Genomic DNA, 53980 nt, shown 5'->3' on the forward strand with positions numbered 1-53980 from the left:
GTGCCGGTGTGACAACGTTGAAAGGGGCGATGGCGGTTATGGATATTGCCGAGTCAGCGCAAAAATTGCTTAGCCGTATCCGTTCCGATTTAGGTTCGGTTCAGAGCCAGCTGGTTTCTACTGTCAACAATATTTCAGTAACGCAGGTTAACGTTAAAGCAGCGGAATCACAAATTCGTGATGTCGACTTTGCGGAAGAATCAGCAAACTTTAATAAATACAACATTCTTGCCCAATCGGGTTCATATGCGATGAGTCAGGCGAATGCTGTTCAGCAGAATGTTCTGAAGTTATTGCAATAATTTTTGATACTTCTTTAAAAATATCTCTTACATTGCCCTAGGTGGGCAATGTAAATTATATGCCTTCCACTTTCCACTTTAGGAAAACTTATTACTCTTTTGAATCAGACCCGCTCCCTCTAGCTACACACTCTTTTTTTATAGGCAAAACGATTCGTTGCTTAATCTCTGCAGGCCAGGTATCTACTGCACGTATAATAATTTCCCGTGCTGCATCGATTTGACCGGCAAAAGAAAAAAGCCAGTATCGATGGGCCATAACCCATTCAAGAAGTTTTGCTTTTTTACTCTCTTCATCAGTGATGGTTTTTGCTTGAATCATTGAGAAATCTATTTCAAAATGGAGAAGTGAAGATTGAAGAGCAGAAAAATACATTTGTTCAAATTGTGGGTCGTCCGTAAATCCCTTCACTTCGTCAATACTGTCTATCAATTCAAGCAGTTCATCCAATTTTATTTTTTCAAGCTCGTTTGCATCGTTATGTTTTACGAAACGTTCACATGCGTGTTGAACCTTCAAAAAAACTTTTTCAATAAGTTCTTGCTTTTCTACAGAATCAGAAAGCCAAAAATTTATTTTATCAACGATGATATCAAGATAGGTTTCGGTTTCTTCGGGCAATGTAGGATCAAGGTGAAAATGGTCTTTAGGGCGGGTTGTGTCGATAAGCGTTTCAATGACTTCGCTAAATGGCATCTCAATCGCACCCGGGATACGAGCACCCCCCTCGGTTGAATTAATGGTACGGGTATCCGGATCTTGCTGCGCTATGCTTTTTTCAAAGCTGTTCTTGAACATATTCCAATACTGTGTTGTCCGAATTTCGCCGTTTCCGCCATATTTTTCAGTATAGAAATCATGTTTACTGGCATCTTCTTCGTTAATACCAAAGGTATGATCATCGGCATGAGAGGTATCATCTTCACCAAAAGCCAAATCCTGGCCTATGAGGACAATATTTTTAAAGTTCAGAGCCAGTCCAAGTTCATGCGCCAGATTGGCAGCACTCATTCCTCCTCCTAGATAACCGTATTTATGCAGTCCGAAATATTGGGTATATCCGTGGGGGCGCATTTGCAACACTAATCTACCTCCTCTGATGGCATTAATAACGTCTTCGTGGGCGATGGAAACACATACGAACATAACATCATCTTGAAATTCTTTGGAATTATTTTTGAAAAAATTGGCTGTTTCCGGGATTCGTTCGAGTATGGTAACAAAGTCGGGTTTTATCCCATGCTTTTCAAGAATGGGAAAGCTGGCATCGACACTGATTATGGTGACATAATCTTGAATCTTTTTTAGTAATGGCAATTGCTTCGTCAAACTGGGCCCAGTCGAGACAACAATTGCGGTATCCGGATGTTTTTGACCGAGAAGATCAGTAATTTTCGGCCCTTTGACCATCGCCGGGAGATTTTTAATATGGTGCTCAATTCCCATAAGTGTATCAATCGAACAATTACCATACCCGATAATGGTTGATTCAAAGGCTTTGCTCATAATGGACACGACCTCTTTCATCTCATCAGCATAAAATTGTTCGTAATAGGGAGAAGTCGTTTCAAGTGCAAAAAGTTTGGCATAAAACTGCGACTGTGAATTATATAGATAATGGTGTGCCTGCGGATATGTAAAAAACTCGACACTCTCCAATACGAGTTTACCTGCGATGATAGATTCTGAAAAATCCATCATATGCATAAGAATATAATAGAGTTCAATATTAGGTTCGATAACAATGATTCTGGAAATTTGAGGATCTTTGAGAAGCATCTGGATTACGAGACCGTTTCCGATTCCAAAAAAATAGCGATACGGAAGCTGATAGTCTTTACGAAAATTTTCTACCATCGCTACAGCATCTTGAGTCGGATTTTCATAAAAAATGATCCCTTTTTCCATATCAACAAGATTGATATCAGCAGGATCTTTACCTTGGTATACTTCGAAGCGACTATTTTCCTCGATAACAAAAAGTCGGGCCGCGAGGCGGGAATTTGTATGAAAGAGAGCCTGTAAATTTTTTTCAAAAATAGGGTCAAGGCGTTTTGTATTATCGTTCATTTGGTATAAGTCCTTCTAATTTTGGTGTAATGGATATGGTTTTACGAATAATATTGATTTTTTCGAGTAATGATGCAAACTCTAGAAGTGTTTTGTCGTGATATTTCCGGGCGATCAGATTGATCCCAATCGGTAGTCCATTGGAACCTTGCAATGCGGGTACCGTGATGATTGGGAGCCCCAAATAGGTCCAAATGAGATTGGAATCGGGAATATCGGGGGTTGTAAGTCCTATCGGAGCTTCATCGGCGGTGGCAAGGGTGATTAAAAGATCATAAGAATCCATCCATGTGTCAAATTCGCGTGTTTCACGGGACTGTTTTTCGAGAGCTTCTTGGTATTGCTCTTTTGAAATAGTAAGCCCTTCCTGGATAATATTGTAAAAAATGGGGCTCATAAGTTCATGGTTGGCGTATTCGTCTTTGAAATAGTAGGCGAGTGATTTGTCATAGATGCATTGATGGGTTGCATGAATGGTATCACAAAACGGGGGGAGTGTGACCTCTTCGAACTTTAGTCTCGGATCTTTTATCCTTTCGCACCATTGTGCAAATTGCTCTTTAGCGTATGGAGATGCCTCCTCCCAACGCGGGTGTTTGACAATCCCGATACGATAGATTTTATCCGGGTTGGGGGAATAATGATCAATATATCGGTGGACAAATTCATAGTTTTCACCATGTACACGGGAAGCTTCGAACATCAAACTCAAATCCTCAACGCTGCGGCTGAAAAATCCGAGGGTATCGAGGGAATCGGTTGTTTTGAGAACTCCGATACGGGGCAGCACTCCGAAAGTCGGTTTGAATCCGTAGATACCGCAATAGCTGGCAGGTCGGCCGATCGATCCGGCGGTTTGCGACCCTAGAGCTAGCGGAACCATTCCGGTCGCGACGGCAACGGCTGAACCGCTCGAAGAGGTTCCGGGAGAGCGGGCAAGATCATGGGGGTTACGGGTTTTGTCCTGATAGTGGACGGCAAACTCTGCGGTAACGGTTTTGCCCAGCATAATGGCACCTGAGCGACGGAGATAGTGGATAAGACGTGCGTCATTGCCGGGGGTGAAATCGCGCCACAGGGGTGAGCCCATTTGTGTCGGCATGTCGAATGTATTATAGATGTCTTTGACCCCGATAGGGATACCGTAAAGGGGATAATCTTCTTGGGCGTAGCCACCGATTTTTGTGAGTTGTGCTTCTATTGCCTCTTCGTCGAAATATTCCCAGGCATTGACTTGGGGATCGATTTCTCGGATTCTTTGGATGCAGCTTTGCGCGATCTCTTTGGGGGTGATCGCTTTTGATCTGAGTTGTTCTAATAATTCGGTCGCGGTGTAATCGGTTAGGTTCATCGGCTCTCTCTAAATTTTCCCTGACGCATCGCTTTGAGGACATTGGTGTACTCCTCTTCGGTGATGTTGGCCATATCTAAAAATTCGTCCAGATAGGCGGGACGTTGCTGGTCGTATTTTTTGGCGATCTCAAACCCCTCTTCACGGGTAAGCAATCCGGCACGTACATCGGCGCTCGCCTGATCGGTTCCCCGCCCGAATCCCCGTTTGACATATTTCATATGATCGTGGAGGGTTTCAAATTTGCATTCGTTTCCTTTGAACCCTTTGTAGTGTCCCGGACGGTGCTCTTCACGCCAATCATACTCTTTTTTGATGAACTCCATCTGACGCTCATCATCCCAAAAGAGGTAATCGCCCAGATGCAGGCCGACGACACCGACACGTTCGATATCCTCAAAACTCGGGAGCTCAAACGGTTTGAGGTCTTTGCGGGTGATCTCCTCATCGATCATCTGTTCAGGGTAGAGTTTTGCCGAGACTTTAGTGAAATAGTCACGGTCGAATTTTTGGACGTTATCCCGAAAATCGGCACGACCGCTGCTTTCACATACCGATTCCCCCCAGATGAGGAGGGGAATGTTGAATTTGACGGCGATTTGAAGCGGGAATGCCCCCACCCCCGCATGACAATGCCAGCAGGAGTCACCGATCTTGTAAAACGATTTGACAAACAGTTTTTTGACCAAAGCTTTGTTGGGGGTGAACATGATGTGATCGATTTCGAGTTTTTCTAATGCGTTATCGAGATTGTATTTACCCGTTTCGGAGTACCAGTTATGGTTGAAAGTGACGGCGAGGGGTTTCATTCCGTACACTTTTTTGAGGACATGGAGCTGAAAAACGCTGTCTTTACCTCCGCTGATCGGGATAATACAGTCGTAGTTATCCCCCGCTTTTTCTTTATAGCTCTCGAGTGTCTCCCGTAAAACGGCTTCGCTTTTTTTCCAGTTAATTCGCATTTTTTGCTCTTGAGCACGGCAGGCTAAGCATATTCCGAGCTCATCGAACTGCATTCCCTCATTTGAGCTGGGCATACAGCAGCGGGTGCAATATTGAAGATAATCTTTGTAAAGAGGTTCGCCATAGCTGGTTGAGGGGGTATCGGTAAAAGTTGTTTGTTTGGTCATTCTGGCTCCTTTTTAGAGATTGTAGTGAGTAAACCGTATTCCACTACATCGGCAAATTTTCCATTTTTAAAAACGGCTTCACGCCGCCGTCCTTCTTCGCTCATCCCAAGCTTCAATGCCAAGTGTTGCATGGCAATATTTTCGATGTGGGTTCCGCAATAAATCCGATGAAGCTTCAATGTATGAAAAGCATGATCAAGGAGAAGTTTCCCTGCCTCATATCCGATCCCTTTTCCGTAAGCGGAAGGCTCGCCGATCAAAATGGCGAACTCGGCACTTTGGTTTTTCGATGAGATTTGCTGAAGGGCTATATTGCCGACATGGCGGTTGTCTTTTCGCAAACAGATGGCAAAAACAGCGTAGGCTGGATTGTCGGTCACGCTGGAAATATAGGCTTGAGCCATTTCCCGTGTATACGTGATATCACCGTGCGAATTGTATCGGCATACGTCAGGATCGTTGAGCCAATGAGGATAATTTCCTCTCGCATCCCTCTCTTCAATCGGCCGTAAATATAGGTGTTCTCCCTCTAATCTCATAAAAGCTCCGCTTTGTTGTCCCACACTTTTTGAAAGGCGCTCACGACATCGTCCATATCGCTTTTGGTCATCCCCGGGCGCATAAACTCATGGGTGACGAGGCGATGATAGTGCATCTCTTCGGTTATCGGACAGAGCCCTTGGGGGTAGGTGACGTTACTGAGGCTAAACGGATAGCCGTCGCGTCCGAAAGCGATCCGTTCTTGATAGAGCGGCTGTAAATAGAGCGGTTTGACATAGCCGTAACTGAGCAGTACCGTCGATTCTTCCCGCAGAAGGGTGGGCGGGAGTTCAGCTTTGATGGCATCGATGAAACGGTTGCGGTGCATTCCGGCGATCTCGGCGTCGAATTGGAGCGGATGGACGTAAAAGGCGTGTTTCGCTCCCTCTCTGATTTTAGTGGGCAGAATACAGGGGATTTGCGCCAGTTGTTCATTGAGGTAGGCGGTATTTTCTAAACGCTGCTCCAGTAACGTAGGGAGTTTTTTGAGCTGGCATCGGGCAATGGCCGCTTCGATTTCGGTCATTCGGTAGTTGAAACCGACCATGTTGATGAGTTCGCTTCTATCCTGAATTCCTTTAGCGGAGAGGACCGCTTCGGCGTGGTTGCGGATGAGACGGAGTTTTTCAGCGAGGGTATCGTCATCGGTAACGATGATCCCCCCCTCTCCGGTATGGATATGTTTGTGGTAATTGAGTGAATAGATCCCGATATCTCCGAGGGTTCCCGCGTATTTATCGCCTAACATCGCACCGGGAGCCTGAGCGGTGTCTTCGATCACGTACAGATTATGTTTCTTGGCAATGGCATTGATCGCATCGCGATCATACGGCTGACCGAAAATATCGACGATGATGATCGCTTTGGTGCGGGGGGTGATTTTGGCTTCAATGCTTTTAGGATCGAGGCAGTAGTACTCCTCTTCGATATCGGCAAAAATCGGAATCGCACCGTAGACGAGGGCGGCGGTTGCGGAAGCGCTCATCGTGTAGGCGGAGACGATGATCTCATCCCCCGGACTGATCCCGCAGGCTCCGACGGCGGCATAGAGTCCTGATGTTGCGGAGTTGACACTGATCGCATGTTTGACGCCGAAATAGGCCGCCCATTCCGATTCAAGGGCACGTACTTCCGGCCCGCCGTAAAAATCAGCGTGCCATGTTCCCAGATAGGTGGAGAGTTTACCGCTGCGCAGTACCCGAAGGGCGGCTTCTTCTTCTTCGGTTCCGATTGTATTGTAGGCGGGGAAAGGGGTCGTGCGGAGTTTGGCTCCGCCGTTAATGGCTAGTTTCATGCAAGGTTCTCTTTGTTGAAAGTTTTAAAAATCATTTTGTGCAGGTGCAGGTGCTCTTTGAGAATAGCCCTGCACACGTTATCGCTTTCTCGCAGTAAAAATTCGAGAGAATGGAGAGCATAACGGGATAAATCGGTTTGGATAGTTTCGGTGAGCTCAAGGGTAAAATACCCCTCATAGTGGGGTGAGGGAATTTTCGACAAAATTTCGATTCGTTGTCCCCCGTCGATGATTTTAATCACACTGTTTTCATACCATAGGGTCAGTTCAAAAAATGAGTATCCCGGATCGTTGAGTACGTTCACCACTCCGTGTACCCGATCGAAACCAACCGCAAAGTCTCCACACAGATCCCCATCCACGCGTTGGGCGTAAATCGGAGTAAGCGCCGTGATCTTTCCGAAAAAATGGGTTAAAACTCCGAGGAGATGGGAGCCGTTATGGAGAAGCCCCTTGGTACAGGTTCCGCTAAAGCCTAGGATGTGTCCGAATTCTCCTGCACGCAGCCGATCGGAGAGGGCAATAAAAGAAGGGTTATAGCGGCGCATCAGATGAATCAGTATTTTTTTAGGGGTCTGTTTAAGCACTTTTTTGAGCAGCCGAAATTCTTTGGCGGTAGCGACCAGCGGTTTTTCACAAAGGATAGAGAAGCAATCAGGACGTTCCAGCAGCGTTAACAGATGTTCAGCGTGTTGTGCGGTCGATGAAGCGATGGAAGCGATCTCAAAGGTAGAATCCTCGGGTACATGTTCAAGAGAAGTGTAACATGTGATCTTTCCCCATTTTTTTTGAAACAGAAGGACATTCGTCTCGTACGGTTCGCAAATGGCGATGAGTTTTGTGTCCGGAGACACAGCATACGCGTGCGCGTGGCTGCTGATCGCTTCGGAATCGGGAGAATCGATCAACCCCCCGATACTGCCGGCGCCGATAATAAGTGCGTTAAGGGGTGTCGTTCCCATTTAATCAGCCTTCGTAACAATCTGTAGGAAGGAAGCAAAATCCATACCGAATTCATCCATAGGAAGAGGGCAAGGCATCAGCAGTTCCGGGCGGAAATCGTTTAAATCCTTTAATTGTCTCTCGGAAGGCAAAGGGAGGAGAAAATCACGTGTTGCGGAAGGGAGGTAGGAGATAACCGGTTTTTCCAAAAGCGCCGCGATATAAAGCGCCATCGTGTCAAATCCGATAATCATTCTAGCCCTCATGAGCTCGTCTATCAGATCTTCGGAGTGGGCGTCGTGGATCTGAACAAGGATATGAGGATAGCGTTGGCAAAGGGATTCATAGTTCGAAGAGGTCTCGCTGGGGTGGAGACGGATAATGAGGGTTTGACATGCAAACTGCTCAAAGCGTTCCAAAATTTCCTGGAGTGCAGTGTATTGGGTAAATCCCCAGTACAGCGGATCGCCGTAGGTCCGCTCGGCAACGGCATCGGTCGGTTCGCTTAAAAACAAAAGATGATTCGATGCACTCACGGGATGTTTTAGGGCATCTTGGATGAGGTTTTGAAGATAGTAATTGGGCAGTTTTAGGAGATTTGGGAGAGCAAGCGATGCCGCAATCGTATACGCTTTTTCATCATGTACCGCGGTAAAGTCCCCCAGATTTCTTTCCCATCCCTGCTGCGGATATCCAAACCGTTCCCGATAGTTTGTCCAGTGATCCAGAAAGGCGACGGTAGGGATGCTGTGAACTCGGCAGTAGTCTACATAGGGGCGTTCACATGTATCCTGCCATCCGGTGCCGAAGAGGAGAAGATCAAGATGGAGCGCTTCGAGCTGTTCGTGCACATTTCCGATGGGGGAAAAGGTTAAAGCATGGCGTTCGCAAATCGTTGCCATAGGACTGGGAACCTTTGCAAAAATATGCCATGAGACGTGCTCTTGATACTCTTTTACCAGTGCACACAGCAGTTCAGAACTTCCGGCATCGTGAGAAACGACGGCAATCCTCATCGAATATGATCCCAAGCAAGAGGTGTCCCTTTCGGGGTATCGGAAACGAAGTGTTTTCCCAAAACAGCAGGGAGGTTTTTGGGTGCCATTCCAAATCCTGGGCGGACGGAGCGGACATTGCGCTCGGTGACGATCTCTCCGGCTTTGACATCTTCGGCCACAAAGAGGCTGCGGGAAAATTCGCGCGATTTGAGGCTTTTAGCGGAGAGTTCATACGTCACTTTCCCCATCAATTTTTCGGTATCGCGCACGGCATCTACCATCGCCCGAAATTCGGCAGGCTCCAAACTAAACGCACTGTCGGCTCCCCCCATGCCGCGATCCAAAATAAAATGTTTCTCGATGACCCGCGCTCCGAGGGCAACGGCGGCTACGGGTGCGCTCAGGCTCATCGTATGATCCGAAAGTCCCACAGTAACGTCGAAACGCTCCCGCATATCGGCGATCGTGAGGAGATTCATCTCCTCGAGGGCCGCCGGATAGGCTGAGGTGCATTTGAGGAGGGTAATTTGATCGTTCCGGGAGCGGCGGCATGCTTCCAGTGCCTCTTCGATGTCGCTAAGGGTCGCAATGCCCGTTGAAATAATAATCGGTTTACCTTTTGCGGCAGTGTATTCGATCAGAGGAATATCGGTGATCTCAAAACTGGCGATTTTATACGCCGGAACCTCGAGCTTGGAGAGAAAATCGACGGCACTGGGGTCAAAAGGGGATGAAAATGCCTCCATCCCCAAATTTTTGGCGTGGTTGAAGAGTTGCTCATGCCACTCCCACGGGGTCATTGCCTCTGCGTACAAGTCGTGAAATTTTCGTTTATCCCACAAGGTCCCCTGAGAAATGGTAAACATCTCGGTATCACAATCGAGGGTGATGGTACCGGGGGTATACGTTTGGAGTTTGATTGCGTCGGCACCCGCTTCTTTCATGGCGGTAATCGTTTTGAGTGCCGTTTCGAGCGAGCCGTTATGGTTGGCGGAGAGTTCGGCGATGATAAAAACTTTTTCGTTTAGGTTGTGGTTACCGATAGTCATAGGGTACGCTCCAGGGTGATCATTTCTCTACCGTTATAGGCGGTTCGACGGATTTCTACAAAATCGAATTTTTGGTACAAATCTTTAGCTTTCTCATTATCTGCAAAAACATTGGCGATAAGATGGGTCAGTTTGAGTGTCTCGTGTGCGTAATCGATCAAAGCAGACATCAATAGTTTGCCGACACCGTGAAGATCGGGATTGGCGTAGATCCCTAGCTCCGCTCCCGTCGCTGTAATATCCGTTAAATCGACCACACCGAGGTAATCCTGAGATCTTTGGAGTAAAAAATAGCGTTTATCGGATCGCTTTTTGAGAGATTGGACCAAACAGAGGTGTTCTTCCATGGAAATTTCATTGTCTCGGAGCATCCATTTACGAATATTTGGGTGATTGCGCCATGATAACACCAATGTTAGCTGCCCAGTATCAAGCGTTGTAAAATCGAGTAACTGCATCGGCATCCCATTCCTCCAAAACGACATAATTCTCTTTTTGTAAATAGTCAAACATATCTTTTTGATTAGACGCTGTTTGGACGGTGATACAGGGGACTCCCATAAAAAGGACTTCATGAACCATGACACTCGGGGGGATAATGGCTAAGCGGCTTTGATGGAGCAGTTGTGCCATACGTTTTGAATTTACCTCTAACGTTATGTTTATTTTTTCTTGAACAAAGGTTTTCAGTTCGCTCAGATGGGGGTTTCCCGAAGTAGTAACGACGCATATTCGGTAAGCATCGCTCAAGGTTTTTAGAATACGAAGTGTCGCATTGGTCGGGTCTGTCCCTCCCATGGAGAGGAAAATATCATAAATCTTTTCTCTTTTTCTCTGCTTTTCGGATCGAAACTCATCCCGTATCAGAGTATATTCGCCGCCGCATCGAAGAATGCAATGGGGAGGAACCAATCCTACATAACGGCTTTTATCGGCTGAGATATTATGGTTGAGGAGAATATCGCAATGATGTTTTTCGTACGTATCGTCCAAACACAGGATATTAACCCCTGTTTTCTCCTTGATTTTTCGCTCAAAAGCTTCATTGATACCGTAATGATCGATGATAAGGAGATCGATTTTATAAGCACGGATGAGAGGAATAAGTTCTTCGGGATCGTTTGATTTTAGGATGTGAACAGGATAGGGGATTTGATCGATGATATTTCCACTTAAATTTTGACAGGCAAAGAGGATTGCGGCATCGGGATACTGCTGTGCGAGAACGAGATCGCGCATAATATGCCCCAGCCCGATCGTACTCGAAGAATCGGCGCGAATAAGGAGATTCATACGGGAAAAAGGACTTGGTACATGAGCTCGGCGCGGATCCAATCTTCAGGTGTATCGATATCTTGAACCAAATGGCGAGGCAATACAATCGTTGTTGCCGCATCCGAGAAGATCGGTATTCCGCCGAGCCATGCTTCGGGCTTGCCCCAGTAAAACTGCCCGACATCATGGTAAGCTTCCGGCAGATCCTGGCTTCGGGTTGCAAAATGTTCCGGCCAGAACATTTCGATATTTCCCTCAACATCGCGCTTCACCCCTCGAAAAATAGGAAAAGGAAAGGTGGTGACGGGAAAGGCATAGCTTTTTTGATGATGGATTAGCGCTTCGTAGGCATGTTTAATGTCTTCAGCGCGGACAAACGGTGCGGTCGCATAGATACAACAGGCGGCATCGATTTGAGATCCCTCTTTTTGGAGTGTTTGAATCGCATGGGCGATAACAGGGATGGTAGCCGTATGATCATCACTGAGCTCTTTTGGACGGATAAACGGCACTTCCGCCCCGTAAGTACGGGCAACCTCTGCGATCTCTTCATCATCAGTGGTGACGATGATCCGATCGAACAGACCCGATTCTTGCGCCGCCTTGATACTGTGTGCCATAATCGGCAACCCGGCAAAGGGTTTGATGTTTTTGCGCGGTATCCGTTTACTACCGCCTCGGGCTGGAATGATAGCCACACGCATTGATTCTCCTTTAAAAACTACATCCGCGATGGGAATATTTTTCAATCACTTCCAGCACGGTATCGGCGACATAGAGCGCATCTTCCATGCTCATTTTTTGATGGCAGGGGATAGAGAGTTCACTTTTATAAAAGAGCTCACTACTAGGTAATCTAATCTCTCCAAAACGCTCTTTATAAAAACTGTTTTGGTATATGGGTTTATAGTGAACTTGTACCCCAACTCCTCTGTTTTGCAATTCCGTAAAAATTTCCTCTTTGAGACAATGCAGTTCAGGGTTTAGTAAAAGAGGGTAGAGATGGCGTGCACTTTGTTCGGTAGAATCGATGAGAATCGTAAAAAAGAGTTTGTGTCCTTGAAAGCGCTCATCGTAATACCGGGCAATATGGTTGCGGGTATTGATAAAGCGGTCCAATTTATGCAGCTGCGAGAGCCCCAGCGCGGCGGCAAATTCAGTCAGGCGAAAGTTATATCCCAAACTCACCATATCCGAATTCCAGAGTTGTTTCTTTATCACTCCGTGAGAACGAAACAGACGGAGTGCCCGGGCGAATTCTTCGTTATCGGTAACAACGGCGCCTCCCTCTCCGGTAGTGATCGGTTTTATGGCGTGGAAGCTGAAAATCGTCATATCGGCGAATGAGCCGATTTTTTGTCCGTTGAGATCACTTCCGAATGCATGGGATGAATCTTCAATCAGAACAAGAGAATGTTTTTTCGCAAGGGCTCCGATCGTCTGGATGGCAACGGGTTTTCCGGCAAAATCGACGGGGACGATCGCTTTTGTGCGTGGAGTGATGAGGGGCTCGATCAGGGTTTCGTCGATGTTTCCGTCCATTTTTATATCGCAAAATATCGGTTTTGCACCCAGTGCGACGGCCATATTGGAGGTTGCTACAAAACTGATCGGTGTGGTAATGATCTCATCTCCCTCCCCGATACCGCAGGCATCGTAGGCTGCATGCAAAGCCGAAGTAGCTGAATTAAAAGTGACGCAGTAACGTGCCCCGACATAACGGGCGATTGCCTCTTCGAACTCTTCGACTTTAGCACCCTGTGTGAGGTGAGAACCTTTTAGAATTTCCACAACGGCAGCAATGTCATCCTCTTCAATGAGCTGAGTCGAATACGGAAGCACGATTATTTCCTTTTATACGCCATCGGAATGCAATTCCGATGGACTACGTTAACACTATGTTCACTTCGGCAGTAAACCCAAGCAGAGAAATCTGTTTTCATTTCTCTTCACTTTGAGTGAGAGCAATTTTTTCTAATAACTCTTCAGGAGTGAGCCACTGGGTGTTTGTTTCAGAGCTGTATTTAAATCCATATTCGACAAGATGGCCTGTCTCTCCGCAGTTGTTTTTCGAAAAATCGGCATTTTCAGTAAATTGTATGGAAGGTTTAATGACATAGTGATCGTGAAATTCGAGAGTGAGATGAGAATCATCGCGTGGGCACATCACCTCATGCATTTTTTCTCCCGGTCGAATACCTACAATTTTATGGGGAAGATGCGGTGCTATTGCGCTGGCTACATCGATGACTTTCATCGAAGGGATTTTAGGAATAAATATCTCACCGCCGTGCATACGCTCAAAATTCTTGAGGACGAAGTCAACCCCCTCTTGCAGCGTAATCCAAAAACGGGTCATCCGTTCATCCGTTATCGGAAGTTCCATAGCCCCTTCGTTAATCAGTTTTTGAAAAAAGGGGACAACAGAACCGCGTGAACCTAAAACATTGCCGTAACGAACGACGGAAAAACGGATATCTTTTCCTCCCCGGATATTATTGGCGGCTACAAAGAGCTTATCACTAGCGAGTTTTGTGGCACCATAGAGGTTGATAGGGCTGGCGGCTTTATCGGTGGATAGGGCGATAACACGGCTAACACCGCAATGCAATGCGGCATCGATGACATTTTGAGCCCCGTTGATGTTGGTTTTGATACATTCCATGGGATTGTATTCAGCGATAGGAACGTGTTTAAGGGCCGCAGCGTGGACGACATAGTCAACGCCGTTCATCGCATTTTCCAAACGCTTTAAATCCCGCACATCTCCGATAAAATAGCGCATACACGGATCATTGAAACGTTGAGCCATTTCATATTGTTTGAGCTCGTCACGGGAATAAATAATGATTTTATTGGGTTGGTAGTGTTTTAAAATAGTTTTGACAAATTGTTTGCCAAAACTGCCGGTACCACCGGTAATAAGGATATTTTTTTCATTGAGCATTAGATGTCCTATCAGCCTAGATACTAGAGATAAGCAAGATTAATACCAATATTAGTTATTTGTTCCGTTGACCGCCATACTGATTTGCTGTTGGAGGGAACTGAACTGATTGTTTAAACGACTGATTAAGGAGTCATATCGGGCAAACCGGGCAGACATCACCTCGTATCGTGAATTCAACATAGCTTGGGCACTCTTTTTATTTTCATTAAGTGTTTTAAGTTCATTGGATGAGCTGGTAGTTAATGTCTCGATCATCCCTTTTACGCCGGTATAACGATCCAATAGAGAAGTCATAGAAGTGAATAAGCCATCGACACGCGTTGTACTTCCATTTGCATTGACAGTTGTCATACCGCTGAAAAAATTTTCTGCAAGCGTTGCATTTTCATTAAATTTGGAAGTAAATGTCGAACTGTTGAAACTCATTGTCCCTTCTTGACTGAGGTCGATGCCGAATTGTGCCAGAGATAGCCCCTTGCTATCAACCGATGTAACCAGCTGGTTGATTTCGCGGGTAATCAAATTGATAGAGCTGTCCCCGTTGAAAATACCCACTTTTCCAGCTTCTACATCGGTAGTGGTCATGCTGGTAAGTTGAGAGGTTAATGAGTTGTAATTTTGGACAAATGAACTCATCGCATCCGCAATGGCTTGTGTGTCTTGCACAATAGCAATATTGGTACTCCCGTTATCTCCAAGCAGATTGATCGTGACCCCGGGGGTAATATCGGAAATAACATTGCTGCTTCGTGTGAGCGTAATTCCGTTGTATTTAAAAGAGGCGTCCCGCGCCGCCTGAATCTCTTCCATTCCTGTTGGATTGGTCGCCGCATCATAGGCCAGCAACTTGGTATCGAGGGAACCCCCCACTGAATCGGTGAGGCTGATAGTTTGATTTACACCTGTTTGCACTGATGTCAAAACGAGACGATAATCATTGGTGCCTACCTGCAGTGTTGATGCTTTCACGCTGCTACCGGCAACACTGTTAATTGCATCTTTCAACTCACTTAATGTCGTTGCTGCTGTATAGTTGATATCGTACGTTGTACCGTTTATTGTCAACCCCATTGTTCCGGATCCAGTGGCAACGGTGCTGGTAAGTGCACTAAAAGTTCCTGATTCTTTGACATTGGCTAACGCCATTTGTGTATTCGAAATTGAAAACGATTGTGTTGCGACCCCTGAGTTTACCGTGACGCTGACGCTGGAATTATTCCCTGTGACACTTCTTTGTTGATAAAGACTACTGTCTCCCATTGCATCGACACTGCTCTTGAATGTTGTCATAAGACTGCCCAAAAGACTTAATGCGGCATCTTTTTGCTTTTGTAATGTTATTTTGCCGTCAATCGGCGTAATAAGTGACGCTGTATCAGCAGCTTTTAACTTATCAATAACGTCCGATGTCAAAACTCCAGATCCAAGTCCGAGTGAATTAATAGTACCAGCCATCACAAGCCCTTTTACATTATCATAATGGAATCTATATCGACCAAATGAGATAAATTTTTAATGACTAAAGCAAAAAAGGTTCCGTTACCGTTTCTTTGTAATCCCGAACCGCTGTGGGCGAATGGTAAGCTCGGTGATACTGAGCCCTTGACGCATCGAGAGGAGATTATGGACCGCTTCGGCGATATCCGAAGCAAACAGTTTCACCTCGTCACTTTCTCCCACTCCGAAGCGGAGATCCTCAAAAAACGGTGTTTCAGTCATATCGGGATTGATCGTCACAACGCTGACGCCGCTGTTACGCACTTCTTCGAACAGGGTGTGCCCGAAAGCATGCAAACCTGATTTGGTAGCGGTATAGAGAGCCGAAAATTTGGCATGGCGGGTTGCTTCGATACTGGTAATGTTGATAATGATCCCTTTCAACGCTTTGAGGGGGCGTAGCAACAGATTGGTGAGGAGTAGGGGTGCGGTGAGATTGACCGCGATCATCTCCGTGATGGTTTGTGGACTCAACTCTTCATGCGGTTCAAATCGACCGAATCCGGCACAGTTTATCAGTAGTTTTAAATCCTTGATGGCTAACAACTCTGTTTTGATCGTTTCGATCGCATCCGCTTTGCTCAAATCGCATTGGATATGTCGAAAAGCAGGATGTTCAATCTCACCCGATCGGCGGCTGAGTCCGATGACGTTATACCCTTCTTCGAGCAGCATCCGGCTAATGGCTTCCCCTATCCCGCTGCTGCTTCCTGTTACGATTGCCGTTGCCATGTTCGTATCCTTTCCATCGGTAGATAGTTTGTCGCTTTGGCCAAAAGGGTTTCTAAAATTTGCGTTTCAATCTTTTCAGGATAGGTCGCCATCTCATTATGTACCGTATAGGGATAAAATGCGACATCGCTGCGGCGAAGTTTTTTTAAAGAGCGGAGGTGGCTTTGCGACATCCGAAAACTTCCGAGGGTAAGCTGTTCAATCGTATCGGGATCAAGGGTAGCAAAAATCGTCTCTATCAGATTGGGGTAGAGGGTGTCAAATTGGTCGGTATAGATAACGGGATCGATGCACAGGCGCACCTTCCATCCTAATGCTATCGCTTCTCTCGCGGCACCTAAGCGTTTTTCGAGGGAGGGGGTAGCATGTTCGTACCGCTCGATGATCTCTTGGGGGGAGAGGGTCCACGCAAGGGTGACCCGCTCATTGGGAGAGATGTTTTTGAGTGCTCTGATATTGGCGCTTTTGGTACGGATTTCGAGATGGAGATGGTTCTGTTGTGCAGCAAATTCGAGCCACATCAACGTTTGGTGTGTTAGCGATTCAATGGCAAGGGTATCGGTGTCGTATGAGGTCGCTACGAGGGTATCGGATCCGAGGTAGGGGAGCAGCTGTGCAAAGGCATCTTCGAGGTTAACGAATAACACAGTGTTAGCCGATGGATAAAGTCCCTGCAAATAGCAGTAATCGCAGTCATACAGGCATCCCATGACACTTGAAGCGTAGAAAAACTGCTTATGGCCGAATCCGTCACTGTACTGGCTCCCCTCGTGGAGGAATTTCCCCTCTTTGCGGGCGAGGATCAGTTTTTTGGCACTGCTTTGAGCACCGAAGCTTTGGTTTGAACGGTTAAAAACTTCTTTGTAATGGTCGATTACAATGATGTGCGAAGCATCGAATTTCTCGATGAGCGTACGGGTATGAGGATGGTCCAGTACCCCTTTTTCAATGTAAAGATGGGAAAAGAGCTTAGGCGGTGAGGGTGGTGATGAGATCTTCAAGGAGTGCAGACCTTTCGCGTTTGGAATCGGGTATCGGCGTATTGGTCAGAGGGAGTGCATGGCTCGGATTTTTGAGCCGGGCGTAGCAGAGCGCATCTTCGAGAAGATTTCCCTGGCTTTTGGTAAAATGGGTTTTAAAGGCTTCGATTTCACCCTTTTCATCGTGTGTAAAGAGAGAATTTACAGTGTGGGCGGCACTGAGATTCCGGCACAAAGTATCGAGCGTGGAGAGATGGGAACGGATGAGATGAATCACCCCCTCTTTGGTAACCGTATCCGGAGTAAAATGATCGGAGACGATTTTCAGGTATCCCATTTGATGGAGTTTAAAAAATCGTGATGCTGCTTGAAAGACTCCGGAACTTTCCATATCGACAGGATAATGCGCTTCATCGGATTGAGGGGTATCGATACACAGCAGAGGGCTCTCGCGGAGAGGATGGGTATAGAGAATATCGGGATAATAGCGTCGGTTTCCCTCAATAATTTGGTGGATTACCAGCGCTTCACCTACGCGATAGGTGGAGGGTGCGCCGCAAATTCCGATATTGATCAAAATATCTTCCGGTTGAGGGATCCGCCATCCCAAAAGCGCGCTTACCGCCATAGCGGCGTTACTTTTACCCATTCCGGTGACGAGAAGCAAAACGCCATCTCCCGTATATAGGGTGTATGGGAGCACGCCATTGCGTTTGAGACGGTAGTGATCGCACAAAGCTCTGGCTTCGGCATCGAGGGCGGTGATGAGGTAAATCATGGAGTTATTATACCACCATCTTGCATTTACAGCTTCAAATGGCTATAATTCGACCAACTCTTCTAGACCTGTGCAAGGGTATGGACGGACAACGTGTCAGGGTAGGAATACAGCAGCACACCCGTTCATGTTTTGTGCCGCAGGTATCTGGAAGAGCCACTTCCCTTTTTTACAATTAATCATCCGAATTATTTTTCTTCTTCTCTGTATTGTCCGGCTTTACAACCTCCCGGCGCACTTGGCGGATTATCCCGTAAATAACATAAATCTTCATACGTTTGTTTCAGTACTTTGCTTTCCCGTAACAACGGCAGCATTTTCTCGTCTTTTTCAGTGAGTGAAAGGGATTGATTGTACAGCAATGCTTTAACTTCGGCATCGATCGCGGCCAGTGCCGCTTCAATATGGGTCAGTGATACCATAAACTCTCTTTTTTACGATTATTATAGCGATGAGGTTCTAAAACAAAGTTGGCTGCAGCGATTTAAGTTTAAACGTTTTGCGATGGATTTCACATTGCCCGTAGAGACGCAATGCTTCGATATGGGACGCGGTACCGTATCCTTTATGTCCATCAAATCCGTATTGAGGATACTGAAGTGCGAGCTCTTGCATTTCCCGGTCACGCGTTACTTTCGCTAAGATTGAAGCGGCACTTACTTCAGGAACCGTTGCATCGGCTTTTACCATCGTTCGTATACCGCTGACGCCGAATTTAGAATTACCGTCATACAGATAATCCGCTTCACCCAATACGCTCATGATCTCACGCAATCCTGCGGCCAAACATACGGAGAGTCCGAGTTCATCGATTTGCGCCACACTGAATCGTGCGATATGATAAACAGAGTTTCGAGTGATAATATCAAAGAGTTCTTCCCGTTTCTTCTCAGTCAGCTTTTTGGAGTCGTTGAGCCCTTCAATCGTCTGATGCAAGATGACTCCTGCGATGGTAAGTGGTCCGGCTAAAGGACCCCGTCCCGCCTCATCGATACCGCATAAGGGCATTTCTCTCCCTTTTTTAGATAGAATACTACCATATTATATTTAGAGGAGAAATGATGAACAAAGTATTTTTAGCTCTTTGTGTCGGAAGTGCTTTGGCTTCTGCGTCAACGCTGGCCGGGTTTGGGATTGAAGCTGATTATTATATGCCTGAAGCGAAAGGGGATTTTAGATACACCGAGAATGGGGTCACGTCGAATACCCATGTGAACAACGACAGCGATTCACAGTACCAAGTAGGGTTGTATTTGGAACACCCCGTTCCGGTTCTCCCCAATCTTAGAGCTGACTTTACACCGGACACAACCTTCAGCGGATCGGATGGTTTGGGCGGGACCAATACCCTCAAACTTTCTCAAATGGATGCGACATTGTATTACGAGATTCTCGATAACGTCGTTGATCTTGACATCGGATTGACGGGAAAAATCATCAATGGTGAAGTGACCGGTACCATTAATCAAAATTTTGACGTGGTTATCCCGATGGGTTATATTGCAGCCGCAGTTAGCATTCCTACCTTACCGGTTCGGTTGGATGCCGATATTAAATACGTCGCGTACAGCGGAAATTCGATCAGCGATATGCGTATCAAAGCTGCATGGGAAGTCTTTGCCGGTCTGGAAGCGGTTGCGGGCTACCGTTATGAATCGCTTGAATTGGATGAAAATGACATCTATTCAACCCTCAAAATTCAAGGGCCGTTTATCGGCGTCGGCTACCGTTTCTAAGTATCGTCTCCCAATGCCCATCTCTCAAACGGAATCATCTCGATCCGAGAGATCGGATGGGAGAGGGTACTCTCCAAATTCATCGTTACGGCAATAACCTCTCGTACCCGATTCGATACAATAAATCCCTCTAACGCTTCCACCTTTTTAAAGAGCGCATGTTCGTTGGCAAACGGTGAAGCCAAAATGATCACCCCTCGCTGTGGAAGATAAAAATCGATCCCTTCGTCATAATAGCACTCCACGTGGTGCTTATCGAGTTCTGAGAAAACAAGATTTTCAAAAACCCGTCCGAAATGTTTTTGAAGCGCCAAAGCGTGTTTGATCGCGATGTCACAGAGATAAAGTTTTTTGACGGCACTGGGATGGTTAAATTTACTCAACTGCTTAAGATAGCCCCGTTCAAACATCGATTGCAGATGGAGGTAGAGTTTGTCTTTGGAAATTTTACGTTCCCCTTTAAGACGTTCGTAGAGATTGAAAGCCGATACTTTTTGGGTTACCATTTTGGAAGCTTGAGAAAGGATTGAAAATTCGATAGGTTCCAATGCACGGCTTAAAACACGTTGGAGATAGAGAACACGATCTTCGCTGGCGATGCGATGCATGGCCGGAAATCCCCCGAGTTGAAAAAAGTTGCTCAGGGATGTACCGTCAAATTTCGTTTCAAACGCTAAAAACTCTTCATAATCAAGTAACTCAAGATGTATTGTACGATAGGGCAATTCAAGCGGGGTTTCGGATGAGAGGATAATCTGGTTCATTTCGAACAGATGAATCGTATCATTGTAGTTATCCAGAGCGAGGATGGAGATTTTGTTGTCACGGCAAAATTGACTCAGGGAGCGATTGAGCTCATCAACGTCAAGACGGATGTCACGGCAGTCGAGATAGAGATAGGTCGACTTTTTGTGGCCTAAGAGGTAGCTTTTGATGAGAGCGGTTTTCCCTGACTGGGCTATTCCGTAAACGAGGGTGCTTTCATCGTTAAGGGCATGTTTGCGTTCGATAAAGCCGACGTTATGCAAATCGTATCGATAGTACTCATCCAATAATGTATTCATACTGCAAATCATACCCTAAAAAACATAGCTTCCTTGTAAAAAGGAAGTAAATTTTATGTTTTAAGCATTTTTTACCCCTAAAATCCTTGACCCTGAGGGGGTATGTCGATATAATTTCGCTGCCTTATATAGTCAGAGAAGATCTGACGAGTTCTTTTATCTAAGGAAAACATTATGGAAAAAATTCGTTTAAAACTTAGAGCGTACGATCATCGTGTACTTGATCGTTCAGTTGCCTCTATTGTTGAAGCTGTAAAGCGAACGGGTGCGGAAATTCGCGGCCCAATCCCTTTGCCAACCAAGATTCGTAAATATACGGTTCTTAAATCTCCGCATGTCAATAAAGACGCTCGTGAGCAATTTGAGATTCGTATGCACGCACGTTTGATCGACATCGTGTCGGCTACGCCAGATACAGTTGATTCGTTGATGAAGCTTGACTTGGCTCCGGAAGTGGACGTAGAAGTTCGCTCTATGGACAAGTAAGGAGTAGGGTGTGGAATACATTGTAGAAAAAATCGGCATGAGCCGAACTATCGGTGCTGCTAGCAAAGTAGTAACTCTTTTAAAAGTAAAAGAGATGAAAGTTTGTGAAGTGAACGACGGCGTTGCGCTTGTAGCGTATAGCCAAGGCAAATCGACAAACAAACCGGTTGAAGGTCAACAAAAGAAATATAATCTTTCTGCTGAATTCAACAAATTCGCTACATTGGAAGTTGCAAACACCGAAGCCGGTGATTTGGATATGGCTCCTTTAGCGGATGCAAAAACGGTTAAATCGTCTTTCAACACAAAAGGTCGCGGTTTTACCGGTGTTATGAAACGTTGGAACTTTGCCGGCGGACCTGGCGCACACGGTCACCGTTTTCACCGTACGGGTGGATCTATCGGTAACCGCGAATGGCCTGGTAAAGTCCAAAAAGGGCGTAAAATGTCAGGTCAATACGGTAACGAGCAAGTTACTGTTAAAAATGAAGTAATGTCATACGACGCAGAAAACGGTGTATTGGTTGTTGTGGGTTCAATCCCAGGCGCAAACGGTGCACTAGGTCGAGTAAAGGTAGTGAAATAATGAGCGCGATTGTACTGAACGAAAAATTCGAAAAAGCCTCTGAATTGGCATTGCCTGAGAGCTTTAGCGGTATCAACACCCATAACCTCTACTTGTACGTTAAATCGTATCAAGCGAGTCTCCGTGCAGACACTGCATCGGCAAAAACTCGCTCGACAATTAGCGGTGGTGGTAAAAAACCATGGGCTCAAAAAGGTAAAGGTGGCGCACGTGCCGGTTCACGCCGTTCACCAATCTTTGTTGGTGGTGCGATTGCACACGGGCCAAACACAGGTCGTAACTACGATCAAAAGATCAATAAAAAGCAAAAGAAACTAGCGCTTAAATGTGCGTTGGATGCTTTGGCAACCGCTGGGAAATTATTCATCGTTGATTCGATTGATGTTCCAACGGGTAAAACAAAAGACGCATTGGCGTTGTTCAATGCATTGAATGTTCGTGATGCGTTGTTGGTGAAAAAGATTCTCGATGAGAATACCTATCTTGCATTCCGTAACATTGCTTCTACTTATGTGGTAGAAGAGAATGAACTCAACGCCTTTTTGGCTGCGACATACCGTTCGGTGGTTATCGAAAAAGCGGTATGGGAAAATCTGACTAAAGAGAGCTAAGATGGCAGATATTACTGATATCAAATCGATCCTGTATACAGAGAAGACTCTTGGTCTTCAAGAAGAGGGTGTAATCGTTGTTCAAACGTCTCCACGTATGACAAAGAACGCTCTTAAAGAGGTGTTTAGAGAGTATTTCGGAATCGTTCCGGCTCGCGTTAACTCACTAAACCAAGACGGAAAAGTAAAACGTTTCCGTGGTCTTGCTGGTAAACAAAACGACTTTAAAAAGTTCTATGTGAAATTGCCAGAAGGCGCACAAATCGATAGTTTGGCGGTGTAATATGGCGATCAAAACGTATAAACCTACAACCCCGAGCCGACGTTTCTATACCAACGTTGATAACTCGGATATCACGGCAAAAGCGTCTGTTCGCTCATTGTTGATTAAACTTCCAGCAGCTGCAGGACGTAACAACAACGGTCGTATCACATCACGTCATAAAGAAGCGGGAGCTAAAAAGCTTTATCGTATTATTGATTTCAAACGTAACAAATTCGGTGTTGCCGGAACTGTTGCAGCAATCGAATACGATCCGTACCGTAACTGTCGTATCGCTCTTGTTAACTACGTAGATGGTGACAAACGTTACATCCTCCAGCCTAAAGGTTTGGTAGTCGGTGATGTTATCGCTGCTGCTGAGAGCGGTTTGGACATTAAAGCGGGTAACGCGATGAAATTGATGAATATCCCTGTGGGGACAACCGTTCACAACATCGAACTTAAACCGGGTAAAGGTGGACAAATCGTCCGTTCAGCCGGAACATCTGCACAAATCATGGGTCGTGAGGGGAAATACGTTTCTCTTCGTCTTCCGTCAAGTGAAATGCGTTATGTTTTGGGTGAATGTATGGCGACTGTCGGTACTGTCGGTAACGAAGAGTACATCAACATCGTTCTTGGTAAAGCGGGTCGTACACGTCATATGGGTATCCGTCCTCAAACGCGTGGTTCTGCGATGAACCCTATCGATCACCCGCATGGTGGTGGTGAAGGTAAAACGAATTCAGGACGTCACCCGGTTACTCCATGGGGTAAACCGACTAAAGGTGCTAAAACACGTAAGAAGAAAGCAAGTGATAAATTGATTATTACTCGCCGTAAATCAAATCCGAAGAGGTAGATAATGGCTAGATCAGTAAAAAAAGGACCATTTGTTGATGGACACCTTATGAAAAAAGTGATTGCTGCCAAAGAGACGAAAAGCAACAAACCTATCAAAACTTGGTCACGCCGTAGCGTGATCTTGCCAGATATGATCGGTTTGACTTTTACCGTTCACAATGGCCGTCAGTTTGTACCGGTTTTCGTAACGGAAAACCACATCGGTTACAAACTTGGTGAATTCGCACCAACACGTACGTTTAAGGGCCACAAAGGTTCTGTACAAAAGAAAATCGGGAAATAAGGAAGAGATATGGCAAGAGCACTATTAAAATTCGTTCGCGTATCTCCGACTAAATCTCGTTTGATCGCTCGCGAAGTTCAAGGAATGAATGCAGAGCAAGCAATGGCTGCCTTGGAGTTTACTCCAAACAAAGCGGCAAAAATCATCGCTAAAGTGGTTGCGTCAGCAGTAGCTAACAGCGGTATCGATGCGCAAGATTGTATTGTTAAATCATGCCGTGTTGATAACGGTCCGGTACTTAAACGTTTCACTCAACGTGCACGTGGTACCGCTTCTGGAATCCGTAAGCCGACAGCACACATTTTGGTAGAAGTAGAGGGTAAATAATTATGGGTCATAAAGTTAATCCTATCGGACTTCGTCTTGGTATTAACCGCAACTGGGAATCTCGTTGGTTCCCTAACTTTAAAACAGCTGCGGTTTCTTTGGGCGAAGATCACAAAATCCGTACCTATTTGAAAAAAGAACTCTACTACGCAGGTGTGAGCAACATCGTGATCGAGCGTACTGCGAAACGTCTTCGCGTTACGATCATCGCGGCTCGCCCTGGTATCATCATCGGTAAGAAAGGTTCTGACATTGAAAAAATCAAAGAATCTCTTCAAACCCTTATCGGTAAACCGGTAGCCGTTAACATCAAAGAAGAGAAAAAAGCACAAGCTTCTGCACAACTCGTTGCAGAAAACGTTGCGACTCAACTTGAAAAACGTGTTGCTTTCCGCCGTGCGATGAAAAAAGTTATGCAAAATGCACAACGTGCAGGCGCTAAAGGTATTAAAGTTTCAGTTGCCGGTCGTCTTGGCGGTGCTGAGATCGCTCGTACTGAGTGGTACCTTGAAGGTCGCGTACCGTTGCATACACTTCGTGCAAAAATCGATTACGGTTTTGCTGAAGCGCACACCACGTATGGTGTAATCGGTATTAAAGTTTGGATTTTCAAAGGTGAGGTTCTCACTAAAGGTATCCAACCAGAAGCTAAAGAAACTAAAGAAGAGCGTGGCGAAGATCAACAACGTCGTCCACGACGAAAGGCTAACTAATCATGTTGATGCCTAAGCGTACTAAATATCGTAAAATGATGAAAGGGCGTAACCGTGGTTACGCTACTAACGCCAATAAACTTGATTTCGGTTCTATCGGATTCAAGGCAACGGAATCGGGACGTATTAACTCACGTCAAATTGAAGCGGCTCGTATCGCGGCAAACCGTCACATCAAACGTCAAGGTAAAATCTGGATCCGTGTGTTCCCAGCAAAACCTTTGACTGCCAAACCACTTGAAGTGCGTATGGGTAAAGGTAAAGGTGCCGTGGACCAATGGGTTATGAACATCAAACCAGGCCGTATCATTTTTGAAATGGGTGGTGTTGAAGAGGGTCTTGCGCGTGAAGCGTTAGCACTTGCAATGCAAAAACTTCCGTTCAAAACTAAAATTGTAACTGCGGAGATGAGCAATGAAATATACTGATTTGAACGGCAAAACAGCTGCTGAACTTCAAGGGATGCTCAAAGAGAAAAAAATTGAGCTTTTCACTTTGAAAATTAAGCAAAAAATGATGCAATTGACTAACACGAGCGAACTTCGCACGGCGAAAAAAGACATTGCACGCATTAACACTGCTATGAACGCAGTGAAGTAAGGGCAGAGCTATGACACATAAACGTGAAATTCAAGGTATCGTAGTGACTAAAGCAGGCGAAAAAACAGCAACTATCGTTGTTGAGCGCCGTGTTATGCACCCACGTTACCACAAAACGGTAAAACGTTTCAAAAAATACATGATTCATGATGAGAACAACCAACTAAACATTGGTGATGAAGTGATCGCGATCGAGTGTCGTCCACTTTCAAAAAGCAAATCGTTCCGTCTTAAAACTCTGGTTAAAGGAGTGAACGTATGATTCAAAGTTTTACTCGTCTAGCAGTAGCGGATAACACAGGGGCTAAAGAGATCATGTGTATCAAGGTTCTTGGCGGTTCAAAACGTCGTTATGCAACTGTAGGTGATGTTATTATCGCTTCAGTTAAAAAAGCGGCTCCGACCGGTAAGATCAAAAAAGGTCAAGTAGTAACAGCTGTCGTTGTTCGTACGAAAAAAGAAGTACACCGTGAAAACGGTTCTTTGATCCGTTTCGACGAAAATGCAGCAGTTATCCTTGATAAAAAACGTGAGCCGATCGGTACACGTATTTTCGGACCTGTAAGCCGTGAAGTTCGTTACGCAGGTTTCATGAAAATCGTATCCCTTGCTCCGGAGGTTGTATGATGGCAAAATTTAATTTCAAAAAAGGCGACATTGTTGAAGTGATCGCTGGTGATGACAAAGGTACTAAAGCAGAATTGCTTCAAGTTATGCCTAAGAAAAACAAAGTAATCGTGAAGGGTGTTCGTGTTGCGAAAAAAGCGATCAAACCTAGCGAACAAAATCCACAAGGCGGATTCTTGAACAAAGAGATGCCTGTTGATGCATCTAATGTCCGTAAAGTTGAGGCGTAATCATGGCACGACTAAAAGATAAATATTTGGCACTTAAGCCAGAGCTTCAATCAGCACTCGGAATTGCAAACGTAATGCAAGTTCCGGCGTTGGAAAAAGTAATCATCTCTGTCGGTTGTGGTTTTGCCATGAAAGACAACAAATTGATCCAAAGTATCCAAGATACGATCAGCAATATCGCTGGACAACGTGCATCTGTTGTTGTTGCACGTAAATCGGTTGCAGGATTTAAAGTACGTGAAGGGATGCCGGTTGGTGTTAAAGTTACACTACGCGGTGCTCAAATGTACGATTTCATGGATAAATTGATCAACATTTCACTTCCACGTGTTAAAGACTTCCGTGGTATTCCACGTAACGGTTTTGACGGTCGCGGTAACTACAACTTCGGTTTGACTGAGCAGTTGATTTTCCCGGAAGTTGATTATGATTCAATTATGCAAATCCACGGGATGAACATCACCGTGGTAACAAGTGCTACTGCAGACAAAGATGCTTTCAAGCTTCTTGAAATGATCGGTATGCCGTTTGCTAAAGGGAGAGAATAATGGCTAAGAAGTCAATGATCGCTAAAGCGGCGCGCACACCTAAGTTCGCGGTTCGTGCCTATACTCGTTGTCAGATCTGTGGTCGTCCACACTCTGTCATCAGTGATTTTGGAATTTGTCGCGTTTGCTTCCGTAAAATGGCAAACGAAGGGTTAATCCCAGGCGTTAGAAAGTCTAGTTGGTAATTAAAACGGCGGATGAGCTAAGCCCATCCACCGTTTTATCAACGGAAACTACTTACGACTAAGATAAGGAAATATAAATGATTAATGATTTGATCGCGGATTCGTTGACTCGTATCCGTAACGCGGCTATGCGTAGATTAGATGTAACAACATTGGTTCACTCTAAAGTAGTAGAAGCAGTTGTTGCGATTTTGGCTGATAAAGGCTACATCGAAAGCTTTAACGTTGTTGAAGACGGCGTTAAAAAAACGATCAATGTAGTATTAAAATACGACGAAAACGGTCGTACGGTTATTAATGAAGTAAAACGTGTCTCTAAACCGGGACGTCGTATTTACAAAGGTAAAGATGAACTTAAACGTTTCAAAAACGGTTACGGTACCATCATCGTCAGTAGTTCTAAAGGGGTTCTTCCTAACGACAAAGCATTCGAGCTTGGCGTTGGCGGTGAAGTCCTTTGTACGATTTGGTAAGGAGATAAGATGTCACGTATTGGAAAACTTCCTATTTCTATCCCTAGCGATGTAAATGTAACTCTTGATGGATCAGTAATCACATTTGTGAAAGGTTCTACAACACAAGTACTTGATACTCGTGGAAACTGTGGTGTGACATTCGAAGATAACACTTTGACGTTCAGCACAAACTCTGATCAACGTACTGATCGCGCATTCTGGGGCACTTACCGTGCATTGGCTGCAAATATCATTACCGGTTTGACTACAGGTTTTGAGAAAAAACTTGAGATCAACGGGGTTGGTTATCGTGCTGCGGTTCAAGGCGATGTTTTGAATCTTCAACTCGGCTACAGCCATGATATCAATTTTGATATTCCAGCAGGCGTTACCATCGCAGTAGAGAAAAACGTTATCAGCATCAAAGGTGTCGATAAGCAACAAATTGGACAAATTGCAGCTGTAATCCGTTCATTCCGTCCACCTGAGCCGTACAAAGGTAAAGGTGTTAAATACTCTGATGAGACTATCCTGCGTAAAGCCGGTAAGACATCTAAGAAATAAGGAGCGATGATATGACAGGTAAAACACTTAAAATTAAAGCGGCTAAACGTATTCAACGTAAACGCCGTATTCGCTCTAAAATTTCAGGGTGCGCGACATTGCCACGTGTCTCTATTTTTCGTTCAAACCGCTACATCAGCGCGCAAGCGATCAATGATGAAGCAGCGGTAACGTTAGCGGCAGTACACTCAAAAACTTTGGGTCTTAAAGCGAACAAAGCGGATGCTGAAAAAGCAGCGGCTGTATTCGCAAAAACCCTCAAAGACGCCGGGATTAATGAAGTTACGTTCGATCGTAACGGATTTTTGTATCACGGTGTCGTAAAAGCGTTTGCCGAAGCACTTCGTGCAAATGAAATCAAGTTTTAAGGGCTGATCGATGAATCCGATTAATAGAGAAGAATTTGCAGAAGCGATTGTAAACATCGGTCGTGTAACCAAAGTTGTAAAGGGTGGTCGACGTTTCCGTTTTACCGCTCTTGTAGTTGTAGGAAATAAAAAAGGAACCGTAGGTTACGGTGTCGGTAAAGCCAAAGAGGTTCCCGATGCAATCCGTAAAGCGGTCGACGAAGCGTTCAAAAATTTGACAAATGTGAAGATCAAAGGTACTACCATTGCTCACGATATCGAAGTTAAATATAACGCAAGCCGTATCTTGCTAAAACCTGCATCTGAAGGTACAGGGGTTATCGCCGGTGGCGCTACCCGTCCAGTACTTGAGCTTGCGGGAATCCAAGACATCTTGACGAAGTCTTTGGGTTCTAACAATCCAAACACCGTGGTACGTGCAACAATCGATGCACTATCACGTATCAAAGGATAAGTTATGGCATTAGAAAACCTTACTCCTGCTGAGGGTTCAACCCACAGCAAAAAACGTCTTGGCCGTGGCCAAGGAAGTGGCCAAGGTAAAACAGCCGGTAAAGGTCACAAAGGACAAAAAGCGCGTAAAGGTTACAATGAAAAACGTAACTTTGAGGGTGGACAACAACCACTTGCTCGCCGTTTGCCAAAAATCGGATTTACATCACGTGTTGTAAAACCGACAATAATCAATGTTGAAAAAGTAAAAGAGATTGCAACTCTCGCTGAAATCACAATGGAAACTATCCGTGGTGTACATCGATTGGCTAAATCGGTTACAAGTGTTAAACTTGTCGGCGCAAGCGCTAAAGATTTAGCATCTAAAATCAAAGACGAAAACGTTACAACAACTGGTAACTAATGAACCAACAACTTGTAAACAAGATCTTAATTACGATCGGTTTTCTTTTTATTTTCCGACTACTGGCATACGTGCCGGTACCGGGAGTTGACACAGCTGTCATCGCTTCGTTCTTTGATGAACATTCAGCGGATGCATTGGGTCTCTTCAATATGTTTAGCGGTAACGCCGTAGAACGCCTCTCCATTATCTCTCTTGGTATTATGCCTTACATCACCGCATCCATTATTATGGAACTTTTAGCAGCCACTTTTCCAAACTTAGCGCAAATGAAAAAAGAGCGTGACGGTATGGTCAAATACATGCAAATTATCCGTTATGCAACCATCGTAATTACCATAGTGCAAGCGATCGGCGTGAGTATCGGTTTGCAAGGTATGACGGGAAAAGACGGAAGCAGTGCCATTTTAGTTGATCACAGTACCTTTGTAACCTTGGCTGTCGTATCCATGCTGGCAGGGACTATGCTGTTGATGTGGATCGGTGAGCAGATTACCCAAAGCGGTATTGGCAATGGTGTATCGTTGATCATTTTTGCCGGTATTGTTTCGGCGATTCCGAGTGCGATTTCTCAAGCGGTAACTATGGTAAATACCGGAGCTATGGGCTTTTTGTCTTTGCTTGGCATTGTTGCCCTTATTATTGCAACGATTTTGGTCATTATCTATGTTGAGCTGGGTGAACGCCGTATACCGGTAACCTACGCAAAAAAGACGATGCTTCAAAATCAAAATAAACGGGTTATGAACTACATTCCGGTCAAAGTAAATCTTTCAGGGGTTATCCCGGTTATTTTTGCTTCGGCTATTTTGATGTTCCCGATGACGGTTATGTCTTCGAGTACCAATCCCTATGTCCAATCGATAGCGGATGTGTTAAATCCGAATCACTATTTCTTTAACTTTTTGACGTTTGTATTCGTTGTATTCTTTGCATTTTTCTATGCGTCTATCGTATTTAATGCTAAAGATATTTCCGATAACCTCAAACGTCAAGGTGGATTTATTCCGGGTGTTCGTCCGGGCGAATCGACCAAGGAGTTTTTGAATGACACGGCAGGGCGTTTGACTATTACCGGTGCGATTTATCTCGGTCTTGTGGCGACACTTCCGTGGGTAATTGTTAAAGCAATGGGAGTGCCGTTCTTCTTCGGAGGGACGGCAGTTCTGATCGTGGTTCAAGTAGCATTGGATACAATGCGTCGAATCGAAGCACAGGTTTATATGTCCAAATATCAAACCCTTAGTGCGGTTGGCCTGTAACAATGGCGATTGCGCTACGCAAAAATGATGAAATAGCTAAACTTCGTACTGCGAATCAAATCGTTGGTGCGACGTTGGAGCTGTTAGCTTCCCACACTAAGCCTGGGATGACATTAAAAGAACTTGATGCAATGGGTGAGGAATATATCCGAAGCCAGGGTGCCAAGCCCTCTTTTAAAGGTCTCTACGGTTTCCCAAGTGCAGTTTGTACCTCGGTAAACGATGTAATCATTCATGGCATTCCAAGCGATTATGCACTCCAAGCGGGTGATATCGTCGGATTTGATGTCGGTACACAAAAAAACGGGTATTTTGGAGATGCGGCGATTACGGTCGGTGTCGGAACAATTAGCTCCGAAGACGAAGCATTGATCGCCTGTGCGAAAGATACCCTCTATTTTGCAATCGATATCATTAAAGACGGTATGCGCTTCAAAGAGCTCTCATACGAGATGGAACGCTTTATCCTTGCACGAGGATTTGTCCCCTTGCGAGGATTTTGCGGTCACGGGATCGGTAAAAAACCGCATGAAGAACCTGAAATCCCCAATTATTTGGATGGACCGAATGCTAAGGCGGGTCCGAAGATTAAAAACGGAATGGTTTTTTGTCTGGAACCGATGATTTGTCAAAAAGAGGGAACTTCCAAAATTTTGGCAAATGGTTGGGATGTGGTGAGCACGGATGGGCTGAAAGGCTCTCATTACGAGCATACGGTTGCAATTATCAACGGTAGAGCTGAAATATTATCAATCGCGTAAAGGAATAATATGGCAAAAGATGATGTCATTGAAGTAGACGGAAAGATTATTGAGGCACTACCGAATGCAACGTTTCGTGTTGAGTTGCCGAATGGTCATGTTATTTTGTGTCATATCGCAGGTAAAATGCGTATGCACTACATCAAAATTCTCCCGGGTGATACGGTGAAAATCGAACTTACTCCCTACAGTCTGGATAAAGGGCGAATTACCTATCGCTATAAATAAATCTTCCCCCTAGCGGGAAGCCTATAACTATTTTTTGATAAGGGGATTTCATTTATGAAAAAACAGTTATATATTTTCTTCTTTTTTTGCTCCTCTCTTTTTGCTTTTGATGCATCACAATCATTTTGGGAAACGTATACAGCTGCCCTGCGTGGTAATAAAGTGGCGCAGTTTCAAACCGGCGTGATTTATGAGCGGGGGATAGGGGTAGAGCAAAATCAAACCAAAGCGGCGCTGTGGTATGAAAAATCTGCAGAGCAGGGATACCTCGATGCTCAGTATAATCTCGCATTGATGAACGTTTCGGGGCGTGGAGTGGATAAAAACCTGGATCGCGCTGTGATGTGGCTTACAAAAGCGGCCGAGCAGGGGGATCAAGATGCCCGCACTCTTTTATCGGAGATCATGGGTGGAAAATTGGACAACGATAAAAGGGGTGGAGGAGATAAACCACTCTATGTCAACGGGGTAGAGGAAATAGAGCCGGTTCGGCTGAAAATCAAAGAGGGGGGGACTGTATGTACCCTGGCCGGCGAGTGTCTGGCGTATAAAGAAAATACGGTTATAACCTCACATACCAAACGTGGATCATGGTATAAAATAAGCGGTATAGTAACGCTCAAAGGATGGCAAGCGTATCCAAAAGAGGGGTGGATTCGTGAGAAGGATGTTGATACCCAAAGATGATGAAGTATATCCGTCATTCCCACGAAGGCGGGCATTGTGCCCTCTGCAGGTAAATCCAGCTTTTAATTTTGGGAATGGATGCCCGGATCATACCCTATAGGGCACGTGAGTCCGAGGATGACAAGAAAGGGATTATTTTACAAAGCTGCAGCAGTAATCACTGATGGTTTTGACTTTAAGGTGAAATGCACTGTTGGCAGGGACGTCGAAGCTTTCTGGTCCTGTAATAGTGACCCATGCATCAGAACCTGGAAGCTGAACCTCCATCTCTCCGCTCATAATCTCCATAATCTCTTTATCGCCGGTGTTAAACGTGTATTCACCCGGTAACATGATTCCCAGAGTTTTGATACTGCCATCTCCGAAATGGAGTGTTCGGCTGGTAACTTTGCCATCAAAATAGATATTTGCTTTTTTATCAGCGGTGACGTTGGTGAATTGAGACATTCGGATCCTTTTAAAAATAGTGGTGAAATTATAGCGGATTGAGCTCTTGCTTGATCTTTTTCGGTAAGTGGGCAAAGGGAAAATCGGTCACAATTTTTGTCTCCCTGCCATCATTGATATGAACTTCTAGGAGCATCGATTCACGATTAAAACTGATTAAGGTAAAGGTCTGATCATTTTCCGTGTAACTTAGATTGCGCGCTTTTAAATGGCTAAAAGGGCTCTTGCGTGGTCTATATCCCATAAATTCCGCTCTCTTTAATAGTAATTTTACCGCTCTCGCTGAGTTGTGTGAGCGCGCTTTTGAAATTTTTCTTGCTTAGGCCGAAGGTGCGCTGGATTAAATCCGGATCACTTTTGTAATTATACGGAAGCATTCCGCCGTTGGCTTGTATCATCGAGAGTATTTTATTCGCACCGCTGGAAGCTTTTGCTTTTCCGACCATTTGAAGTGAAAGGTCGAGTTTGCCATCGGGACGTAGAACTTTTACAAACCCGTTTTTGATTTGCCCGACACGGACATCTTCAAAAATTTCGTTGGCGTAAATCATCCCCTCGTATTTGTGATCGACGATTGCTTTATACCCCAGCGGAGTTTTTGCAATAATCATAAAACTCACGGGGGTGTTAGGATAAAAGCTTTTCGGAGGAGTCTCTAATGCTCCGCTGATTTTCTCCGTTCCGACGAGGCGGTTGGTCTGTTCATCCAAGATAACGCGTATGAGCCGTTTTTCTCCGACAGCAAAGGGACGTTTTTGCAATGTTTTTGGAACGAAAAGGTCTTTCGGTAATCCCCAGTTGACGAAGGCTCCGATAGGGGTGGTATCCACAACCTCTACAAAGGCGATTTCATTTGCCATTGCTTTGGGTTTTACGGTTGTGGCAACGGGACGGTCCTCGCTGTCAGTGTAGACAAAGACATCAATGGTATCGCCGATATGCATTGCATCGGTGACGTACTGATTCGGTAGTAATATGTCGCTCTCATCCAGTGCACGTAGAAATAGTCCCGGCACGGTAGAGCGGTCGATAACGAGGGTGTTAATCTCCCCGATCATTAGTGTTTCATTCATGGGTATAATTATATCGACTATTTGCTTGCGGGAGAAAAAGGATGAGGATAGTAATCACAGGTGCAAGCAGCGGTTTAGGGGAAGCGTTGGCTCTCTATTATGCGTCGAATGAAAATCAGCTCGTATTAATCGCACGCAGAGAAGAACGGTTAGCCGATGTAGCCGCTCGATGCCGAAAAAAAGGTGCTGAGGTCGAGACGATTCTAGCCGATGTCAACGATTTTGGGCGAATGCAAGAGATTGGAAGAGGGGTGAGTGAAAAGGGGGTTGACCGTATTATCCTCAATGCCGGTGTTTCGGTCGGTCATTCGGGCGGTGTAACGCCGTTTGAAGATTTTGAACGCCTTTTTAAAACCAATTTTCTAAGTGTACATGCCCTCCTGGAACCGATCATTCCGAAACTGATGGAGAAAAAATCGGGGGAGATTGTCTTTATCTCTTCGCTTGCCTCCCTTTTGACGATGCCGACCTCGATCGCCTACAGCAGTTCGAAGCGCGCCCTCAATGCCTATGCGGAAGGATTGCATTATCAGCTAAAGGCTTACGGAATATCGGTAATGACGATCATGCCGGGCTTTATTGATTCGGAGATGACGCAGAAGAATCGCTTTAAGATGCCCTTTTTCATGACGACAGAGGTGGGAATACGGCGAATAACGGATGCAATAAAACGAAAAAAAATCCGTTATGCTTTTCCTTTTAGATTTGCCTTAATGATTCGAATTGTCTCGACGCTTCCGCAGTCCTTAAGAGACAAAATTGTACACTTCACCAATTTTAAAAAGGGCGATTAGCCTGAAGCTAGAGGAAATATCTCTATGGTCATCGACAGCGTTTGTACCTATTGCGGTGTGGGATGTGATATTTCCGCTGAGGTGGAAGATAACAAAATCCAAAAAATCTTCGCAAAAGAAGAGGGTGTCGTTTCTCAAGGACGACTGTGTATCAAAGGAAAACAGGGGTGGGATTTTGTAAACCATCCCAAACGGCTTCGAAATGCCCGTGTCCGCAAATCGTTTCTTGCCAAAAATAGTGCTTTGTTCGCTGATTTGGATATGGATTATTTAGAACCGGTCGATCACGATTTTTACGAAATCAGCTATGACAGTGCGTATGAACTTGCCGCTCGTAAACTCAAAGCGATTACGGATGAATTCGGATCTCACAGTTTTGCTGCGATCGGCGGTGCACGTACGAGTTGTGAAAGTTCGTATCTGTTTCAGCACTTTACCCGCCATGTCGTCGGTTCTCCGCATGTCGACAATTGTGCCCGCGTGTGCCACTCCCCTTCGCTTAAAGGGATGCGCACGACGATCGGTGAGGGGGCGGCGACCAATCCGTTTGATGATATTTACGAAACGGAATTTATGGTAGTCATGGGGTCTAACACGACCGAAGGGCACCCGATCGTCGCCAATCGAATGCTCGATGTGATCAAACAAAAAAATATTGAGCTTGCCGTGTTGGATGTCCGCCGTATTCAGCTCTCAAAATCCTCAACGCACCATTTGAGTATCCCGTATGAAGCAAACCTAATGATCTTGAATATGATGGCCTATGTCATATTGAGTGAAGATTTAGTCAATAAAGCATTTATCGACACACGGACAAAAGGGTATGAAGAGTACAGAAACTCTATTTTAAACGACCCGTATGCCAATCCGGAATACCTTCTGCAAATACCGGGATATGAATCACTGGTCGAAGAGGTTCGGAGTGTTTCGCGTAAATATGCTACCCGGCGCAGCCTCTTTTTCTGGGGTCTAGGGATTACGGAACATTTGGACGGATCGTATGCGGTGATGGCGATTACCCATTTGGCGATGTTGACCGGAAATATCGGTAAGCGCGGAGCAGGGCTGATGCCGCTTCGAGGGCAGAACAATGTCCAGGGAACCTGTGATGTGGGGATGCTCCCTTATTATGCCCCTGATTATCAACCCCCAAAAGAGGTGGGGATGATGACCCCGGATCTGATCAACGCGATGATTGAAGGAAAAATCAAAGCATTGTTTAACATCAGTGAAGATATCGCGCACATTCATCCGAATCAAAACAAAATACATGCGGCACTCGGGAACCTCGATCTGTTGATTGTGAACGAGTTGTTTGATAACGAGATCACCAAATTTGCCGACATTATTTTTGGGGTAAAAAGTGCGTATGAGAAAACGGGGGTCTACGTTAATGCGGAGCGCCGTCTCCATCTCTCTCAACCGCTCATTAATGTCACCATGCCCGATGATTGGGAGGTGATCGCCGAAATTTCAAAACGTTACGGTACCGATTTGGGAGTAAAAACGTCTCGTGATGTTTGGGAAAAAGTACGAATCGATGCACCCAACCGTTTTGGCGGTGCGAGCTATGAAAAACTGGAAGCTGCGCGCTTGCGCGGCTTGCAATGGCCGGTGAAGGAAGAAGATACCCCGGTTTTGCATTTGAGTGATTTCCGCACCAAAGATGGGCTCGGTTCATTTCGATACCATCAGTATTCTCCACGCGGGCAAGTGGAAGAATTGAGAGAACACGGAGAGCATGAGGGGTATTATCTGACCACAGGGCGCGTCTTGGTTCATTACAACAATGCGGCGCAGACCAACGCGTGTGACAAACTCCACCGTTCGCACAGTGAAGATACTTTGTTGGTGAGTGTGGAGGATGAAGAATTTTTTGAGTTTAAAGACTTTGTTGTTCTTAAAAGCGAATACGGACAAAGTGCCCCTTTGCGGGTCAAAGTGAGCTCAACGGTGAAAAAAGGGACCCTGTTCACGACTTTTCACCATGCCAAAAGCAACATCAACTTTCTCTTTGGGGATGAAGCGGATGAGTTGATAAAAACGGCCCGTTTTAAATCGGTTAAAGTCGAGGTGATCAAACCCGACTACTTGGAGTAAAAATCGTGCACACACGTGCCAAAGGGAGTATTGCCGAAGAGCGCGGGTGTGAGTTTTTACGAAAAAAAAAGTTGAGAATCATTGACCGAAATGTGTATAACCGTTTCGGGGAAATCGATATTATTGCTTTGGACCCGGATAATGTTCTTCATTTTGTCGAGGTCAAGAGTGCCGTGACGTATGAGCAGGCCGTCAACAATATCACCCCTTCAAAGCTTCAGAAATTACATCGCACTATCCAAACCTATCTCCAGCAAAAACGGCTCAATCTTGATTACTGTATCGATGCCCTTATCCTTTCCGATGAGGGGCTGGAGTGGATTGAGAACATTACATTATAAGTGCCTCTCCTGAGAAAAAATGTGAGAGTTGTGTAATAAGTCATTTTAAAGATTGAGGCGTTATAATAGCTCATAAACAAACATTCGCAATCAAGGAAGTACAATGGGTAAATATGTTGAATTGACAGTATCAAATTTTGATGAAGTCACCAAAGAGGGTGTTTCATTGGTCGATTTTTGGGCTCCGTGGTGTGGGCCTTGCCGTATGATCGCTCCGGTTATCGAAGAGTTGGCAGCGGAATATGAGGGAAAAGCAAATATCTGTAAAGTAAACACAGATGAAGAGCAAGATATCGCGGTTAAATACGGTATTCGTTCTATCCCTACAATTCTTTTCTTCAAAAACGGTGAAGTCGTTGAACAAATGGTCGGTGCTGCTTCTAAGCAAGCATTTGCTGACAAAATTAACGCGTTACTCTAATTTTAAACGACGAGGGGATAAAATCCCCTCATCTACACTTGCCGCTATGGCACTGAAGCTTGACCCTTTCGGGTCAGAATCATCCTTCTGACTTTTATTCTAAAAAATTATTTTAATTATAAATAAAACCTTAATATTTTTACCCCTAATCCCTTAACAGTACCTCTTTATTTATTACACTGTATGATGTTTTGATAATAAGTTTTTTTAAAAACAGGAGTTTTGGATGTTGGATTGCGCAATTATTGGCGGAGGACCTGCAGGTTTGACAGCGGGCTTATATACGACACGCGGCGGTTTGGATAATGTTACGATGTTTGAAAAAGGGATGCCCGGCGGACAGATTACAATGAGTTCGGAGATTGAAAACTATCCCGGCGTCACCGGTCATATAACAGGTATGGATTTGATGATTCCATGGCCTGAGCAATGTCAACGTTTCGGACTCAAACATGAGATGTCTGAAGTTACCCGTGTAAGCCGCCGTGAAGATGGCATATTTAGAATTCAAAAATCAGACGGAACGGAAGATGAAGCTAAAAGTGTTATCGTCTGTACCGGATCCACGCCAAAGCGTGCGGGATTTGTCGGTGAGGATACTTTTTTTGGGAGAGGTGTAAGTACGTGTGCAACGTGTGACGGATTTTTCTACAAAAATAAAGAGGTAGCGGTTATCGGGGGCGGGGATACTGCGCTCGAAGAAGCACTTTACTTAGCGAAAATTTGTTCTAAAGTTTATTTAATCCATCGTCGTGATACGTTTCGTTCCGCTCCGAATACGATAGCGAGAGTTAAAGATACGGCAAATATCGAGCTTGTTTTAAATGCAATCCCGGAAGAGGTATTCGGAGATGCGATGGGCGTTAATGGAATTCATGTGAAACTGCAAGACGGTTCGATGCGTCAAATCGATGTTCCGGGGGTATTTGTATTCGTCGGGAACAATGTAAATAATCAAGTGCTTATCCAAGAAGACGGCACTTTCTTATGTGATATGACCCAATGGGGTGAAGTCAAAGTCGATTTGAGTATGAAAACCTCCGTTCCGGGTCTTTATGCGGCGGGAGATATGCGTGCGGAAGCTCCGAAACAAGTCGTTTGTGCTGCCGGCGACGGTGCCGTAGCAGCGCTGCAGGCAATTGCGTATGTGGATGGGCATCATTAACGGTTTTTAATAAATCTATTTACGCCTTTTTAAACACTATGACGCTAAAATGCCGAAGAATAATGCAGAATAGGGATTGATCAGAATGATAAGAGCAGGTGTATTTGGCGCCGGTGGGCGTGTCGGAAAGCTTTTGATTGAAGATTTGCGCCATGAGAGCGAGATTTCATTAGGGGCGGTGTATGTCCGTAATGAACTCAATTTTTCAATCGATCCGTCGGTCTTGGTAACGAACGATATGGCGACGTTGCTTAAAGGTTCCGATGTTATTATCGATTTTTCATTGCCTGAAGCGACGCAGGTTTTACTCGAACAAGCGATAGAACACCCTAAACCTTTGGTTATCGGAACGACGGGATTGGATACCCATCAGATGAATCTTCTCAAAACGGCGAGCGAATCTATGCCGATTTTGTATGCGACCAATATGTCCCTAGGTGTCGCCCTTCTCAATCAGCTCGTCCATATGGCATCCAAAACACTGGACGGATTTGATATTGAGATTGTCGAGCAGCATCATCGTCATAAAAAAGATGCCCCAAGCGGTACGGCGTTGACCTTGGCTCATTCAGCGGCAGCGGGTCGCAATCTCGATCTGGATGCCGTGCGTGTCAGCGGACGTAACGGTAATATCGGTGAACGGACCAAAGATGAAATCGCCGTAATGGCATTGCGCGGCGGAGATATCGTGGGCCGTCATACGGTCGGATTTTACAACGATGGCGAATTTATTGAACTTCACCATACCGCAACAACCCGCAACACCTTTTCAAAAGGTGCCATACGTGCCGCAAAATGGCTGGCCGGAAAACCAAACGGTCTCTACAGTATTCAAGACTGTTTAGAACTTGCATAAGGAAACACAGTGCGTAGCTTAAATGAAAAATGTGCAGTAGTCGGTATTTTCGACCATCCTGAGGCCTCAAAATTAGCCTATTTCTCGCTTCATGCTCTTCAGCACCGCGGTCAGGAAGCTGCCGGTATCAGTACGGGTGATGGTGAAAAGCTCTATACGATCAAAGACAGAGGTTTGGTGACACAGGTATTTGATACCCAAAAGCTTAATACTCTCAAAGGGCATATGGCGATCGGGCACACCCGTTATTCGACGGCAGGGGATGACTCGATTCTCGATGCTCAGCCGGTATTTGCCCGCTATGATCTGGGGGAGATGTCGATCGTTCACAACGGTAACTTGACGAACGCCAAAGAGGTGCGGGATGCATTGATTAAAAAAGGGGCGATTTTCCAAACGTTCATGGATACCGAAAATCTGATCCATTTGATTGCAAAAAGCGACCAGCACCATTTGACTGATCGTATTATCGATGCTGTTAAAAAGATCGAAGGTGCCTATTCTCTCGTCTTCCTGAGCCGTTCGAAAATGTTTGCGATGCGCGATCCTCACGGTTTTCGCCCTCTTAGCCTCGGGCGTGTCGGGGATGGATACGTTGTCGCTTCAGAGACGTGTGCCTTTGATCTGATCGGTGCGGAGTATATCCGTGATGTCGAACCGGGTGAACTGTTGATTTTCGAAAAAGGGAAAGCCCCCCAATCGATCAAAGTATTCGAACCGACTCCGAAGCATTGTATTTTTGAATATGTCTATTTTGCCCGGCCTGATTCGAATGTCTATACCCAAAACGTATATGAGATGCGTAAAGCAATGGGAAAAGCACTTGCACGCGAACAACCGGTTGAGGCTGATATGGTCGTTCCTGTTCCCGATGGCGGAGTTCCTGCCGCGATTGGATATGCACAGCAAAGCGGCATCCCTTTTGAGATGGCTATTATGCGTAACCACTACATCGGACGTACGTTCATTGAGCCGACGCAAGAGATGCGTGATTTGAAAGTAAAGATGAAACTTTCTCCTATTGAGCGTTTGATCAAAGGGAAGAAGCTTATCGTTATCGATGACTCGATCGTTCGCGGAACAACCAGCCGCCAAATCGTCCGTATGCTCAAAGCGGCAGGGGCGGCAGAAGTGCATATGCGAATATCGAGTCCTCCGACAACCGACCCGTGCTATTACGGAGTCGATACCCCGGACAAAGAGAAACTGATCGCCGCGAATATGACCAATGAAGAGATTTGTGCTTTTATTGAAGCGGATTCATTGGGATATTTGAGCAATGAGGCATTGCTCAGCAGTGTCAACGGAAAAGAAGAGAATTACTGTACTGCCTGTTTTACCGGCAAATACATTATCTAATGCTACACATTAAAACGAACTCGTCCGTTTTAATGGCAGGGACGCCTAGTCGGTACTTCGTACATCGGCATAGGTTCCAAAGCTACAAAAGCCAAGCAGTTGGCTTTTTAAACGCTTTTCACCCTTGCATCCCCCTAAAGCTACAAAAAACTTTGTTTTTTGAGAAATATAAAACAGTGAGTGTTTAATGCGGGAGCAGATTTTTACATATGGGCAATATCTGCACCGCAAATTTGGGGCCAAAATTTCTAAAGTCCCTGTCTCCATCTCCGGATTTACCTGCCCCAATATTGATGGCACTGTTGCCAAGGGGGGATGTACGTTTTGTGAAAACGACTCCTTCAGCCCAAGTTTGGATCGTGCCCGTGAGCTCAAAGGCTTTTTTCTAAACCTCACCTCTACCGCCAATCCCCATCTCGAGAAACAGCTTCAACAATTAGAGTGGCAGTTTGAAGCCCTCTCGAAACGTTTGAGAGATGAGAATGGATCTGAGCGCTACCTTGTCTATTTCCAAAGTTTTACCAACACGTACGCGCCGCTTGAGACACTCAAATCATTGTATGAAAAAGCACTTAGTTTTGAGAATGTCGTGGGACTCAGTATCGGGACCCGTTCGGACAGCATCAGTGATGAGACCTTTGCCTATCTGGCGGAACTCTCACAAAAAACGGAGATTTGGATTGAGTTTGGAATTCAGTCGATTTATGATGAGACATTGAAACGGGTAAATCGCGGACACGACAGCGCCAATGTCCAAGAAGCGATCTTAAAAGCAAAAGATTATGGACTGAACGTGTGCGGACACCTTATTTTCGGTCTTCCGGGAGAGACAAAAGAGATGATGCTTGAGACCGCGAAACGGGCGTATGAACTGGGGATTGACTCGGTTAAATACCATCCGCTCTACGTTGTCAAGCGGACCGCATTGGCCAATGAATATGCCCGAGGAGAGTTTGAACCGATCAGCGAAGAACTCTATTGTGACGTATTGAGTGAAGCTTTACTCCTCAAGCCTCCGCATGTCAGTGTGCAGAGGATCAGTGCGGGGATTGATGATGAGAGCTTAATCGCTCCGGCATGGTGCCAAGATAAAAAGAGTCAGTTTCGTACGATTAATAAGGCACTTAAAAAGGTTGGACTCAAGTATTAATCTGCCTCGGCGGTAACATCGAAAGAGGTGTTTTTAAAATAGGGGGGATAATCCATCAAAATTCTAAATGTTTTAGAACTTCCCGGATTGATATAATCGGCAATAACTTGTTGCTCAACAATGTTTTGCCGTTTGTAGTCGGGATTATCCCCTTCAAATAATTCGGCAAATACCGTGGGTTGAGCGAATTGTGTCGCTTTTTGCTCTTTTGATCCGCGTATATTGACCATTTTTACCGTGGCGACAACGTTTGCGACCGGGTACTTCCCGACATTTCGAACCACTCCTCTAATCAAAATTTGCTCTGTTTGGTACATCCGTTCATCCTCCAACTGGAAGACTTCGACTTTGTAAACGGTTTCATTAATAAGATACCATAAGAATGTCCCTAAGAATATCAGTATCAGAGTGATGGTGATAAAAACCGAAAATTTCGAACGGCTGCGCAATGCCAAAATGGTTCCCAACAGAAATAGAATCGCTAAATTTGCAATGAGGATATAATGCCATGGGGTTAACGGACTCATCTGCATTCTGCCTTTACAGTGACATTGTATTTTTTAGTATAGCGAAAGGGCTCAACAAATAATTTAAACGACACCGATTCACCCGTAGAAATCGGTTGGTGAAGCGTCATAGAACTTTTTTTAAAAGGGATAAAGTGATAAAGCTGAGTGAGATAGGGGTTAGGGGTCACTTTAGATACACCGGTATAAAGGGTACACTCTTTGAAGGGGCGCTTCGACGTATTGTTAATATCCCCTTTGATCAGGAGCGCTTCGGTGAATTCAAGGGCTTTAATCTCATGAAGGGTAATTTTATTTTTAAAGAGCTGATGGTGCATTGCCAAATAGCCGGCAACAGGGGCGACCGTCAATACCCCAAATGCCGTCAATACAATAAATATAGCAAGACCTAACTTATGGCGTAATACGATTGCAAGGGTAAGTAAAAGGATAAAGAGGACGATAATCCCTCCGAAGAGGAAGTAATCATAAGGAATCAAATTCTGAATAAAATCTTGAATGCGTGCTTTCATTGTTTCCTAGCGTTTTTCTCCGCAATCCCACTCATCCCAAATCTTCGGGCGAGCTCTTGTTTAACACGATCGGGAGAGATATTTTTGTGCCCCAGTGCGACGAGGACGTGATACACTAAATCGGCACATTCGTAAATAATTTCATCTTCTTTGCCGTCTTTGATCGCAAAACTAAATTCTCCTGCCTCTTCGACCACTTTTTTGAGGATGGTATTATCCCCTTTGCTTAAAAGTTTTGCCGTCCATGAGGTTTCAGGATCGGCATTCTTTCGGCTTAGGATCGTATGATAGAGCTCATCGATGATCCCATAAGCAGCTGTTGTATCGATTTGCGGTTCACTAATATTTTCACCCGACTCAATATCGGTAAAGAAACACGATTTACGTCCCGTGTGACAGGCAACCCCCTCTTGTCGGACGACAATGAGGAGGGTATCGTTATCGCAGTCGAGTAAAAAGCGTTCGACATGCTGTAGATGACCGCTGCTTTCTCCCTTTTTCCAAAGACGCTGTTTAGAGCGAGAATAATAGTGAGCAATTTTCGTGGATAAGGAGAGTTCCAACGCTTCACGATTCATGTATGCCATCATCAGCACTTCAAGTGTGGTGGAGTCTTGGACGATAACAGGGAGAAGATCGGATTTTGCCCAGTCAATGTGATCGAGATTCATGGATAATGCCTTTCGTCATTCCCGCTAAGGGTGTAAAATGTAAAAAACAATAACTGCTTATTGTTTTTAGTTTGGAACGGGGCATCGATGTGCTTTAGCACCGATGTCACTGAATCCAGCTTAAAAAATGTTAGTGGGTAGAAGAGATTTTTTGTGAATCACCTGTTTTGGTATCAAGCCAGATATTCGGTGTTGAACCTCCCGGTGTGAGAAAAATCTTAGCATCTTTATTCTCTTTGAGTGCTTCGTTAAACTTCCCTTGAACTTGGATTTGCTCCAATTTTAACAATCCCGGAGTCAAAGAAGCACCGATGAGATGGTTGGCTTTGGCTTGCGCTTGAGCTTGGATGGTAATGGCGTTAGCGGTACCCTGCGCTTCGGTCTCTTTTTTGAATGCCTCTTGTTTTGCCCGTTCAACGTCTTGTTGAGCACGCTCTACCTCTTGTTTTGCGACTTGAACCCGTTCGATTTGATCTTTGACTTTTTGAGGAAGACCGATTTCACGGAGCTGAATGGATTCAAGTTGAGCCGGAGCATTTTTCTGACCTTCAACATTTTTACGAATCCCTGCTTCGATTTGCGTCGCAATAGCATTACGCATGATCGGGAGATTTTCCGCTTCGTATTGACCGACAACATTACGGACGACGTCGCGGGCTACCGGATCGATAATTTTATCTTCCCAGCTAAAGCCCCAATTTGAGATCGTTTGCGCTGCCAACTGAGCATTTAGGCGATATTGGACGGTAATATCGATAGAGACAGGAAGTCCCCGTTTATCCAAAACAGTAATCGCCGGTTTAAGGACAATTCCATCACCTGCGGTTGAAGCACGGTCGATTTTATCGGCATAGTTGATAATACGTACTTTGGTATCGACGACGTACACTTTTTGGATTAACGGTATGAGGAAATGGAGCCCAGGCATTAATGCCTGATCTTCATATTTACCGTTGGTGGAGAGGATACCGCGTTCCCCTTCGGTGATAATAATGAACGGTTTGGCTAAAACGAGGAGCAAAATAAATCCGCCGATAACCCATAACATACCTGCTTTTTGAGAGTTCATGTTAAAATCGAACTTTGGCGGTTTTGGGGATTGAAATCCACCCCCTCGTTGCTCTTCTTTTTTCTTTTTATTAAAATAATCGTTCATATCACTTGCCATGCAAATAATCCTTAATTGATATAGGTTAGGTAGTGATCGTAATCAGGGTTTCGCCCACATACAATGTCGAAATAAGCGGCTTGGATTTTTTCGGTCAACGGTCCGCGTCCGCCTGCACCTAGTACACGTGCATCCACTTCACGAATAGGAGTAATTTCAGCCGCAGTTCCTGTGAGGAACGCTTCATCTGCGACGTAAATCTCTTCACGGGTGATTTTTCTGCGTGTTACTTTGATCCCCATGTTTTCCGCCATTTCGATAACGGTTCTTTGGGTAATCGATACGAGCGAGTTGTCATTCGGTGGGGTGATAAGCTCACCGTCTTTGATGAGAAAAAATGATGCACCGCTCGCCTCAGCAACGTATCCCTCATCATCGAGGAGGAGTGCTTCATCATATCCCGCTTCAACCGCTTCGAATTTTGCCATTTGTGAGTTGAGGTAGTTTCCAACCGCTTTGGCTTTACCCATATTCGATTTGTTATTCGGACGACTGAACGATGATATTTTGAGGCGGATTCCCCGTTTCATCCCCTCTTCGCCGAGGTATGCACCCCATTCCCATGCAGCTACCGATACTTCAACCGGTGCTTCTTTATGGTAAACACCCATAACGCCGTATCCGAGATAAACGATAGGGCGGAGATAGACGTTTTCGCCGGTAAACTCGTTGGCACGCAAAAGTTCGATTTGCGCCGCATTGAGTTCTTCCACCGTATAAGGGACGGTAATAAGGGTCATTTTCGCCGATTCGATCAAGCGTTTCGTATGGTCGTTAAGACGGAAAATAGCGTACCCTTTCGGCGTTTTATACGCTTTAGTCCCTTCGATAGCACCGTTACCGTAGTGCAGTGTGTGGGAGAGGACGTGAATTTTTGCCTCACTCCATGGGAGTAGTTTGCCGTTCATCCAAATAAATTTGGCTTCGTTCATGAGAAGATCTCCAAAAGAAAAATTGGGAGATTTTAGCGTAGTTGGTATTTAAGGTTTATTAAGGGGTTGATTTTTCCCGCGTTTGCGGGAAAAATTAATGTGACGGAGTGTTGATCATCCAGATCGAAAATACATCGAGATAATCCCAAAACGATTGGATGTATTCAGGACTTACCCCTTCCTCTTCAAGTTTTGGAAGTAATACGGCGTAAAATTCAAGCCATCGGCGGCGAGCCGTCTCATCGATACGAAACGGTGCATGACGGCCTACCATACGAGGTTCACCTCGGCTTTGGGCGAAATAGTCCGGTCCTCCGCAGATTTGGATCAGAAAATCGGCCGCGTGTTTTTTTGCATTGGCAAAATCTTCTTCGTCATTGACAGGAAACAAAAAGGAGATATCACTGTTTCGGATCATTTCGTAATGATCATCTACCAGCTTGCGAAAACGTTCTTCTCCAACTTGGAAATAGAATCCCGGATGGGGTTTGGTGACCGGAGGGCGTACCCCTAAAACACCGTTGGTAATTTTAAGTTCAAGCATTATGATCCTCTGCGTATTTTTGAGACACATTCTAAGAGCTTCTTAAAAAGAAACTCCTTAAATTTTTTATTTCCCCCTCCTTTTAGGTGATGATTTGTATAATTGAAACAACATTAACTTCAAAGAGGGTTTTATGGATGCACACGTTTGGATGGGATCACGTCAGGTAGTTGCTCTAAGCTATAATGAGCGTCTTAGTCCGTATGACGGTCGTGTCGTTTCACGCGCGGCAGAGTGCAGTGCTGAGGATGCATTTCAGGCACTTAAGATTGCCCATAACGCTTCTAAAATCGCTAAAAAAACTCCATTACATCAACGATGTGCGTGGTTATTGGATGTTGCTTCCAAACTCCGTGAACAGCGAGAAGAGTTCGCTAAAGTTCTATGTGATGAGGTGGGTAAACCGATCACCTATGCACGGATGGAAGTGGATCGTTGTATTGAGACAATCACCCTGAGCGCTGAGACGATGCGTACCATGCACGGTGAGACGATCAATACCGATGCCACTTCGAGCGGACGTAAAGCGCATGCCTATTGGCGTAGAGAGGCGGTTGGAGTTGTTGTCGCTATTACTCCGTTTAATTTTCCTCTCAACCTTGTTGCCCATAAACTCGCACCTGCGTTGGTAGCGGGGAATGCGGTTGTCCTCAAACCGACCCCGGAAGCGCCGTTATGTGCTTATAAACTGGCACAGCTTTTTATCGAAAGCTCCTTTGCCACTCCCGATGCTCTGAGTGTCGTGTACGGTGATGCGGAAGTGGGGAGTGCATTGGTTAGCAGTGATATTCCCCGCGTGATTAGTTTTACCGGATCGGTCGGAGTCGGCAATATCATTACGAAAAGTGCCGGGATTAAAAAAGTTTCTTTGGAACTTGGCGGTAATGCGGCGACGTATATCGATACCAGTGCCGATCTGGAGTATGCAGCGTCTCGCTGTGCCATCGGCGCATTTGTGAATTCAGGGCAGGTGTGTATTTCGTTGCAACGTATTTATGTGGATAGTAGCATTTACGACACGTTTGCCGCTAAAATGGCAGATGCTACTGCAAAACTGATTGTCGGTTCACCGTACAATGACGATACATTTTTGGGACCGTTGATCAACGATGAAGCTGCGGAGAGGGCGATGAGCTGGATAGAGAGTGCGATGGAAGAGGGGGCTCGTCCCCTGACACCTCCGCACCGTAAAGGGCGAATCTTTTATCCGTGCGTTATGGCCGATGTCACCGAATCGATGAAAATTGTGTGCGAAGAGGTATTTGCCCCCATCGTGAGTCTGGTGCGGGTGGATGGAATCGATGATGCAATCGAACGTATGAACAATTCGCCGTACGGATTGCAGTTTTCCATTTTTACGAACAACCTTTCCCATGCGACCCAAGCGATTGATGAACTCGATGCAGGCGGTGTCGTGATTAACGATATGCCGACACTCCGTTTCGACATTCAGCCCTACGGCGGTGTAAAACTGAGCGGTGTCGGGCGCGAAGGGCCGCGGTTTGCGATCGAAGAGTTTACGGAAATCAAATCGGTAGTCATTTTATAGTCTTTCGTCATTCCCGCGAAGGCGGGAATCCAGCTTTGCATTCATGGGGATGGATCCCCGGGTCAAGCCCGAGGATGACGAGATAAATTTAAAAAAGGAATTAATGATGTTAGAAGTAGGAAGTATATCTCCCGATTTTTGTTTGAGTAACCAAGATGACGTAGAGATCTGTTCACGCGATTTGCGCGGTAAATGGATCGTGCTCTATTTTTACCCGAAAGATTCAACGCCGGGATGTACGACGGAAGCGTGCGAGTTTACGGCAGCGATGGATGATTATGATGATATGGGTGCAATTATCCTCGGGGTAAGTGCTGATAGTACCAAGGCGCACCGCAACTTTATCGAGAAACAAAATCTCGGCATTACCCTCCTTAGTGATCCGACGACGCAGATGATGCAAGATTACGGTGTATGGGCAATGAAGAAAAATTACGGAAAAGAGTACATGGGGATCGTTCGCTCGACCTATATTATCGATCCAAAAGGGATTGTACGAGCGGCGTGGACGAATGTGAAAGTCAAAGATCATGTTGCGAAAGTGAAAGAGGAATTGGCGAAATTGGTAGGGTAAGTGTTGTCATACCCTATAGTCACAAGTACCTTTTTGAGGTCCCCGCGAAGGCGGGGATCCAGCTAGGTTTACCCGGAAGGGGCACAATGCCCGCCTTCGCGGGAATGTCGAGAGGTTTAAAATTTATAGCGGATATAGGCTCGGATATCTTGAGCTTTATCGACAATACTTCCTGCAATATCTCCCATTCCTGGGACAATCATAGAACTTGAAATAGCCATAGGTGTTCCTGTCATGCTTCCAAAGAAATTGTTGCTGCCGCTGTAATCGTAATCGATATAGGTATAACGGAGCTGGAAGGTGAGAATATCATCGACGAGCGGTTCGGTAAAATAGAGTTCATATGCATCACCACGAGCGGCTATTTTGGAACCGATCATTGTATCTTCACCATAAGTGATCGGACGCCAGTATTGGCTGCCGTGATTGAATTCAACTCCCCATCTTCCATCATCAGTTAGAAGTGATGGAAATTGGGTTCCGATCCAGTAGCTGTAACCGGTTTTACTTTCAAATGAACCGAGCATACCTTGTTTGTCTGCTCCCTCATATGGATCGGTTTTTGACATCGCTCCGCTGACGAAGATCATCGAATCATCCAAAAAGTCGCTGATACCGTCACCGATACCGTTTACCATTGCAAAAGCTGTTGCTGTGTGGAGCCCACCTACTGTTTCCATATAAGACATAGTGGGATCTAAATCGATCAAATTATTGGCATAGGTATATTGAAATCCTGTACTGTATTGTTTGTCATCATAAGGGACGACGATGATTCCAATCATATCGACATTACTTGTTGCGTTTTCTTGGTCACTGTATGGTGCAGAGCTAAATCGAGGTTCAGCGTTGCTCATCCCGCGACCGGCACAGAGTTTGAAATACGACCCGTCCAGACCGATCAGGTCTTCCGTTCCAAATTTTGCACTGGCTCCGTCAAATTCAACATTGACGGTATGGGCAAGCGGTGATGAAGCGCCTACATCGTCGCGGAAGTTGATGAGGTGACCTTCAGTTGAAGGGCGACGACCGATACTGATCGTCCAGGGAACATCCGTACCGAAAAATTCATCATCACTATAGAAGAAGTAAGCTGAGCGAACTCGTAGTTCATCATTGTAGGCTGATTCGTTACTTACCCAGTCAAATCCTTCAAAAGCACTATTGGCGGTCGATGTCATTGAACGTTCACCGAAAGTTTTATTATAAGCGAGTTGCCCTACGAAACTAAGCTCTTTGGTCGCAGCATAACTCATATTGAGCCAAAGACGGTTACTAAGAAGGGCATCATTTTTGTATTTGTCACCGTTAGCCATTGTGTAGTGGATGTTATCCAGGCTGGTACGGAAATCAACTCCAAATTTGAGGTTGTTTCCATTCGTTTTTTTGTTCATATCACTGATTTGATCTTGCATCTCTTCGAGTGTTTCATTGATTTTCGCAGTAGATGCGATCTCTTTTTTAGATTCCGCAGGTGCCGGAGTCGAGAGCTGAGTGCTCAGTCTAGTGTTTTCGGCTTTGATGGCACCGAGTTCGGCTTTGAGTGCCGCCATCTCACGTTCCATTTTTTCGAACCGTTGCATCATTGCATCATCGGCAAAAGCGCCGGTGGCGATGAAGGTTGCAGCCACTACAGAACTCATAATCCGTTGTTTCATCATTTCTCCTTATTTTAATGCCCATGCATTGTTACGGATGATATTAACAAAAATTATATAAAAGTAATTTGAATATAATTTTTTTGTGTGATAAAAAGGTGACGTACATTGATAGTATTAAATACAGATAAATTTAAGTCATATTTCAGTATAATCCGCACGATTTTCTCTCCTTCCATTGACTTAAATCTTCTGCTTAAATGCAGAAAGCTTTAGGGGATTGCAAAGGACATCCATGTCCTTGCCACCCAAGACGGGCTTTGCCCGTTTGGGTGTTCAATGTAAATTATGAAAAAATATCGCAAGCGAATCGTGCTGTTCTCGTGCAACCGATGGCTCATCGGCTCTGTTAGCGCTCGCCCAAGAAAACGAAGAACACAAATATTTCTCTAATCAGGAGTCCCTTATGGTCACAATGAAAGACCTTCTCGAATGTGGTGTACACTTCGGTCACCAAACACGTCGTTGGAATCCGAAAATGAAAAAATACATTTTCGGTGTTCGTAAAAACATTTATATTATCGATCTTCAAAAAACATTGCGTTTTTTCCGTGCTGCGTATCAGCAAGTCGTTGATGCTGCGGCTGAAGGTAAAACGGTTCTTTTCGTAGGAACAAAAAAACAAGCGCGCGTAGCGATCCGTGATGCAGCTGAAAAATGCGGTATGCCATACGTTGACAACCGCTGGTTGGGTGGAATGTTGACTAACTTCCCGACTATCCAAAAATCAATCCGTAAACTTGATATCATCGAAGAGATGCAAGCAAACGGACAAATCAACCTTTTGACTAAAAAAGAAGCGTTGATGATGAATCGTCAAAAAGAAAAATTGATTGCGTATCTTGGCGGTATTCGTCACATGAAAACATTGCCAGATTTGATGTTTGTTATCGATGCGGTAAAAGAACACATCGCGGTTCAAGAAGCGCGTAACCTCGGAATCCGTGTTGTTGCTCCATTGGATACCAACTGTGATCCTGACGTTATCGATATCCCCATCCCTGGAAATGACGATGCGATTCGTTCAATCCAACTTTTCTGTAAAGAAATGGCTGAAGCAATCAACGAAGGTAAAGCTCTTCGCAGCGGCGGAAACGACGAAGCGGTAGCAGACGAAGAAGTTGCAGCTGAAGTTGCAGTAGAAGCGGCTTCTGAAGAAGTTGTAGCAGAGGAAGCGTAATCATGGCAGAAATCACAGCAGCAATGGTCAAAGACCTCCGCACGGCGACAGATGCGCCGATGATGGATTGTAAAAAAGCCCTCACTGAATGTGATGGTGACATGGAAAAAGCAAAAGAATTTTTGCGTGACCGTGGTATGGCTCAAACGGCTAAAAAAGCGGATCGCGTAGCAGCTGAGGGACTTTTGGGTCTTAAAGTTTCTGAAACATTCACTTCCGCTTCTCTTGTAGAAGTGAACTCTGAAACCGATTTCGTTGCGAAAAATGACGGTTTCATTAATCTCGTCGGAAACACAGCAGCACACGTATTTACTACGGGTGTCAGCAGTGTTGAAGAGTTGAACGAAACCTCATACGAAACGTCTACTTTCTCAGAGTACTTTACGTCTCAAGTAGCCCGTATCGGTGAAAAAATCGTAGTACGCCGTTTTGTAACGCTTAACGCAGCTGCAAACGGATGTGTTAACGGTTACGTTCACTCAAACGGCCGTGTCGGTGTTCTCGTAGCGGCAACCTGTTCGGATGCTAAAGTAGCCGAAGCACTTGCTCCAATGTTGAAAAACGTTGCAATGCACGCTGCAGCGATGAAACCTACGACATTGACTTCGAAAGATTTCGATCCTGCATTCGTAGAAGCGGAAACTATCGGTCGTATCGAAGCGATCAAAACAGAGAACGAAGAGTTAGCGCGTTTGAAAAAACCGTTGAAAAACGTTCCACAATACATCTCAGCATCCCAGTTGACTCCTGAAGTTATGGCTGCTGCTGAAGAAGCGATCAAAGCAAAATTACTCGCAGATGGTAAACCGGAAAAAATCTGGCCGAACATCATCCCTGGTCAATTGGCTCGCTTCGTAGCGGACAACACGACTTTGGATAAAGAGCTTGCACTTTTGGATCAAAACTACGTTATGGATGATTCTATGACGGTAGCTGAAGCGATTACAAAAGAGGCTGCTAAACACGGCGGTACTGCTGAAATCGTCGAATTCGTTAAATACGAAGTCGGAGAAGGTCTAGAGAAAAAAGTTGACAACTTCGCAGAAGAAGTTGCGGCGCAAATGGCGTAAGCCAAACCTTTTTTATCTATTCCCGCTTTTGCGGGAATATTCCTTTTTTTACTCCCCTTAAACATTTTTTCCCTATAATCTCTTTATGACACTTTTAAAAGCAACCTCTTTATCACACCATTTTGATTACCCTCTTTTTGAGGATGTCAATCTTACTCTCAATGCCGGAGAATCGATGGCGATTGTTGGGGTGAGCGGCAGCGGAAAATCGACTTTACTCCATATTCTCTCCTCACTGTTGCGACCCAACTCCGGTAAAGTAGAGTTATTCGGGAATGATATTTATTCTATGAGTGATTCCGCATCGGTACAATTACGCCGTGATGATTTGGGGCTTATATACCAAAGTCATTATCTTTTTAAAGGGTTCAGTGCCTATGAGAATCTCGAAGTAGCCGCCATTTTGGCACGTCAAACAATCGATGATCACTTACTGAAACGTTTGGGGATCGATAAGGTGATACACCAAAAAGTGACCGAACTCTCAGGCGGACAGCAGCAGCGTGTCTCCATCGCCCGTGTCCTCTCAAAAAAGCCCCGTTTGATTTTTGCCGATGAGCCGACGGGGAATCTTGATCATGCAACGGCATTTGAAGTGATGGATATTTTTGAGAATTATTTGCAAGAGCACAGGGCCGGAATGGTATTGGTAACCCATGATGAATCGTTGGCAGCACGGTGCAATCATATCTATCGTATGCAAAACGGTAGTTTGAAAGAGAATTAAATAATGGAGTTTGCTGAGATATTTAGTGAAGGTCGAACGATCGCTTTCATTTTGCTCTTTACCCGTTTTACGGCCCTTTTTATGGCAGTACCTATCTTTTCTCACGCGAATATTCCGATCTCTATTAAAGCGGCAATGGCCTTTTTCTTTACGGTATTTTTTTTCGGTGCTGTTCCGCCGCTGAACATTCCCACTGATGCTCTAAGCTTGACGGTTGCGATTTTGGGAGAAATGCTTTTTGGCCTTGCCGTGGGGATCGTTTTACAATTAGCCTATCATGTTATCACGTTTGCAGGGGGGCAGATTTCGTTTATGATGGGATTTTCACTCGCCTCGGCGATCGATCCGCAATCAGGTGTTTCTATGCCGATTATCAGCCAGTTTTTAGCGCTGTTGGCGTTGATGATACTGCTCGTCTTTGATCTGCACCATTGGATCCTTTTGTACGCTTCGGCTTCGATTGCTGCGGTTCCTCTTGGGGGTTTTATGATGACCCCTGCCTTGTTCCAATATATTATGCATGCAATGGCAAATATGTTTATTGTCGGGTTTATGATTGCGTTTCCGATCACCGCTTTGTCTATGCTTGCCGACGTTATCTTCGGGATGTTAATGAAAACCATGCCACAATTTAACCTTCTAGTTATCGGAATGCCGATCAAAATTGCGATATCTTTGGTGGTCTTGATGGTAACGTTGGGAGCGACATTGATGATCGTTATGGCTCAAACCCAAGATGCGTACAATTTTCTTGAAAAATTATTCTAAATAACTTCTGGAATGTTTCATAACCGGAAGTATCGAATAACGGATAGCTTTAATTTTGCCGGAATCATCACTGCATCGGATGGGTGAATGTTTAGAGGCAAACTCTTTTTCATGGATAGCGCCTTCAACGGTGCACACGAGGGTATCATCGACAAGAAAAACACTTTGTTCTACCACTATAGGAACGGTATAGAGATTGATC

71 protein-coding genes and 1 other RNA gene (1 of these 72 cut by a window edge) are annotated in these 53980 nt (G+C 45.2%); 41 read left to right on the forward strand and 31 right to left on the reverse strand.

The window, feature by feature from the left end; genetic code table 11:
* The coding region (locus WB308_RS04700) for a flagellin (RefSeq protein WP_424189507.1) at positions 1 to 302 on the forward strand (302 nt) is incomplete at its 5' end.
* Positions 303 to 393: 91 nt separating this feature from the next.
* Here WB308_RS04700 and WB308_RS04705 read toward each other — a convergent pair.
* From WB308_RS04705 to WB308_RS04785, 17 genes are all read right to left on the reverse strand, one after another.
* A complete protein-coding gene (locus WB308_RS04705) occupies positions 394 to 2373 on the reverse strand; it encodes a motility associated factor glycosyltransferase family protein (RefSeq protein ID WP_424189509.1) in 1980 nt (659 codons plus the stop codon).
* A complete protein-coding gene (locus WB308_RS04710; protein ID WP_424189511.1) occupies positions 2363 to 3724 on the reverse strand; it encodes an amidase in 1362 nt (453 codons plus the stop codon). The genes WB308_RS04705 and WB308_RS04710 overlap by 11 nt, the downstream gene beginning before the upstream one ends.
* On the reverse strand, positions 3721 to 4854 hold the full coding sequence (locus WB308_RS04715) for an N-acetyl sugar amidotransferase (RefSeq protein ID WP_424189513.1): 1134 nt from the start codon (positions 4852 to 4854) through the stop codon (positions 3721 to 3723). Before WB308_RS04715 ends, WB308_RS04710 begins: the two co-directional genes overlap by 4 nt.
* The gene (locus WB308_RS04720; RefSeq protein WP_424189515.1) at positions 4851 to 5393 is read right to left on the reverse strand and encodes a GNAT family N-acetyltransferase; all 543 of its coding nucleotides are present in this window, start codon (positions 5391 to 5393) and stop codon (positions 4851 to 4853) included. The genes WB308_RS04715 and WB308_RS04720 overlap by 4 nt, the downstream gene beginning before the upstream one ends.
* Positions 5390 to 6688 carry a DegT/DnrJ/EryC1/StrS family aminotransferase gene (locus tag WB308_RS04725; RefSeq protein WP_424189517.1) on the reverse strand — a complete coding sequence of 433 codons (1299 nt, stop codon included), beginning with the start codon at positions 6686 to 6688 and terminating at the stop codon, positions 5390 to 5392. Before WB308_RS04725 ends, WB308_RS04720 begins: the two co-directional genes overlap by 4 nt.
* A complete protein-coding gene (locus WB308_RS04730; protein ID WP_424189519.1) occupies positions 6685 to 7650 on the reverse strand; it encodes a Gfo/Idh/MocA family protein in 966 nt (321 codons plus the stop codon). The genes WB308_RS04725 and WB308_RS04730 overlap by 4 nt, the downstream gene beginning before the upstream one ends.
* Positions 7651 to 8646 carry a hypothetical protein gene (locus WB308_RS04735; RefSeq protein WP_424189521.1) on the reverse strand — a complete coding sequence of 332 codons (996 nt, stop codon included), beginning with the start codon at positions 8644 to 8646 and terminating at the stop codon, positions 7651 to 7653.
* Positions 8643 to 9677, reverse strand: coding sequence for a pseudaminic acid synthase (gene pseI / locus WB308_RS04740; protein ID WP_424189523.1), 1035 nt, complete (start codon positions 9675 to 9677; stop codon positions 8643 to 8645). Before pseI ends, WB308_RS04735 begins: the two co-directional genes overlap by 4 nt.
* A complete protein-coding gene (gene pseH, locus WB308_RS04745) occupies positions 9674 to 10141 on the reverse strand; it encodes a UDP-4-amino-4,6-dideoxy-N-acetyl-beta-L-altrosamine N-acetyltransferase (protein ID WP_424189525.1) in 468 nt (155 codons plus the stop codon). The genes pseI and pseH overlap by 4 nt, the downstream gene beginning before the upstream one ends.
* Entirely contained in the window at positions 10107 to 11012 is a 906-nt protein-coding gene (pseG, locus tag WB308_RS04750) for a UDP-2,4-diacetamido-2,4,6-trideoxy-beta-L-altropyranose hydrolase (protein ID WP_424189527.1), read from the reverse strand. Before pseG ends, pseH begins: the two co-directional genes overlap by 35 nt.
* Complete coding sequence (gene pseF, locus WB308_RS04755; RefSeq protein WP_424189529.1) at positions 10967 to 11656, reverse strand: pseudaminic acid cytidylyltransferase; 690 nt, start codon at positions 11654 to 11656, stop codon at positions 10967 to 10969. The genes pseG and pseF overlap by 46 nt, the downstream gene beginning before the upstream one ends.
* A 10-nt stretch (positions 11657 to 11666) precedes the next feature.
* Positions 11667 to 12794, reverse strand: coding sequence for a UDP-4-amino-4,6-dideoxy-N-acetyl-beta-L-altrosamine transaminase (gene pseC / locus WB308_RS04760; protein ID WP_424189531.1), 1128 nt, complete (start codon positions 12792 to 12794; stop codon positions 11667 to 11669).
* Between the two features lie 97 nt (positions 12795 to 12891).
* Positions 12892 to 13899, reverse strand: coding sequence for a UDP-N-acetylglucosamine 4,6-dehydratase (inverting) (pseB, locus tag WB308_RS04765; RefSeq protein ID WP_424189533.1), 1008 nt, complete (start codon positions 13897 to 13899; stop codon positions 12892 to 12894).
* A 51-nt stretch (positions 13900 to 13950) separates the two neighbouring features.
* Entirely contained in the window at positions 13951 to 15357 is a 1407-nt protein-coding gene (fliD, locus tag WB308_RS04770; protein ID WP_424189535.1) for a flagellar filament capping protein FliD, read from the reverse strand.
* 84 nt (positions 15358 to 15441) lie between these two features.
* The gene (locus tag WB308_RS04775) at positions 15442 to 16131 is read right to left on the reverse strand and encodes an SDR family oxidoreductase (protein WP_424189537.1); all 690 of its coding nucleotides are present in this window, start codon (positions 16129 to 16131) and stop codon (positions 15442 to 15444) included.
* On the reverse strand, positions 16113 to 17132 hold the full coding sequence (locus WB308_RS04780) for an SPL family radical SAM protein (RefSeq protein ID WP_424189539.1): 1020 nt from the start codon (positions 17130 to 17132) through the stop codon (positions 16113 to 16115). The genes WB308_RS04775 and WB308_RS04780 overlap by 19 nt, the downstream gene beginning before the upstream one ends.
* Positions 17101 to 17889: a hypothetical protein gene (locus WB308_RS04785; RefSeq protein ID WP_424189541.1), complete on the reverse strand. Its 789-nt coding sequence runs from the start codon at positions 17887 to 17889 to the stop codon at positions 17101 to 17103. Before WB308_RS04785 ends, WB308_RS04780 begins: the two co-directional genes overlap by 32 nt.
* A gap of 59 nt (positions 17890 to 17948) precedes the next feature.
* Here WB308_RS04785 and ffs point away from each other — a divergent pair.
* Positions 17949 to 18046, forward strand: an RNA gene (gene ffs, locus WB308_RS04790) — signal recognition particle sRNA small type.
* 31 nt (positions 18047 to 18077) lie between these two features.
* Here the strand turns inward: ffs and WB308_RS04795 are convergent.
* Together WB308_RS04795 and WB308_RS04800 are read right to left on the reverse strand one after the other, a co-directional pair.
* The gene (locus WB308_RS04795) at positions 18078 to 18311 is read right to left on the reverse strand and encodes a hypothetical protein (protein ID WP_424189543.1); all 234 of its coding nucleotides are present in this window, start codon (positions 18309 to 18311) and stop codon (positions 18078 to 18080) included.
* Between the two features lie 37 nt (positions 18312 to 18348).
* On the reverse strand, positions 18349 to 18897 hold the full coding sequence (locus WB308_RS04800; protein WP_424189545.1) for a ribonuclease HII: 549 nt from the start codon (positions 18895 to 18897) through the stop codon (positions 18349 to 18351).
* 53 nt (positions 18898 to 18950) lie between these two features.
* Between WB308_RS04800 and WB308_RS04805 the strand changes: the two genes are divergently transcribed.
* On the forward strand, positions 18951 to 19625 hold the full coding sequence (locus tag WB308_RS04805; protein WP_424189547.1) for a TIGR04219 family outer membrane beta-barrel protein: 675 nt from the start codon (positions 18951 to 18953) through the stop codon (positions 19623 to 19625).
* Here the strand turns inward: WB308_RS04805 and WB308_RS04810 are convergent.
* Positions 19622 to 20689: an ATP-binding protein gene (locus WB308_RS04810; protein ID WP_424189549.1), complete on the reverse strand. Its 1068-nt coding sequence runs from the start codon at positions 20687 to 20689 to the stop codon at positions 19622 to 19624. The two genes, WB308_RS04805 and WB308_RS04810, sit on opposite strands and share 4 nt — an antisense overlap.
* Positions 20690 to 20863: 174 nt before the next feature.
* Here WB308_RS04810 and rpsJ point away from each other — a divergent pair, with 174 nt between their 5' ends.
* The 24 genes from rpsJ (at position 20864) to WB308_RS04930 (ending at position 32192) form a co-directional block, all read left to right on the forward strand.
* Positions 20864 to 21175 carry a 30S ribosomal protein S10 gene (gene rpsJ, locus WB308_RS04815; RefSeq protein ID WP_424189551.1) on the forward strand — a complete coding sequence of 104 codons (312 nt, stop codon included), beginning with the start codon at positions 20864 to 20866 and terminating at the stop codon, positions 21173 to 21175.
* Positions 21176 to 21185: 10 nt separating this feature from the next.
* Positions 21186 to 21761 (forward strand): 50S ribosomal protein L3, encoded by a 576-nt coding sequence (gene rplC, locus WB308_RS04820; RefSeq protein WP_424189553.1) that lies wholly within the window; start codon positions 21186 to 21188, stop codon positions 21759 to 21761.
* Positions 21758 to 22372, forward strand: coding sequence for a 50S ribosomal protein L4 (gene rplD, locus WB308_RS04825; protein WP_424189851.1), 615 nt, complete (start codon positions 21758 to 21760; stop codon positions 22370 to 22372). Before rplC ends, rplD begins: the two co-directional genes overlap by 4 nt.
* 1 nt (position 22373) lies before the next feature.
* Positions 22374 to 22655 (forward strand): 50S ribosomal protein L23, encoded by a 282-nt coding sequence (locus WB308_RS04830; protein ID WP_013459056.1) that lies wholly within the window; start codon positions 22374 to 22376, stop codon positions 22653 to 22655.
* Between the two features lies 1 nt (position 22656).
* Entirely contained in the window at positions 22657 to 23496 is an 840-nt protein-coding gene (gene rplB / locus WB308_RS04835) for a 50S ribosomal protein L2 (protein ID WP_424189555.1), read from the forward strand.
* 3 nt (positions 23497 to 23499) lie between these two features.
* Complete coding sequence (rpsS, locus tag WB308_RS04840) at positions 23500 to 23781, forward strand: 30S ribosomal protein S19 (RefSeq protein ID WP_295062901.1); 282 nt, start codon at positions 23500 to 23502, stop codon at positions 23779 to 23781.
* 9 nt (positions 23782 to 23790) lie between these two features.
* On the forward strand, positions 23791 to 24108 hold the full coding sequence (gene rplV / locus WB308_RS04845; protein WP_295012830.1) for a 50S ribosomal protein L22: 318 nt from the start codon (positions 23791 to 23793) through the stop codon (positions 24106 to 24108).
* Between the two features lie 2 nt (positions 24109 to 24110).
* Positions 24111 to 24821 (forward strand): 30S ribosomal protein S3, encoded by a 711-nt coding sequence (rpsC, locus tag WB308_RS04850; protein ID WP_424189558.1) that lies wholly within the window; start codon positions 24111 to 24113, stop codon positions 24819 to 24821.
* 2 nt (positions 24822 to 24823) lie between these two features.
* On the forward strand, positions 24824 to 25249 hold the full coding sequence (gene rplP / locus WB308_RS04855) for a 50S ribosomal protein L16 (protein WP_424189560.1): 426 nt from the start codon (positions 24824 to 24826) through the stop codon (positions 25247 to 25249).
* Positions 25236 to 25421, forward strand: a complete 186-nt coding sequence (gene rpmC, locus WB308_RS04860) for a 50S ribosomal protein L29 (protein WP_013459062.1) — start codon at positions 25236 to 25238, stop codon at positions 25419 to 25421. Before rplP ends, rpmC begins: the two co-directional genes overlap by 14 nt.
* 10 nt (positions 25422 to 25431) lie before the next feature.
* Positions 25432 to 25683 carry a 30S ribosomal protein S17 gene (gene rpsQ / locus WB308_RS04865; RefSeq protein WP_299925497.1) on the forward strand — a complete coding sequence of 84 codons (252 nt, stop codon included), beginning with the start codon at positions 25432 to 25434 and terminating at the stop codon, positions 25681 to 25683.
* Positions 25680 to 26048 (forward strand): 50S ribosomal protein L14, encoded by a 369-nt coding sequence (rplN, locus tag WB308_RS04870; RefSeq protein WP_299925500.1) that lies wholly within the window; start codon positions 25680 to 25682, stop codon positions 26046 to 26048. The genes rpsQ and rplN overlap by 4 nt, the downstream gene beginning before the upstream one ends.
* Positions 26048 to 26278, forward strand: coding sequence for a 50S ribosomal protein L24 (gene rplX / locus WB308_RS04875; protein WP_294870753.1), 231 nt, complete (start codon positions 26048 to 26050; stop codon positions 26276 to 26278). The genes rplN and rplX overlap by 1 nt, the downstream gene beginning before the upstream one ends.
* A 2-nt stretch (positions 26279 to 26280) precedes the next feature.
* Positions 26281 to 26826, forward strand: coding sequence for a 50S ribosomal protein L5 (rplE, locus tag WB308_RS04880; protein WP_424189564.1), 546 nt, complete (start codon positions 26281 to 26283; stop codon positions 26824 to 26826).
* On the forward strand, positions 26826 to 27011 hold the full coding sequence (locus WB308_RS04885) for a type Z 30S ribosomal protein S14 (RefSeq protein WP_041666707.1): 186 nt from the start codon (positions 26826 to 26828) through the stop codon (positions 27009 to 27011). The genes rplE and WB308_RS04885 overlap by 1 nt, the downstream gene beginning before the upstream one ends.
* Before the next feature lie 77 nt (positions 27012 to 27088).
* Entirely contained in the window at positions 27089 to 27484 is a 396-nt protein-coding gene (gene rpsH / locus WB308_RS04890; RefSeq protein WP_424189566.1) for a 30S ribosomal protein S8, read from the forward strand.
* A 9-nt stretch (positions 27485 to 27493) separates the two neighbouring features.
* Positions 27494 to 28030, forward strand: coding sequence for a 50S ribosomal protein L6 (gene rplF, locus WB308_RS04895; protein WP_424189568.1), 537 nt, complete (start codon positions 27494 to 27496; stop codon positions 28028 to 28030).
* A gap of 11 nt (positions 28031 to 28041) precedes the next feature.
* Complete coding sequence (gene rplR, locus WB308_RS04900) at positions 28042 to 28398, forward strand: 50S ribosomal protein L18 (protein WP_424189570.1); 357 nt, start codon at positions 28042 to 28044, stop codon at positions 28396 to 28398.
* Between the two features lie 10 nt (positions 28399 to 28408).
* Positions 28409 to 28852, forward strand: a complete 444-nt coding sequence (gene rpsE / locus WB308_RS04905) for a 30S ribosomal protein S5 (protein ID WP_299995553.1) — start codon at positions 28409 to 28411, stop codon at positions 28850 to 28852.
* A gap of 3 nt (positions 28853 to 28855) precedes the next feature.
* Entirely contained in the window at positions 28856 to 29254 is a 399-nt protein-coding gene (rplO, locus tag WB308_RS04910; protein WP_424189573.1) for a 50S ribosomal protein L15, read from the forward strand.
* Positions 29254 to 30516 carry a preprotein translocase subunit SecY gene (gene secY / locus WB308_RS04915; RefSeq protein ID WP_424189575.1) on the forward strand — a complete coding sequence of 421 codons (1263 nt, stop codon included), beginning with the start codon at positions 29254 to 29256 and terminating at the stop codon, positions 30514 to 30516. Before rplO ends, secY begins: the two co-directional genes overlap by 1 nt.
* A gap of 2 nt (positions 30517 to 30518) precedes the next feature.
* Positions 30519 to 31277, forward strand: a complete 759-nt coding sequence (gene map, locus WB308_RS04920; RefSeq protein ID WP_424189577.1) for a type I methionyl aminopeptidase — start codon at positions 30519 to 30521, stop codon at positions 31275 to 31277.
* Between the two features lie 9 nt (positions 31278 to 31286).
* Positions 31287 to 31505 carry a translation initiation factor IF-1 gene (infA, locus tag WB308_RS04925; protein ID WP_013459075.1) on the forward strand — a complete coding sequence of 73 codons (219 nt, stop codon included), beginning with the start codon at positions 31287 to 31289 and terminating at the stop codon, positions 31503 to 31505.
* A gap of 54 nt (positions 31506 to 31559) precedes the next feature.
* On the forward strand, positions 31560 to 32192 hold the full coding sequence (locus WB308_RS04930) for a tetratricopeptide repeat protein (RefSeq protein ID WP_424189579.1): 633 nt from the start codon (positions 31560 to 31562) through the stop codon (positions 32190 to 32192).
* A gap of 132 nt (positions 32193 to 32324) precedes the next feature.
* Here the strand turns inward: WB308_RS04930 and WB308_RS04935 are convergent, their stop codons facing one another.
* Genes WB308_RS04935 through WB308_RS04945 form a run of 3 tightly spaced genes read right to left on the reverse strand, consistent with a single transcriptional unit; the run spans position 32325 to position 33712 of the window.
* Positions 32325 to 32639: a pyrimidine/purine nucleoside phosphorylase gene (locus tag WB308_RS04935; protein WP_424189581.1), complete on the reverse strand. Its 315-nt coding sequence runs from the start codon at positions 32637 to 32639 to the stop codon at positions 32325 to 32327.
* A gap of 28 nt (positions 32640 to 32667) precedes the next feature.
* Positions 32668 to 32883, reverse strand: coding sequence for a malate dehydrogenase (locus WB308_RS04940; protein WP_424189583.1), 216 nt, complete (start codon positions 32881 to 32883; stop codon positions 32668 to 32670).
* Complete coding sequence (locus tag WB308_RS04945; protein ID WP_424189585.1) at positions 32873 to 33712, reverse strand: CvfB family protein; 840 nt, start codon at positions 33710 to 33712, stop codon at positions 32873 to 32875. Before WB308_RS04945 ends, WB308_RS04940 begins: the two co-directional genes overlap by 11 nt.
* A 41-nt stretch (positions 33713 to 33753) precedes the next feature.
* On the opposite strand from WB308_RS04945, the gene WB308_RS04950 reads away from it, so the two are divergent.
* The 8 genes from WB308_RS04950 (at position 33754) to WB308_RS04985 (ending at position 41898) form a co-directional block, all read left to right on the forward strand.
* Complete coding sequence (locus WB308_RS04950) at positions 33754 to 34506, forward strand: SDR family NAD(P)-dependent oxidoreductase (protein WP_424189587.1); 753 nt, start codon at positions 33754 to 33756, stop codon at positions 34504 to 34506.
* Positions 34507 to 34530: 24 nt separating this feature from the next.
* Complete coding sequence (locus WB308_RS04955; protein ID WP_424189589.1) at positions 34531 to 36606, forward strand: molybdopterin oxidoreductase family protein; 2076 nt, start codon at positions 34531 to 34533, stop codon at positions 36604 to 36606.
* A gap of 5 nt (positions 36607 to 36611) precedes the next feature.
* A complete protein-coding gene (locus WB308_RS04960) occupies positions 36612 to 36947 on the forward strand; it encodes a YraN family protein (RefSeq protein WP_424189591.1) in 336 nt (111 codons plus the stop codon).
* Positions 36948 to 37050: 103 nt separating this feature from the next.
* Positions 37051 to 37368, forward strand: a complete 318-nt coding sequence (trxA, locus tag WB308_RS04965) for a thioredoxin (RefSeq protein WP_310439356.1) — start codon at positions 37051 to 37053, stop codon at positions 37366 to 37368.
* Between the two features lie 226 nt (positions 37369 to 37594).
* Positions 37595 to 38533: a thioredoxin-disulfide reductase gene (trxB, locus tag WB308_RS04970; protein ID WP_424189594.1), complete on the forward strand. Its 939-nt coding sequence runs from the start codon at positions 37595 to 37597 to the stop codon at positions 38531 to 38533.
* Between the two features lie 85 nt (positions 38534 to 38618).
* Entirely contained in the window at positions 38619 to 39389 is a 771-nt protein-coding gene (dapB, locus tag WB308_RS04975; protein WP_424189596.1) for a 4-hydroxy-tetrahydrodipicolinate reductase, read from the forward strand.
* A 9-nt stretch (positions 39390 to 39398) separates the two neighbouring features.
* A complete protein-coding gene (purF, locus tag WB308_RS04980; protein WP_424189598.1) occupies positions 39399 to 40748 on the forward strand; it encodes an amidophosphoribosyltransferase in 1350 nt (449 codons plus the stop codon).
* Between the two features lie 187 nt (positions 40749 to 40935).
* Positions 40936 to 41898: a TIGR01212 family radical SAM protein gene (locus tag WB308_RS04985; protein WP_424189600.1), complete on the forward strand. Its 963-nt coding sequence runs from the start codon at positions 40936 to 40938 to the stop codon at positions 41896 to 41898.
* Here the strand turns inward: WB308_RS04985 and WB308_RS04990 are convergent.
* From WB308_RS04990 to WB308_RS05015, 6 genes are all read right to left on the reverse strand, one after another.
* Positions 41895 to 42425: a DUF2393 family protein gene (locus WB308_RS04990; protein ID WP_424189602.1), complete on the reverse strand. Its 531-nt coding sequence runs from the start codon at positions 42423 to 42425 to the stop codon at positions 41895 to 41897. The two genes, WB308_RS04985 and WB308_RS04990, sit on opposite strands and share 4 nt — an antisense overlap.
* Positions 42422 to 42937 (reverse strand): DUF2393 family protein, encoded by a 516-nt coding sequence (locus WB308_RS04995; RefSeq protein ID WP_424189604.1) that lies wholly within the window; start codon positions 42935 to 42937, stop codon positions 42422 to 42424. The genes WB308_RS04990 and WB308_RS04995 overlap by 4 nt, the downstream gene beginning before the upstream one ends.
* Positions 42934 to 43608, reverse strand: a complete 675-nt coding sequence (gene hisIE, locus WB308_RS05000; RefSeq protein WP_424189606.1) for a bifunctional phosphoribosyl-AMP cyclohydrolase/phosphoribosyl-ATP diphosphatase HisIE — start codon at positions 43606 to 43608, stop codon at positions 42934 to 42936. Before hisIE ends, WB308_RS04995 begins: the two co-directional genes overlap by 4 nt.
* A gap of 130 nt (positions 43609 to 43738) precedes the next feature.
* On the reverse strand, positions 43739 to 44776 hold the full coding sequence (locus WB308_RS05005) for a prohibitin family protein (protein ID WP_424189607.1): 1038 nt from the start codon (positions 44774 to 44776) through the stop codon (positions 43739 to 43741).
* An 11-nt stretch (positions 44777 to 44787) separates the two neighbouring features.
* The gene (locus tag WB308_RS05010; protein ID WP_424189608.1) at positions 44788 to 45708 is read right to left on the reverse strand and encodes a branched-chain amino acid transaminase; all 921 of its coding nucleotides are present in this window, start codon (positions 45706 to 45708) and stop codon (positions 44788 to 44790) included.
* A 94-nt stretch (positions 45709 to 45802) separates the two neighbouring features.
* The gene (locus WB308_RS05015) at positions 45803 to 46252 is read right to left on the reverse strand and encodes a globin (RefSeq protein ID WP_424189610.1); all 450 of its coding nucleotides are present in this window, start codon (positions 46250 to 46252) and stop codon (positions 45803 to 45805) included.
* A 133-nt stretch (positions 46253 to 46385) separates the two neighbouring features.
* Here WB308_RS05015 and WB308_RS05020 point away from each other — a divergent pair, with 133 nt between their 5' ends.
* Together WB308_RS05020 and WB308_RS05025 are read left to right on the forward strand one after the other, a co-directional pair.
* Positions 46386 to 47801 (forward strand): aldehyde dehydrogenase family protein, encoded by a 1416-nt coding sequence (locus WB308_RS05020; protein WP_424189612.1) that lies wholly within the window; start codon positions 46386 to 46388, stop codon positions 47799 to 47801.
* 106 nt (positions 47802 to 47907) lie between these two features.
* A complete protein-coding gene (locus WB308_RS05025; RefSeq protein WP_424189853.1) occupies positions 47908 to 48375 on the forward strand; it encodes a peroxiredoxin in 468 nt (155 codons plus the stop codon).
* 116 nt (positions 48376 to 48491) lie between these two features.
* Here WB308_RS05025 and WB308_RS05030 read toward each other — a convergent pair whose 3' ends face one another.
* Complete coding sequence (locus WB308_RS05030; RefSeq protein ID WP_424189614.1) at positions 48492 to 50033, reverse strand: DUF3373 family protein; 1542 nt, start codon at positions 50031 to 50033, stop codon at positions 48492 to 48494.
* Positions 50034 to 50439: 406 nt separating this feature from the next.
* Between WB308_RS05030 and rpsB the strand changes: the two genes are divergently transcribed.
* From rpsB to fliR, 4 genes are all read left to right on the forward strand, one after another.
* Positions 50440 to 51213: a 30S ribosomal protein S2 gene (gene rpsB / locus WB308_RS05035; RefSeq protein ID WP_424189616.1), complete on the forward strand. Its 774-nt coding sequence runs from the start codon at positions 50440 to 50442 to the stop codon at positions 51211 to 51213.
* Between the two features lie 2 nt (positions 51214 to 51215).
* Positions 51216 to 52283 carry a translation elongation factor Ts gene (tsf, locus tag WB308_RS05040; RefSeq protein WP_424189618.1) on the forward strand — a complete coding sequence of 356 codons (1068 nt, stop codon included), beginning with the start codon at positions 51216 to 51218 and terminating at the stop codon, positions 52281 to 52283.
* An 85-nt stretch (positions 52284 to 52368) separates the two neighbouring features.
* Positions 52369 to 53010 carry an ABC transporter ATP-binding protein gene (locus WB308_RS05045; protein WP_424189620.1) on the forward strand — a complete coding sequence of 214 codons (642 nt, stop codon included), beginning with the start codon at positions 52369 to 52371 and terminating at the stop codon, positions 53008 to 53010.
* Positions 53011 to 53013: 3 nt separating this feature from the next.
* The gene (fliR, locus tag WB308_RS05050; RefSeq protein ID WP_424189622.1) at positions 53014 to 53778 is read left to right on the forward strand and encodes a flagellar biosynthetic protein FliR; all 765 of its coding nucleotides are present in this window, start codon (positions 53014 to 53016) and stop codon (positions 53776 to 53778) included.
* On the opposite strand, the gene WB308_RS05055 is transcribed toward fliR, so the two are convergent.
* Positions 53770 to 53980: the 3' end of a hypothetical protein gene (locus WB308_RS05055; protein ID WP_424189624.1), read on the reverse strand. Its footprint extends 266 nt past the window's final position; only the last 211 of its 477 coding nucleotides appear in the window; the start codon falls outside the window, past its right edge; the stop codon is at positions 53770 to 53772. The two genes, fliR and WB308_RS05055, sit on opposite strands and share 9 nt — an antisense overlap.

The organism is Sulfuricurvum sp., assembly GCF_049587615.1.
GTDB lineage: Bacteria > Campylobacterota > Campylobacteria > Campylobacterales > Sulfurimonadaceae > Sulfuricurvum.

Bases quoted from the DNA above. Each gene is read 5' to 3' on its own strand.
- WB308_RS04955 (WP_424189589.1), top strand. From the start codon at position 34,531: ATGGTCATCGACAGCGTTTGTACCTATTGCGGTGTGGGATGTGATATT.
- WB308_RS05005 (WP_424189607.1), bottom strand. From the start codon at position 44,776: ATGGCAAGTGATATGAACGATTATTTTAATAAAAAGAAAAAAGAAGAG.
- WB308_RS04705 (WP_424189509.1), bottom strand. From the start codon at position 2,373: ATGAACGATAATACAAAACGCCTTGACCCTATTTTTGAAAAAAATTTA.
- WB308_RS05045 (WP_424189620.1), top strand. From the start codon at position 52,369: ATGACACTTTTAAAAGCAACCTCTTTATCACACCATTTTGATTACCCT.
- tsf (WP_424189618.1), top strand. From the start codon at position 51,216: ATGGCAGAAATCACAGCAGCAATGGTCAAAGACCTCCGCACGGCGACA.
- WB308_RS05015 (WP_424189610.1), bottom strand. From the start codon at position 46,252: ATGCTTGAACTTAAAATTACCAACGGTGTTTTAGGGGTACGCCCTCCG.
- infA (WP_013459075.1), top strand. From the start codon at position 31,287: ATGGCAAAAGATGATGTCATTGAAGTAGACGGAAAGATTATTGAGGCA.
- rplB (WP_424189555.1), top strand. From the start codon at position 22,657: ATGGCGATCAAAACGTATAAACCTACAACCCCGAGCCGACGTTTCTAT.
- secY (WP_424189575.1), top strand. From the start codon at position 29,254: ATGAACCAACAACTTGTAAACAAGATCTTAATTACGATCGGTTTTCTT.
- WB308_RS04950 (WP_424189587.1), top strand. From the start codon at position 33,754: ATGAGGATAGTAATCACAGGTGCAAGCAGCGGTTTAGGGGAAGCGTTG.
- trxA (WP_310439356.1), top strand. From the start codon at position 37,051: ATGGGTAAATATGTTGAATTGACAGTATCAAATTTTGATGAAGTCACC.
- rplX (WP_294870753.1), top strand. From the start codon at position 26,048: ATGGCAAAATTTAATTTCAAAAAAGGCGACATTGTTGAAGTGATCGCT.
- WB308_RS05030 (WP_424189614.1), bottom strand. From the start codon at position 50,033: ATGAAACAACGGATTATGAGTTCTGTAGTGGCTGCAACCTTCATCGCC.
- WB308_RS04735 (WP_424189521.1), bottom strand. From the start codon at position 8,646: ATGAGGATTGCCGTCGTTTCTCACGATGCCGGAAGTTCTGAACTGCTG.
- map (WP_424189577.1), top strand. From the start codon at position 30,519: ATGGCGATTGCGCTACGCAAAAATGATGAAATAGCTAAACTTCGTACT.
- WB308_RS04930 (WP_424189579.1), top strand. From the start codon at position 31,560: ATGAAAAAACAGTTATATATTTTCTTCTTTTTTTGCTCCTCTCTTTTT.
- WB308_RS04775 (WP_424189537.1), bottom strand. From the start codon at position 16,131: ATGGCAACGGCAATCGTAACAGGAAGCAGCAGCGGGATAGGGGAAGCC.
- WB308_RS04785 (WP_424189541.1), bottom strand. From the start codon at position 17,889: ATGATTTACCTCATCACCGCCCTCGATGCCGAAGCCAGAGCTTTGTGC.
- WB308_RS04800 (WP_424189545.1), bottom strand. From the start codon at position 18,897: ATGCCCTTATGCGGTATCGATGAGGCGGGACGGGGTCCTTTAGCCGGA.
- WB308_RS04990 (WP_424189602.1), bottom strand. From the start codon at position 42,425: ATGAGTCCGTTAACCCCATGGCATTATATCCTCATTGCAAATTTAGCG.
- trxB (WP_424189594.1), top strand. From the start codon at position 37,595: ATGTTGGATTGCGCAATTATTGGCGGAGGACCTGCAGGTTTGACAGCG.
- WB308_RS04940 (WP_424189583.1), bottom strand. From the start codon at position 32,883: ATGGGATATAGACCACGCAAGAGCCCTTTTAGCCATTTAAAAGCGCGC.
- WB308_RS04810 (WP_424189549.1), bottom strand. From the start codon at position 20,689: ATGAATACATTATTGGATGAGTACTATCGATACGATTTGCATAACGTC.
- pseI (WP_424189523.1), bottom strand. From the start codon at position 9,677: ATGACTATCGGTAACCACAACCTAAACGAAAAAGTTTTTATCATCGCC.
- rpsH (WP_424189566.1), top strand. From the start codon at position 27,089: ATGATTAATGATTTGATCGCGGATTCGTTGACTCGTATCCGTAACGCG.
- rpmC (WP_013459062.1), top strand. From the start codon at position 25,236: ATGAAATATACTGATTTGAACGGCAAAACAGCTGCTGAACTTCAAGGG.
- rpsE (WP_299995553.1), top strand. From the start codon at position 28,409: ATGAATCCGATTAATAGAGAAGAATTTGCAGAAGCGATTGTAAACATC.
- hisIE (WP_424189606.1), bottom strand. From the start codon at position 43,608: ATGAATCTCGATCACATTGACTGGGCAAAATCCGATCTTCTCCCTGTT.
- WB308_RS04730 (WP_424189519.1), bottom strand. From the start codon at position 7,650: ATGGGAACGACACCCCTTAACGCACTTATTATCGGCGCCGGCAGTATC.
- WB308_RS04720 (WP_424189515.1), bottom strand. From the start codon at position 5,393: ATGAGATTAGAGGGAGAACACCTATATTTACGGCCGATTGAAGAGAGG.
- WB308_RS05010 (WP_424189608.1), bottom strand. From the start codon at position 45,708: ATGAACGAAGCCAAATTTATTTGGATGAACGGCAAACTACTCCCATGG.
- WB308_RS04715 (WP_424189513.1), bottom strand. From the start codon at position 4,854: ATGACCAAACAAACAACTTTTACCGATACCCCCTCAACCAGCTATGGC.
- WB308_RS04725 (WP_424189517.1), bottom strand. From the start codon at position 6,688: ATGAAACTAGCCATTAACGGCGGAGCCAAACTCCGCACGACCCCTTTC.
- WB308_RS04995 (WP_424189604.1), bottom strand. From the start codon at position 42,937: ATGAAAGCACGCATTCAAGATTTTATTCAGAATTTGATTCCTTATGAT.
- rpsJ (WP_424189551.1), top strand. From the start codon at position 20,864: ATGGAAAAAATTCGTTTAAAACTTAGAGCGTACGATCATCGTGTACTT.
- rplR (WP_424189570.1), top strand. From the start codon at position 28,042: ATGACAGGTAAAACACTTAAAATTAAAGCGGCTAAACGTATTCAACGT.
- WB308_RS05020 (WP_424189612.1), top strand. From the start codon at position 46,386: ATGGATGCACACGTTTGGATGGGATCACGTCAGGTAGTTGCTCTAAGC.
- rplO (WP_424189573.1), top strand. From the start codon at position 28,856: ATGGCATTAGAAAACCTTACTCCTGCTGAGGGTTCAACCCACAGCAAA.
- WB308_RS05025 (WP_424189853.1), top strand. From the start codon at position 47,908: ATGTTAGAAGTAGGAAGTATATCTCCCGATTTTTGTTTGAGTAACCAA.
- WB308_RS04935 (WP_424189581.1), bottom strand. From the start codon at position 32,639: ATGTCTCAATTCACCAACGTCACCGCTGATAAAAAAGCAAATATCTAT.
- rplP (WP_424189560.1), top strand. From the start codon at position 24,824: ATGTTGATGCCTAAGCGTACTAAATATCGTAAAATGATGAAAGGGCGT.
- pseH (WP_424189525.1), bottom strand. From the start codon at position 10,141: ATGCCGATGCAGTTACTCGATTTTACAACGCTTGATACTGGGCAGCTA.
- WB308_RS04985 (WP_424189600.1), top strand. From the start codon at position 40,936: ATGCGGGAGCAGATTTTTACATATGGGCAATATCTGCACCGCAAATTT.
- WB308_RS04710 (WP_424189511.1), bottom strand. From the start codon at position 3,724: ATGAACCTAACCGATTACACCGCGACCGAATTATTAGAACAACTCAGA.
- WB308_RS04805 (WP_424189547.1), top strand. From the start codon at position 18,951: ATGAACAAAGTATTTTTAGCTCTTTGTGTCGGAAGTGCTTTGGCTTCT.
- rpsQ (WP_299925497.1), top strand. From the start codon at position 25,432: ATGACACATAAACGTGAAATTCAAGGTATCGTAGTGACTAAAGCAGGC.
- fliD (WP_424189535.1), bottom strand. From the start codon at position 15,357: ATGGCTGGTACTATTAATTCACTCGGACTTGGATCTGGAGTTTTGACA.
- rplN (WP_299925500.1), top strand. From the start codon at position 25,680: ATGATTCAAAGTTTTACTCGTCTAGCAGTAGCGGATAACACAGGGGCT.
- pseB (WP_424189533.1), bottom strand. From the start codon at position 13,899: ATGCTCAATGAAAAAAATATCCTTATTACCGGTGGTACCGGCAGTTTT.
- WB308_RS04945 (WP_424189585.1), bottom strand. From the start codon at position 33,712: ATGAATGAAACACTAATGATCGGGGAGATTAACACCCTCGTTATCGAC.
- fliR (WP_424189622.1), top strand. From the start codon at position 53,014: ATGGAGTTTGCTGAGATATTTAGTGAAGGTCGAACGATCGCTTTCATT.
- rplV (WP_295012830.1), top strand. From the start codon at position 23,791: ATGGCAAGAGCACTATTAAAATTCGTTCGCGTATCTCCGACTAAATCT.
- pseF (WP_424189529.1), bottom strand. From the start codon at position 11,656: ATGCGTGTGGCTATCATTCCAGCCCGAGGCGGTAGTAAACGGATACCG.
- rpsS (WP_295062901.1), top strand. From the start codon at position 23,500: ATGGCTAGATCAGTAAAAAAAGGACCATTTGTTGATGGACACCTTATG.
- dapB (WP_424189596.1), top strand. From the start codon at position 38,619: ATGATAAGAGCAGGTGTATTTGGCGCCGGTGGGCGTGTCGGAAAGCTT.
- rplF (WP_424189568.1), top strand. From the start codon at position 27,494: ATGTCACGTATTGGAAAACTTCCTATTTCTATCCCTAGCGATGTAAAT.
- rpsC (WP_424189558.1), top strand. From the start codon at position 24,111: ATGGGTCATAAAGTTAATCCTATCGGACTTCGTCTTGGTATTAACCGC.
- WB308_RS04795 (WP_424189543.1), bottom strand. From the start codon at position 18,311: ATGGTATCACTGACCCATATTGAAGCGGCACTGGCCGCGATCGATGCC.
- WB308_RS04885 (WP_041666707.1), top strand. From the start codon at position 26,826: ATGGCTAAGAAGTCAATGATCGCTAAAGCGGCGCGCACACCTAAGTTC.
- rplE (WP_424189564.1), top strand. From the start codon at position 26,281: ATGGCACGACTAAAAGATAAATATTTGGCACTTAAGCCAGAGCTTCAA.
- rpsB (WP_424189616.1), top strand. From the start codon at position 50,440: ATGGTCACAATGAAAGACCTTCTCGAATGTGGTGTACACTTCGGTCAC.
- WB308_RS04830 (WP_013459056.1), top strand. From the start codon at position 22,374: ATGGCAGATATTACTGATATCAAATCGATCCTGTATACAGAGAAGACT.